We start from the raw sequence: 56389 nt of genomic DNA on the forward strand, positions 1-56389 counted from the left end.
ATGTCCACATATGTTCACAGGTTCTAACGATTTAACTCACGATTATTTCACGACTTTCTCCCCAATCTCGCCGCATTGGCCAAGCGCGAAAGCAGTTTTTATGGCTCTGCAGACAGTCGCTGATGCATCCTCGTTCCGAACTTCCGAGTTCAATACGCGCGACCCTGCTCGAACAGCAGCTCCCGGTTTTCGTCACTTCCTTGGGACTCCAAATCCATCGCAGCGCTTCCGCGCGTTCGGCATCGACCCGCTCACTTCACCTGAACATCTGCCGAAACTCCGGGCACTGATGCATCGCCTGTCGCGCCGGATGGATGCCGAAATACACTGGCCGCCGCACCGCAGTGGATCGGCGGAACACTGGGAAAACCCTCTGATCCCCTCGGGTTACACCTATCTGCTGCAATTTGTGGCGCACGATCTGGTTCATTCGGCGATCCCGCTTTCAGTTTCGGGGAGCCTGGGCGCCGGCACCGCCAATGCACGCCGTGCGCCGCTTCGGCTCGAAACCCTGTATGGAAGCGGTCCTGTCGGATCGCCGCATATCTACGCGCTCGACGCGCCGAGTGACGACCGGCGCACCAAGCTGCGGCTCGGGCGAATGCGCTGGAAAGAGAACGAACCCGCGACCGGCTGCCCGTTTCGCGACATCGCACGGACCCGGGCCGAGAATGTGACGGGGATCGACCGCAGCATTGCAGGCGTCCGGGTTGCCCTCACCGAGGCGCTGGTCGCCGATCCGCGCAATGACGATCACGCCGTGATGTCGCAGCTGACCGCGCTGTTCGCGCTGCTGCACAACGCCCTGATCGATCTCATACGCCGGCAGGAACGCAATAGCGGGCCGAACGGCCAGTTCGGCGCGGCCTATAAGCGCTTCCTGTGTGCCCGCGAGGCAGTCTCGCTGATCTATCACAACATTCTCCGCAACGATCTGATGCGGCGGGTCATTCACCCGACGATCTATGCGGCCTATAGCGGGGCGACTCCCCATTTCATCGATCGGCCTGATGAAGCCAGCCAAGGTCTTGCGATCGGCGACTGGGAGATTCCGTTCGAATTCTCGCACGGCGCGTTTCGCTTCGGTCACGCCATGGTGCGACACGAATACTGCATCAATGATCTGTCCATACAGGATCTCTACAGCACGCTTGAAAAGACTTCCGCAAACGATCCGGTCAACATGCCGCTCGATGAGACCTGGATGGTGCAGTGGTCGCGTTTCTTCGAGATCAATGAAACCAAGCCGAACTTCAGCCGGCGCATCGGACCGTATCTCAGCGACGGGTTGGGCAACGATCAGATCTTTCCGGCGTTCGACGAGACCGAGCGGGTTGGCCTGCTCTACCGTGACCTGATCGGCGCCGGGATCGCCGGCATGTGGTCGGTGGACGCGCTGATTGCCGAGATCGGGACCCGGAAACCGCAGTTCATCGCCATCTCACGCTTGCTTGCCGACCGCGCCTATCGCGTCAGCCGGCTCCGCGATTGGCTGGTCGCCGCACCGGCGTATGGCGCGCTGACGGCCGAAGACATCGAAACCCTTTCGAACGATCCGCCGCTGCCCTTCTTCATCCTGTTCGAAGCGATGCAGCAACCGCAGGCAGAGGGCCAGCGCCTTGGACCGCTCGGCTCGATCATCGTCTCGGAAGTTATTTTCGGCGCACTCGCAGGCGATCCACGCTCATCCAGCGGCGACGCGCTCGCAGGTCAGCTTGCCGATTTGTCTCGCGAATACTATCCGGCGAATTTTTTCCAGGAGATTCCCGACATCTCAAGCATGGCGCAGTTGGTGAAGTTCACCACCGAAATTGCCGAACTGCAGCAGGCCGTGCCTGCATTTTTGTGAAGCGGAATGTTCCGTCTCACCCAACCCGGAGGAGTAAGACCATGCAGCGCATCGAAAGGCTACAGGTGACCAACCATGAGCGTTGGGGCAAGCTGGTGAAGACCTGGGCGACCGGCACGAACTACCTCGACGACGACAACGTGTATCCGCTGCCGGAGACGATGGACGAGTTCAAGGAGCAACTCGCCAAGGCACAGGTATTCGCCACCGTGCCGGATCGCTTCAAGCACATCACGTTCGTGAAGCAGGAACAGGACACGATCACGGTAAAGTTGCCGCCGAAGGTGATGATCGAGGATTCCGAGGCGCTGCTCAACCAGCCCGGAGCTACCTATCCGCTTCCGCCGTTCTACAAGCGCCTGTTCAACGGTATGGATCCCGTGATCCCGGAGAGCGAGAAGTTCAGGGTGCATGCCGAACGTATCGGCGACTACACCATAAGCGCCTGCGCCTGAAATCCACGAGCGGCCTTGTCACCAGTACAATGGCGCGATGCCTTCGACCGGAAAACCTGCGCCGCGCAAGCTGCGGCGCAGGGTTTCCCACCGCGCCTTGATGTTGATGGGGTGCGCTTGCAGGAGCCAGCGTGTGATGGCCACGTCGGTCGGTGCGTCTGACCCAACCCAAAACGAGCGAATGCCGTTCAGAAATCGCTGCGCTTCCTCGCGCGCCAACTCGGGCTGTCCCAGTTCGAACAGCGCGGCCGCACGCCATGCGGGCAGCGTCTGAATGACACTGGAGGCGCGGTCGCAGGCTTCTATGGCGCCCGCATAATCGCCGCACAGGTAGTGAATGATGCAGTGATAGCCCCATTCGAGGCGTGAGGGCGCCAGCGAAAGGGCAAGCGATTGGCTGGCGCGTAGCTGAGCTTGTTCGATCGAGCCGCAGAAAGCGCAATAGTGAGCGCTGGACAGCAGCGTCCACGGATCGTTGTCGTTCAGCTCGCAAGCGAGGTCCATGTGCGGCGCCGCCTCGGCCTCGCGCAACGCAAACGCATAGGACCAGCCACAACAGAGATGCGCCCTGGAATCGACCGGATCGAGTTCAACGGCGATTTTCGCCAGCTCAAGGGTCGCCTTTGCCTTGTCGAGATTGCGAAGGACCCCGGGATGCACGAGATGCTCGATGTTGTTCATCTGCACAAGGCTGCTGTAGAACGGCGAGAAAGCAGGACTTTCCCGGATCGAGTCGCGAAAGATCACGACCGCCCGCTGCCAGCTTTCCTTGTCGAACTTCGCGATGAGATTCTGGCCGCGCAGCCAGCGGTCGTGAAGATCGAGCGAAACGTCGGGCTCGCCTGCCAGCCGCATCAGCCGCTCGGTCGACAACTGCACGTTCAAGGAAGTCGCGATGCGGCGGATGATGCGCTGCTGGGTTTCAAACCAGTTGCCGAGGCCGAGCCGGAAGCTTTCGCTCCAGACATAGATCCCCATGGTATCGTCCCGCAACACCATCACGATGTTAATTTCGGCGCCCGCCTGGTAGGCAGTGGTTTCGATGCAGTATTGCGGCGCCGTGCCCGAGGCGGGAAGCACGACGGCCGCGGGCGGACGATCAACCACGCTCCATTCGCGGAAGCGCACGAGACAGGCGGCGAGATGCTGGGAGAACCCCTGCACCAGATGGCTGTGGTCCTCGTCGACGCCATGCATCGCAAAGGGCAGCAGCACCAGGCGCGTCCTGGCAGGCGCATTGGCCGGTGGCGACATCGTCACCGCCGGCTGGAGAGCTGAGCCCCTGATCATCCTGACGGCGAATTCGTCATTCGCTGCCGACGCGGCCCGATCGGTCGGCGCGCGTTCCAGAATGCCGAGCTTGATGTTCGCGACGAGTTCTTCGGTGGCCGACGACGGCTCCATCGCGTAGTCGCGGTCCAAGAGATCCCACAGCGCCTTGTAAATGCGAAGCGCACCGGCGACATCGCCCTCTTCCGCATGCGCCCGCATCAGATAGCGACAGGCATATTCATGGGTCGGGTCGAGATTGACGATCGCGGCCGCAATCCTTTTTTTGGAGTCGGCGAGAACGCTTGGGGAGGTCAGACCTTCGTCGAGATTTCGCATCAGCCGTTCATGGATGGTCTGCCGCTTGGCCAGTACCCAGACCCGGAACGACGGATCGAGATCGTCCATCCCTTCGAGAAGCCGGCCGTCGAGCTGCGGAGTATCGAGCAGCAGCGGGTGAACGCGCCCACCTTCGGCGAGCTGAATCACGCTTTCAATGTCGACTTCAATTCGTCCGACGTCGATGCCGATCATCAGCCGCTCCGCGACGAAGCCGTCATATCCGGCCTCCTCCAGCATCGACCGCAGCTCGCGAACGACCTGGCGCAGCGAGGCGCGCGCCTTTTCTTCGTCCGAACGACTCCAGAGCAGGCCGACCAGCCGCTCGCGGCTCTCCTGCTTCAACTCCGACAGCGCGAGGTAACTAAGGACCGCGCCGGCCTTGCGGGTTCGCAGTTCGATCGGCCGGCCGTTGAACCGCACGCCGAGCCGTCCGACCAGCGAGACCGAAAGACGCGGAGCGCTTTCGGGCGCCGCCGTGGCCTTGTCTGCTGTCATGGCGTTTGTGCTGGCCGGCATGCAGGGTTTCCGGAACCGGTTGGTTAATTCCAGCCAGTCTATATCAAAGAGACACCCCCGGTATAGGTTGCGCCGCCTCCGGTTCGCGCAATCGTATCCTGCAGCCTGGCCGTGACGATTTCGGATGGCTCGAGTTGCAGGCCCGGGGCAATCACGCGGACCACCGGAACAGCGAAGCGGTGGCGCGTGAGATCAAGGCAGAATGTCTCGATTCCCAGTTTCTCCAAACGCTGTACGATCAATCCAAATATGACGCGCGCTTCAGTTGCGCGAAGCGGAAGATGGTCCGCGTACTCCACGACTGGCTGCAACAGTCTGCACTGAAGGGCATTAATCGCCGCGCGCTGCAGATGGGTGCGATCCTGGGCGTTGAGCGCGTCATCGCCCCGCTCGCTGCGTTTGGCTATAACGACGGCGTCGGCCAGTTCGAACTGACACATTTCCAGAATTGCCGAGCGGGCCGCGGCCTCGAGCGCCGGCCGCGCGGCGAGGCCGCAGACAAAGCCGGAACCATCGGCCCGGCAGGAGACGGCCGCGACGCAGGGCACGCCGATATCCGTCGTGATATCGAGCAGCCATGTCCGGCGCTGCATCGATGCGCCATGCCGGAGCTGCCGCAACAAACCTTCCGCCACGATGCCGGCTTCATGCTGCGGCGCAATCGATCGGGCCAGTTGACCGCCCCGCCACCACAGGCTGGCCGCATCGCGCTCGATCAATTCCAGCAGGCCATGCAGTGCTGCGGCGTCCCGTGACGGACCGGCGGCCGATCCGATGCTCAAGGGGAATGGCGGCGCGAAGTCGCGCTGCGCCGGCGGACGCCGCAGGCAGATGTCCGCCGGAAGCCATACCTCGCCTCCGTCGGTCAGCCTCGTTGTGCGACACCAGGAAAGCACTCGCTCCGGTTGCATGCGGCGCTCGGACAGAATGCCGACCAGCTCCAGCGCCTTCGGACCAAGTTTTCCGGCCCAGTCGTCGACGCCGCGTTTGAGCAACACGTCGCTGCCGGTCTGCAATTGAGAGAGATACTCGATTCCCTCGCCGATGCAGCCCTGAAATGCATCCTGCAACGTCAGACCGACGCCGGAAACGCCGACCATCGGGCTTCCGTCATGCAAGGGATCGGCAAGCGCCGGATCGAATTGCGCGCCAAAGCTGAACAGGCCGGGCGCATCGGGCGCGGCCAGTTCGAACACGCGCGCAAATCGGGAAGCAGCGATAAGCAAGTGAGCGCGATTCGCGGTCTCCGAATCAATCCGGTTGCTGGATTCTGAGCCATATTCCAGCGCATGCAAAATAAGTTTGGCATCGTGATCGCCGGCAGCGTCCACTTCGTTGCCAAGAAGCAACGATGCCGCGCGTGCAAACAATTCCTGCATCGAATTTTGGGTACCGCTCACGGTGACCTCACGACTTGACGGGCAGACTGGGGACGAGAGGCCAGCCCGCCCTCGCCCTGGAGGAACTTATGCTCGCGAAAGCCTTAGTCATAGCCATGGCAGCAGATATTGCCCGTTCAGACTATGCCAAGCCGACCTTGATTCGTAGCCGTAGCCGCGAGTGGCTGATCGCCTGTCGTTGGGGACCAGAGGGCGAATATCTTTCGATCGCGACGGCCGGCCCGATCACGGAGCCGCTCGCAGTGGTTGCACCGCAGGTAATCGCGCCGATTCACAGCCTGGTCGGCGTGCTGGTTTCCGAGCAGGAATCGCAATCCACCAGCACGTTCCTGTTGGTGCGCCAGTTGCCTGCTGCGATCGAGCTTGCCGGTACATTTTTTCCTGCCGATGGCTATGTGCTGCTGCAGGACCACGGCGATATCCATCTCGTCTGCAAGGCGCGCTACTCGCACAGCTGCGGCTGGCTCAACGGCAAGGAGATCCGCAAGGACATTCCCGATCCGGCACCTTATTCGGCCGAGGCCATGTCCTGGCATATCGAAGCGACGCGCCGTGACTGGATCGGCGAATTCATTCCTGGCGTGAGGCCGCCGGAGCGGCTTGCGATTCGCGCGACCGGCTGACGCCTTTAACCGGGTTGCGGGGCGGCACAACATTGCCGCTCGTCTTCCTGCGGAAGACTAACTTCGCGAGGGCAACTTCCGCCGCTCACCACGATCGACAGTATTGAACAGCGCGACTGTGGCCTTCGCTCCGGGAGTTCGACTGGCGATGCTTTCAACCAGCTTCGCGATGCAAAGCCGCACACGCGGACTGGTCGTTCGCGCATAGGCCTTGAGAACGCGCAACGCCCCCGGCTCGGCAAGCAAGCGAACCGGCGAATTGAAGCCGGCAGATCCGGCCCCAGGAGATTCGAACAGCTCGCCGACCGAAACACCCAGCACGGAAGCGATTTGCGACAGCCGGCTGGCGCCAACCCGGTTGGCGCCCCGCTCGTATTTCTGCACCTGTTGAAAGGTAACGCCGATCCGTTCCGCCAGCATGGTCTGGCTCATGCCGCGGTTGACCCGCAACACGCGAATCCTGGCACCCACCATCGCATCGAGCGGGCCAGATTTCCTCGTCGCCATGGGCAGGCTCCCAACTGTTCAAGCTGGAACCCTAGCACAACCTCAGGATCTGCGGGCGCTAATTTGCGATCACAGGAAGCAATTTTACGCGCTGCTCGACATCCGCATGCTCGATCGTCAACCGGCCCTTCGCGTCGATTGCCGTCTTCATGGCCGGCGGATGGCCGGTTTCGAGAAAATGCTGCAGGGCGGCGCGGCTCTCGTCCGAGAGCGCAAACAGCCCGCGCATCAATTCAAAGAATCCCGGCTCTTCTGCCACATAGAGCAGTTCGCGCAGTTCCGCGCCGGTATATTGCCCCAATGCCGTCAAAAGCCATTCGGTTTGGTCATTCGGATCGCTCTCAGGCACGCGATTCAGGTAGTAGACGACCGATTCCGCACTCATTTCATCCCCCGGTACCTCGTTATAGCTTTCAGGCCCCCCCCGCACCCGGACGGCTTTCTGGCAGCTAGCTCCCGAGTTTAACACTGCGTCGGCCTTCGTGATTTCAGCGTGATCGCAAGCGCGAGGCGCCCGAAACTCAGTTCGGCAGTTCCCGTCTGGCCGGGAGTGTGCAGAACTGGTGCAACTGGGCGCAGCCTGACGCAACAGTCTTCCATTATGCGAAAAGCGGTCGGGATTTCCCGTTGCCCCAACCGCCTCACCGCGAAATCAGAAGGCCTTCGCGATGGCGCGCTGAGCGTCCTGCTGAATCGTCTTCAGATGGTTCTGGTCCCGGAAACTCTCGGCGTAGATCTTGTAGACGTCTTCGGTGCCCGATGGCCGCGCGGCAAACCATCCCGCCTCGGATTCGACCTTGATGCCGCCGAAGAATTGATCGTTGCCCGGCGCCCGGGTCCGGATCGCGCTGACCGGTTCACCGGCAAGCTGGCGCATATCGAGCTGCTCCGGCCCGAGCGCCTTCAGCGCGCTTTTCTGTTTTGGCGTCGCCGGCACGTCGATCCGCTCGTAGTAGGGCACGCCGAGTTCGGCCGTGAGGGTGGCAAACAACTGGCTTGGGTCGCGGCCAGTGCGGCCGAGGATTTCGGCGGCGAGCAGCCCCATCACCATGCCGTCCTTGTCGGTCGTCCAGACCGAGCCGTCGCGCTTGAGGAACGATGCGCCGGCGCTTTCCTCGCCGGCGAATCCGAACGCACCGGTGCCGAGGCCTTCGACGAACCATTTGAAGCCGACCGGAGTTTCGACCAGCTTGCGGTTCAACTTACCTGCGACGCGGTCGATGATCGAGCTGGAGACGATGGTCTTGCCGATCGCGGCCCCGCTGCTCCATTGCGGCCGATGCTCGAACAGATAGGCGATCGCGGCGGCCAGAAAATGGTTCGGATTCATCAGGCCGCCCGTGCGCGTCACGATGCCGTGGCGGTCGGCGTCGGTGTCGTTGGCAAAGGCGACGTCGAACCTGTCGCGCATCGCAATCAGGCTCGCCATCGCGAACGGCGAGGAACAATCCATGCGGATTTTTCCATCCCAGTCCGCCGTCATGAACCGGAACGTCGGATCGACGGCGGTGTTCACGACCGTCGCATTGATTCCGTAATGCTCGATCAGCGGCTGCCAGTAATGAACGGCGGCACCGCCCAGCGGATCGATCCCGATTTTCACGCCCGATGATTTGATCAGCGCCATGTCCACGGCATTGCCGAGATCGGCGACATAGGGGCGGATATAGTCGTGCAGATGCGTTGAGGGCGCTTTGCGGGCGCGCTCATACGGCACCCGCGCAACGCCCTTCATATCCGCTTCCATGTAGGCGTTGGCGGCCTTTTCGACCTTGGCCGTCACATCCGTGTCGGCCGGACCACCATGCGGCGGGTTGTATTTGTATCCGCCATCTTCAGGCGGATTATGTGACGGCGAGATGACGACGCCATCGGCAAGCCCGTTCGTTCGGCCCTTGTTGTAGCTCAGGATCGCATGCGAGATGACGGGTGTCGGCGTGTAGCCGCTGCGCTCGTCGATCATGATGTCGACGCCGTTGGCGGCAAACACTTCCACCGCGCTCGCCAGCGCCGGCTCGGCGAGCGCATGGGTATCGATGCCGACGAACATCGGGCCGGTGAGCCCGGTTTCGCGGCGGTGGTCGCAGATCGCCTGCGTCGTCGCCAGGATATGATTTTCGTTGAAGGAGTTTTTCAGCGACGTCCCGCGATGGCCCGAGGTTCCGAAGGCAACGCGCTGGGTGGGATCAGAGGGATCCGGTTTCGATGCGAAATAGGCCGTTACCAACTGCGGCACGTTGACAAGGGAGGCGGAATCGACCGGTTTGCCGGCAGCGGGATTGGGGGCAGTCACATGACCTCACGGAATGGTGGTTTCGCCGGACTATACGTAGAAGCGACGGCATGGGCAAAATTGAACATGACGCCGCCGAACCAGGCCGATGCAGCCGCCTCTAGTAAACGCCGCGGTGCCGAGGCAGTTTCCTGTCGCCCTGCGCGAAATACGGATTGTTCAGGCACTGCGCCGCGCGGCCCGATGCAGTCGCCGCGCACTGCGCCAGCGAAGTATAGCTGCAGTCGATACTGCCTCCGCCAATGGCGTAGGTTTGGATGCAAACCGGGTAGTTCGGGTCATAGGTCTGGGCGCGCGCGGGCGCGGCGACCAACACCGTTGCGATCGTCAAAATCGTGCAAGCCAATACGCGCATGGCGGTTCCTTCAGGACAGGTGGACAAGACAATGTGGAGATTGATTACGTCCTGTCCACAAGCAGATAGGAAATGATACGGAAATCAGCCACCTCGAATGAGGCGGTCGCTTGACGCTCCCCGACAGACACGGTCGCGCAGACCGGAAGCCCCGCCTGCATCGTGTTCAGCGAACCCTCGTGAGCGGTGCACGCGGCCCGGTGGCGGTCACGCTGGCAGGCTGCTGGGTCCGTATCTCAGGTCTGTTGACGCAGGGCTGGCCGACGCATCGCAGTTCGCCTGATAATTTTTCAACGCGAGGCGCATGTCGTCGGGCAGCGCAATCGATTTGTGATCCAGCAGCGACGTCGTCACGGTCACGAAGGTGGCGCGGACGCATTCGGCGCCATCCTTGAACGCGTGAACCGTGAGCTTTAGCGAGGTGCGTCCGATATCGCGCACGATGACCGCGACGTCGAGCACGTCGCCCATGCTGCTGGGTTTGGCGAAATCCGCCGAAACGTGGGCGTAGCCGAGGCCGGTCCGCCGTGTCCCGACCAGTTCATGATAGGGCAGCCCCAGCGCATCGCCGTACCAATCCTCGATCACACCGTTGAACAGGTTGAGATATTCCGGCGTGTAGACGATCCCGGCCGGATCGCAGGAGCCGAAGCGCACCGGCAGGCGCGTGCGCCAGATGCCACTCGGCAGCTCGGAGAGCGTCAGGGATTCAAAACGGGCCATGCATGGGCTCATTTTAGTTTAAGCATAAAGTATTATTTTATAGCCGGGCCGGCGCGCAAAGTCGAGTATAGAAGTCCTCGTGCGCCGCATCCTGCCCTAACGGCGTATCCAGCCGTTGAAGCGCAAAGCTGCATTTTCGATGAAATTTAAGTGACTTCCCGCATGGGCGGGGCTCGGCACGCTTGCCCTGCCGCGATATCGTCCGCTACGGTCGCAGGCGCCAATGCAACCGGGTCCTGGAGCGGGATCATGCCAAGCCCTCCCCTGCCAGGCATTTGATTTGGTCCTAAAGAATATACACGTTCGCTTCAGAACCCTCTCGTGCCGAACCGCTCGGCCACACAGGGAACGTCGGGAGGATATCGATTGATGGCCGGCAAGGAGATCGCGCTAATCGACGAAGAGAACATGACCGATGAGGACGCGGACAACCGCACCCAGGTCAGGGTATGGCTTCGCCTCCTTGCCTGCACGTCGTTGATCGGCTCCGAGCTTCGCCGCCAGTTCCGCGAAGAGTTCGACTTCACGATGCCGCGATTTGACGTGCTGGCACAGCTCGATCGCGAGCCGGTTGGGCTGGTGCTGGGTGAGTTGCCGAAGCGGTTGATGGTCACGGCCGGGAATCTCACTCCGATCGTGGATCGACTGGTCGAAGACGGTTTTATCACGCGCTCGCCGTCGCCGCTCGACCGTCGCGTGCAGATCGTCTGCATGACGGCCGAGGGCAGGAAGGCGTTCAGGCGGATGGCGAAAAAACACGGCCTCTGGCTGGCTTCGCTGCTTGCCGAATTTCCGAAAGGGCGGCTCGACGGATTGGTCAGGGAGCTCGACGACCTGAAGAACGCCGTGAAGCGCGCGACGGAGTAAGCCCGCGCCTGATTCTAGCGGCGCAGTCTGTATCCCGCGGCATCGCGATCCCACGTATCGACAGTCCTCCCGGCTTCGCGCAGCGCGACCTTTCGGATCTTGCCGTTCTCGGTGAGCGGCATTTCGGTGACGATCCGGACAAAGCGCGGAACGGCGAAATAGGCCATCTTGCCCTCGCAATGCCTGACGACATCGATTCCCTTCAGTGCATGGCCAGGTTCGAGCTGGACGGCCGCCGCAACCTCGTCCTCGCCGAGCTCGGACGGCAGCGGATAGACGGCGCAGGCAGCGATCGCCGGATGTTTTAGCAGCACCTGTTCCACCTCCCAGGATGAAACATTCTCCCCGCGCCGGCGGATTGAATCCTTCATCCGGTCGACGAAGCGGTAGTGGCCATCCGCATCGCGCACGACGCGGTCGCCGCTGTGAAACCAGAGATTTCGCCAAGCTTCGGCCGTCTTGTCCGGCATTTCGAAATAGCCCGTCGAAAATGCGAGCGGCTCGCGCGAGCGTAGCAGCAGCTCGCCGGCCTCACCGTCAGGGAGAGGCGCGTCGTCGGGACCGACGATGCAGGCCTCCACGCCCTCGACGAGATGGCCCATGGTGCCGGGACGATCGGACGGGATCGTACTCGCGAACACGAAATTCGTTTCGGTCGAGCCGTAGCCGTCGAGCAGCGGCACGCCGAAGCGTTCGAAAAACGGCCCGTGAAATTGACCCGGCACGCCGCCACCGAGCGCGACCCGCAGGAAATGCGCGGTATCGTCGGCAGATTTCGGCTGCGCCAGCAACATCACGGCCATCGCGCCGAGGAGATAGCCAACGGTTGCCTGATGCCTTCGCGCCGCTACCCAGAAACCGGAGGCGGAAAATTTCGGCTCGAGAGCGTAGGTGCAGCCGTTCAGGAGTGCCTGATAGAACGCGTTCAGCGCATTGGTGTGGAACAGCGGCAGCGTCGTGAACAGCACATCGCCCTCGCGGACGTCGAGCGCACGCGCCGAGTAGACGCCCCACCAGAACATCTGCGCCTGCGGGCAGCAGACGCCCTTGGAAGGGCCCGTCGTGCCCGACGTATAGAGGATCGCGACCGTGTCTTCGGGCCGCACGGGCGCGGGCGAAATCCCGTCGCCGAGTGCAGGCAGCGGCGAGATCGATCCGGATACAGTCGGAGGCACGGCGCCTTCCCCGATCGTCCAGATAAGATCCGGCGGCGCGACATCGCGCTCCAGCGTTTCGATCGCCGGCAAAAAGCCAGACTCGATCACCAGCAGTTTCGGCGTGGAGTTGCGCAGGATGTGGCTGAGCTGGATGCCGCGCAGCGCAGTGTTGATCGGCACGGTTACGGCGCCCATCCAGGCGCAGCCGAGATAGACTTCCAAAAATTCCGGCCGGTTCGAGCACATCAGGGCGACGCGGTCGCCGGCCTGAATTCCGGCGCGCATCAGGCGGGCCGCGGATGCGGCGGCGATCGCAGCCGTCTCGGCATAGCTCCATCGTGTTTCGCCGAAAACGAACAGCGTGCGGTCGCGGTATTGCGCGGCCTGCCGCGTCAGAATGGTCGAGAGAACCCGGTCGGCCGGCGGAAAACGCTCAGCCGCCCGCGACCAGATCGGCTGCCTGGCCGCGCTGCTATCACCTGCCTGCACACGTGCCTCCTGGGGTTTCGCCGGGCTGGTCTGCGATAGATCGCACTTGGCCGACGAGATAGTTTAGGCTTAAAGTATTCACGAAAGCTGCCGCCGCAGCAAGGGCTGCGCGCGGGTTCCGGCGGCCATCCCTTGCGGCGGCTGGAGGCACGAACAGGAGCGATGTCCGCAATGAGCCTCGACACGCCATATCGATCGCCATCCGATGCCTTCGCAGCCACGGCCCAAAGGCGGCCGGACGCGCCATTCCTGCTGGCGCCTGCAAGCGCGGGACTGCCCTACGCACCGCAAGGATTCAGAATCGAATACGGCGCGTTCAAGACCGAGGTTGATCGGCTGCGCGCGGAATATGCGGCCGCCGGCTATGGACGCGGCGCGCGGGTTGCCTTGCTGCTCGAAAATCGCCCGGTCTTCTTTTTACATTGGCTCGCGCTCAACGCCCTCGGGGTTTCGATCGTTCCGATCAACCCCGACGTCCGCCCCGACGAATTGTCCTTCCAGCTCGAGCTGTCGCAAGCCGACCTGCTGGTCGCCGCATCAGATCGTATGCAGGTGACGAAGGGGGCGGCGCTCGGGCGCGCCCGCCTGATCGACACCGATAGCCGCATTCCGCCGTGCCAGACAGACGTCGTCGCCCAGGATGCCGAGTTCAATGGCGAATGCGCGCTGCTGTTCACCTCAGGCAGCACCGGCAAGCCAAAGGGCTGCATGCTTTCGAACCGCTATTTCCTGCAGGTCGCCGACTGGTACCTCACGCAGGGCGGCGTGGCCGCGCTGCAGCCGGACCGCGAGATCAACCTGACGCCGCTGCCGATGTTTCACATGAACGCGCTCGGCTGCAGCGCAGTCGGCATGATGGTGCTCGGCGGCGCCGTGGTGCCGCTTGATCGCTTTCACGCCAACCGCTGGTGGCAGTGCGTGGCCGATAGCGGCGCAACCGTCGTGCATTGTCTCGGCGTCATCCCGGCCATTCTGCTCCAATTGCCGGTGACCGAGGTGGAACGGCAACATCGCGTGCGCTTCGCCTTTGCGCCCGGCGTCGACGTCCGCCACCGCGCCACCTTCGAGGAGCGTTACCGCATCCCGATCGTCGAAGCCTGGGCGATGACCGAGACCGGAGGTGCGGCGGCCACCACCACTTCGCACGAACCGGCAGGCTTTGGCGCGCGCTGCGTCGGCCGGCCATCGGCCGGCATGGAGTATCGCCTCGTTGACGATCAGGGCGCGGATGTCGCGCCTGGGAAACCCGGCGAATTGCTGGTCCGCGCCAAAGGCGACGACGCCCGCGCCGGATTCTTCAGCGGCTATCTGAAAGACGAGGAAGCCACCGAGGCCGCGTGGCAGGACGGCTGGTTCCACACCGGAGACCTCGTCCTCGCCGATGAAGACGGGCTGATGTATTTCTTCGATCGCAAGAAGACCATCGTGCGGCGCAGCGGCGAGAATATCGGCGTGCTCGAGGTTGAGAGCGCGCTTTACATGGATACGCGCATCGGCGGCTGCGCGGTGACGCCCGTTCCCGACGACATTCGCGGCGAGGAGGTTTTCGCCTTCATCGTGCCGAATGAGAAGATCGACGACGCGGACGCGCTCGCGGCTTCGATCGTCAAAACCTGCGCCGAACGCCTCGCCTATCACAAGGTGCCCGGCTACATCGCCATCGTCGACGAATTGCCACTGTCGTCAACACGCAAGCTTGCTCGGGGCGAGATCAAGACGCTCGCGGCCGCTTCCGTCAGCGACAAACGCGCGATCGACATGCGCGCGCTCAAGGCGAAGTTGCGCCACGCCTGAGCCGCGGACACCGGCTGATGCTACGGCAGCAGCTTGTATTTCCCGTTTTCGATCTGGACCAGAATCCGTGCGCGGCTGTCGACGCCGTGGCGGTCGGCCGGCGTGTAGGTGTAGATGCCGTGCGCGCCCACGACATCCTTGGTCGTGAACAGCGCCTCGCGCAGCGCGGTACGGAACGCCGGCGTGCCGGGCACAGCGCCCGTCGCCTTTGCGCGCTTGGCGGCATCCATGAACACCAGCCAGCCATCAAAGGCATAGGGCGAGAACGCATCGGCCGGCGCCTCGCCATTGGCTTTCTCATAGGCCGCGCGGAATGCGAGAACGACCTTGCGGATCGGATTGCTCTCGGGAAGCTGTTCGCCCGCCGTCACCGGCCCGGTCGGGCAGATGATGCCCTCGGCCGATTTGCCGGCGAGCCGCAGAAAATCCGCGCTGATCATGCCATGATTGCCGTAGAGCGGGCCCTTGTAGCCGCGCTCGGCCAGCGCGATCACGGGCAACGCGCCCGGCGTTCCCGTGCCGCCGAGCATGATCGCATCGGGCCGCGCGGCAATCGCGCGCAGCACCTGCGCCGTGACCGAGTTATCGGAACGCGCATAGCGCTCGTTCGCGATCACCTTGATCTCGGCCTTCTCCGCGGCTTGCAGCAGTGAGTTGTACATCAAATCGCCGAAGGCATCCGAGAAGCCGACGAAGGCCACCGTCTTCAAATTGCGGCTCTTCATGTGATCGACGATGCCCTGAACGAGAAGCGGCGTCGGCTGCGGCGTCTGCACCACCCACGGCCCGCCCTCCCCGGCCGGCACCGGCGCGATCGGCGAGACCGCCACCATCGGGACCTTCATCTCGATCGCCGCGGTGGCCATCGCCAGCGTCTGCGGCGCGCCTGATGTGCCGATCAGGAAATCGACCTTCTCCTGTTCGACCAGTTTGCGCGCATTGCGCGTCGACGCGGCCGGGTCCGAGCCGTCGTCGAGCTGGATGACGCGGACTTTTTCACCGTCGATCTCGCCGACATAGGCCTGGCCCGCGGCCAATCCCTTGGCGTTCGGCACGCCGATCGAGGATACCGGTCCGCTCAGGCCGGTGACGAAACCGACGAGAATTTCAGCATGCGCCGGCGCGATGGCGCCCAGAAAGAGGGCAACGCCGATCAACAAGTTCTTTTTGTTTTTCATGATCTCACTCGATGTGGACGAAAGAAAACTCAACCCTGCCCGGGTACCAGCGCAAGCACGCGCAGTGGACTGCCGGAGCCGTTCTGGATCTTGAGCGGCGCGGCCACGATCACCGCACCGGTCGGCGGAAGCTGATCGAGATTGCACAGGCATTGCAGGCCGTAACGCCCGCCGCCGTGCAGGAAATGGTGCGCCGGATAGGGCGGATCGAGATGACCGGCCTGGCCGGCATCCGTCCCGATCGTCTCGGTGCCGAAGCCGATGACGCCGCGCTCCTCGACGAGCCAGCGCATCACCGCGGCATCCGGCCCGGGCGTATGCGCGCCGTCATCCTTCAGATTGGCATAATCGCGCCAGCCTTTCTTCGACCAGTCGGTGCGGAGCAGCACCCAGTGCCGTTCCGGAATCCGCCCATTGCTTTTTTCCCAGGCCTCAATGACGGGAATCGTCAAAAGGAAATCCGCATCCTTTGCGGCTTGCGCCGAGCAATCGATCACGCAGGCCGGTGCGATCATGTCGCGCACCGGCAGCGTGTCGACCGCGTTGTTCGGCAGGTCCTTGCCAGTGAACCAGTGGATCGGCGCGTCGAAATGCGTGCCGGTGTGCTCGCCAAAAGTCAGGTTGTTCCAGTACCAGGCGGGACCACTCGCATCGTAGCGCGAAATCTGCTGGATGCGGACCGGCGCGGCCTGGCCGAATTCCGGCGGCAGCACGATGACGGGGAAGTCCGGGCTGAGCGTAAACGTCAGATCGACGACGCGCACCGCGCCGGATGCAACCGCGCCGGCAAATTGCATGAGACCATTGCTGTCCATTGCGCTTCTCCCGTTTCTAGCAAATCCGCCTACGCCCCGAGTTCACGCTCGACCGCCTTGGGGTTGGCCGCGAGGCGCTGGCGAATATCCTCGGCGACATCGCCCACGAACACATCTTCCAGTCCGCGCTTGAGCGCCGATACGATCGCACTCGCGACCGCACGCGGCGCGACCTTTGGCGGCGGCACCGTCTGGAACCATTCGATATCGAGCGGCCCCGTAAACACGTTCACCACCTTGACGCCGCCGGGGCGAAGCTCCGCCCGCAGGCAGTGTGACAGCGAAAGACAGGCCGCCTGCGACGCCGAATACGCGCCGAACATCGGCCAGTTCGCCAGCGCATAGACCGACAGGATATTGACCCAGGCAGCGGCGCTGTTGACGCCATCGGAGCCCCGCATCCGCATCGCCGGCCCAAACGCCTGTGCCAGATGCACGAAGCCGAGATAGCTCTGGTCGATCTCGTCGCGCACGACGCTGGTGCCCTGACGGTCGAGCAGCCCGCCGGCGCGGACATGCTCGGTGGTGTTGACGAGGATATCGACCTTGCCGCCGATATCGGCCGCGAGGTCCGCAACCGACTTCTCGTCGCCGATATCGAGCGGCACGATCTGAACGCCCTCGATCGCGCGCAGCGCATCCTCGCCGCGGAACGGCTTCCACGGTTCGGCGACGCCGACGAACACGATCGACGCGCCCGCCGCCTTCAGCGCGGCCACCGCTTCCTGACCGACGATGCTCCGCCCGTTCGTCACCAGGACGCGCCGGAATTTCGGATCGGCCGTCATCTCACGCCACTGCCTGTCGTCCGCCATGTTCGGGGTCTCCCGTTCGGGATGCGCGAAGGCTACCGCCTGCCCGCTCTTGTCCAGTTGAAACGACATCACGACCGGCCGACCCTCTTCGCAATCGGCATGCAGGTGCGTTACGAGGGTCGGCCCGCATTCCATCGCGACCAGCCCGACGCGCCACGGCGCACGCTCGCGGAAATGCACGTCGGCCGGGATGTGCAGCGTGGTTTCGGACAGCAGCATGCCGCGCCGCGGCGCGTCCGCGAAGGAGAGATCGGCGGAAAGGCATGTAGGGCACGCGTCCCGCGCCGGATAGCAGAACGTCCCGCAGGCGTCGCAGCGCTGCAGCATGAAGCGGCCTTCGGCGGCGGCCCGCGTAAAACCGTGCGAGGCGCGGCTGCGCGCGCGCGGTGGCGAGGTCGGCAGCCGCGTCCGCAGCAGCGGATTCTTCCGGCGTGGCTTTATGATCGGTTCGATCATGAGCTGGGTCCCGCGAGGATCGCCGCGCCCGAAGCGAGGCCGCGATCATAATTGATCATTCCGAAGCCCGACGCCAATCCGATACGCGCATCCTTGACTTGGGTCGGACCGGCCTGCCCGAGAACCTGGCGCATCGCCTCGACCACCCCGAGATAGGCGCCGCCCGCGCCGGCCTGCCCGACCGATAGCTGCCCACCGGAGGTATTATGCGGGAAGCTGCCGTCGATCGTGAGATCATGCTGCCGCACGAAGTCCGGCCCCTCGCCCTTTCGGCAGAAACCGAGATCCTCGAATTGCATCATCGAAATCACGGGGTAGTCGTCGTAGGTCTGGACGAAGTCGAGGTCATCAGGCTTGACGCCGGCCATCGCATAGAGTTCGTCGACGTCCATCGCCCATCCGCCCCGCACCTGAACGGGATCGTCACCGAACGCATTGTGGCGCTCGATCGTCGAGAGAATTTTGACGGCGGGCAGCTTAAGCGAAGCGGCGACCTCCTCGCTCATCACCAGGAAGGCCTCCGCGCCAGCGCACGGCATCACGCAGTCGAACAGATGGATCGGGTCGGCGATCGGCCGCGCCGCCATGTATTGCTCGATCGTCAGCGGCGCTTTCATCAGGGCATGGGGATTGCGAAGCGCGTTGCTGCGCTGGGCGACGGCAATCTTGCCAAAGTCCTCGCGCCGCGCGCCGAACGTCCGCATGTAGTTGCGCGCGATCAGCGCAAAGCTCGCATTGGCCCCGCCGGCGCCGTAGGGATAGACGGCATCCTGGTTGAAGCGCGAGAAATTTTCGAGCGTGTAGCGGAAGGAGTCGACGTGGTTGGTATCACCGGCCACGCAGGCCACGATACGGGCGTCGCCCGCCTGCACCGCCCGCGCGGCTTTGCGGAGGGCGGCAATCGCGCTCGCGCCGCCGAGCGGAATGGTATCGAGCCATCGCACGCATAGGCCGAAATGCTGGGTAAGCCCCACCCCGCTATCGAGCCCCGCCGTAAAACTCGAAACACAGAACCCATCGATGTCGCGCGGCGTAATCCCGGCGCCATCGACCAGCGCCTTCAGCGCACGGCCGATCCACCACTGCGCGCTCTCGATCGAGTAGCGCACATAGGGAATCGTCACGGGAACCGCCATCACGACCCGATCGTAAGGTGTTCGGATGGAGTTTTGCATCGGACTGCGGGGTTCCCAGGGGCCGTTCAGAGCACGGTCAGTTTGACGTCGATATTGCCGCGCGTTGCGTTGGAATAAGGGCAGCGTTCATGCGCGCCGGCAACGACTTCCTCGGCGACGGATTTCTCCAGCCCGGGGAGCAGCACCTTGAGTTCGACGGTGAGCGCGTAGCCGACCGCGACCGGCCCCATACCGACCTTGGCGGTGACGGTTGGCTCCTCCGACGGCGTGATCTTCCGTGTGCGCGCGACCAGCTTCACCGCACCGAGGAAGCACGCCGCATAGCCGGCGGCAAAAAGCTGCTCCGGATTGGTTCCCGGTCCGCCCGGTCCGCCCAGCGATTTCGGCAGCGACAGCGACACCGACAACAGCCCGTCGTCGCTCGCGGCCTTGCCGTCGCGCCCGCCGGTCGCCGTCACTTCGGCTTCATACAGAATCTTGTCTGGCTGCAGCATATCTTGTCCTCAAGGGCCCTTTGGTTTGTCGGCTTGCGTGCGCGCCACGGCGGCGCGGAAATCCTGGCGGGCGCGGTCGTTGGCCAGCGCGAAGCTCGGCCCCCGGCTCGGCTCGGTGCCGTTGAGGCGCTGCAACTGCACCCACATCTCGGCGCTCTTCAACGCCACTGCCGCACAGTTGACCACAGGTGCATAACCGATCTTGAAGCCATGCTCACTCGCTATGAGGAGACCGGGCAGCACGCCGGCCGGAATGATGACGTCAGCGCCGCGATCGACCAGCGGCTGCGCGCAGGCCGCGAAGTCGGTCAGCATGCGCGCTTTCGCCGCCGCATCGCCCGCGAACGCCGCGCTGAAATCCTCCGGACGGCAGCCCATCCCGGTGACGTGCGCCACGCGGCCGGAAAGCCCATAGCGATCGGCCTGCTCGTAATGCCAGACCTCGAAAGCTGAATCGAGCGTGACAAGGCCGAGCCGCCGCCCAAGCTGCGAGGCTGCAAGCAGCGTCGCCTCGCCCGTCCCGACCACCGGAATCGTGAGCGCCGAGCGCAGTTCGTACAATCCCGGGTCCTGGAAGTGGCCCATGACATAGGCGTCGAAGCCGCTCTCCTGCGCCGCGAGTCCGTTGTCGACCGCCTGGATCGCGCAACGAAATTCGCTCAGGCGGCCGAAGTCGCGGTCGGCGGGCGTGATGCCCTCGACATGGACGCTGGTCCCGGGCGCCGCGATTTCGTTCAGGTAGGCCGCCAGCCGCGCCATGTAGGGCGCGCTCGTAGCCTGATCGACGAAGCTCTGCCAGAAGATGCGCACAGCGGATATCCTGTTTACAGGCGAACCGTACCGAGCCTCGAACCTCCGCGGTCACGGAGGGTGACGACACGCACAAGCCCGTCGTTGCGGAGGCGCGCTGCAGAGTGACGCCATCCCATCGATCGAAATATTTCAACCACAAAATAATTTTGGCGTCAATTGAACGGCGCGGCGGCGCACGCTGCGCGCGACAAGATCGGTTTGCCGAAAGGACAGGCAGATAGCGCCTCACCCTTTTGCACAAGCGAATTCGGCTTTCCCGGCCGCGCCCGCCGCCGCAATTTTTTTCCGCGGAGCGCGAATCTGGCGTATTGACCTGCGGCCAAGAAATACTTTAGGCTTTAAACAATTGACAGGGAGTGGGCGCCGTGCAGAGACGCACGTCGCGTTGGGTTGCGTTGATAAAGGCTCTTCGATCGTGGCTGAGATCATCGACCTCGGAACAGCGAGTGCTACGGGCGGGTTCGCATTCGCAGCGGTTGGTCCCGCCGTTTCAGGACCCGCTTCAGATCTTGGCCGCCTGAGCGACGATGAAATCGCGGACAAGGCCGGCGAAGGCTTCCGGCATCTGATCGGGAAGCGGCACCATGCCTCCTGAGAGCTCGCGCAAGATGCTGCCCTCGATGGCTCCAGCGACCTTCGGAGCCACCGGATGAACGTGCGGATCGCCCGTCGGAGCAATGACCAGCGTGGGGCAGTGGATCTGCCCCAGACGGTCTTCCATCCGATAGCGATTCACCACCCGGTGGCCTTCCGCCGCCATCTCGCCAGACCGCAGGGCGTCGATCATGAAGCGTTGCAGCAGATCGATATCATCAGCGGGATAGAATGGCTGCCGGCGCGCCCAGAGCTCGGCGAGATGAGCGCCGTCGGTACGCGCTTCCACATCGTCTATGACGCGCGAGCCGTGATGTTTGGCGCGGCGCGCCGCGTCGACGAAAGGACAGGCCGACAGAACCAGCGCGCTCACGCGCGCAGGCGCCGATGCGGCCATTTCGACCGCGATCACCGCACCGGTATGATGGCCGACGATCGCGGCGCGCGGTTCTTCCAGCCCATCGAGCAGCGCGAACGCGCCCTCGGCCCACAGTTCAATCGAGGGATCGCCGGCTGGGGAATCGGAATCTCCGAAGCCGAGCGTGTCCATCGCGATCGCGCGGAAATCGCGACCGAGCAGCGGCAGCACATCGCGGTACTCGTCCCACGAGCGCGGCGTCTGATGCAGCAGAAGGATGGGGAAACCGGTTCCCGCCATGGCGACGTGGATGCGGCCAAGACGCGTCGTGACGAAGCGACGCTCGACGCTGGAACCGGTTCTGCTGGCGCTCATTTCATAACTCCCATGCCGACGCGGGGACCATGCCTGCGCCGGGTTTCGACGACAACTGCGGCATCGATCGTGCTGGTCCGACCTCGATCCATGCTGACATCTCGCTCAGGTCGCGGCTGTTTTCAACCAAGGGGAATGCAATGCGCAAGATGTTGAGTTTGACTGCACTCATCGGCGGCCTCGTCGCGGCCTCGACCGCACAGGCAGATATTACGATCGGATTCGTGACCTCGCTCAGTGGACCCGGCTCCTCGATCGGCATCCCGTACGGCCGCGGCATCCAGGCCGCCATGGAATACAAGAACGAGGTCAACGGCGAGAAGATCAAGCTGATCCAGCTCGACGACGGCTCCGATCCCTCCGCCGCGACCCGCAACGCGCGCAAGCTCATTGAAGAAGAGAAGGTCGACCTCCTGATCGGCACCGCAACGGCGCCTTCGACCATCGCGATGCTGGCGGTTGCGACCGAACTGAAGGTGCCGATGATTGCGGTCTCGCCAGTGATCGGTCAGCCGAATCCGGCCGACCAGTGGGGCATTTCCGTTCCGCAGCCCGCCTCGCTGCTGGTCAAGGTCGTCGCCGACCGCATGAAGCGCGATGCCATGAAGAACATCGGCTATATCGGCTTCTCTGATGCCTGGGGCGATCTCGTCTACAACGGCGCCAAGGCGGTGGAGACGGAGGACGGCATCAAGGTGCTGACCAACGAGCGCTACGCGCGCGTCGATACGTCGGTCACCGGCCAGATCCTTAAAGTTCTTGCGGTGCGTCCGGATGCCGTGCTGATCGGCGGATCGGGCACGCAGGGCGCGCTGCCGCTGCTGGCGCTCGGCGAACGCGGCTTCAAGGGCAAGACCTACGGCACCGTCGCGCTGGTCAATCCCGATTTCGTGCGCGTCGGCGGCAAGGCCGCGGAAGGCATTCAGGTCTCCGCCGGTCCGGTCATCGTGGCCGAGCAGCTTCCCGACAACCATTTCGCCAAGAAGCTCGCGCTCGAGTTCCGCGCCGCCTTCCTGAAGGCCAACAACGTCCCAACCACGGACGGCTTCTCGGCCTACTCCTTCGACGGCTGGAAGATCTTCACCTCTGCCGCCGAGCGTGCGCTGAAGACCGCGAAACCCGGCACCGTCGAATTCCGAAAAGCCCTGCGCGACGAGATCCTCAGCACCAAGGAGCTGTCGGGTGTGCACGCGGTCTACAACTTCAAGCCCGGCGCCTATCACGGCGTGGACGAGCGCGCGCTGGTAATCGTCCGCCTGAACAACGGCGCCTGGACCTACGAGCCCTGAGCGATACCGACTGATAACACGGAAGGACGGCCGACGGCATGACGGCAGACATCGCAGCGATCCTCGCGATCGACGGAATAGCTACCGGGGCGGTCTACGCCCTGGTGGCGATCGGAACCGTGCTGATCTTCACCGTGACGCGGGTGATTTTCATTCCGTTCGGCGACATCGCGGCCTTCACGGCGCTGACGCTGGCGGCGCTCGACGCCAAGCAGCTTCCCGGAACGGTCGGGCTGGTCGTCGTGCTGGCCTGCATGGCCTGCGCGATGGAAGTCGTCTCGCTGGCGCGCACCGGCGAGCTTCGCGCGGTGCCGAAGGCCGTCTTCGGCTACCTCGTGTTGCCCTTGATCGTCGTCGGGATCGTCTGGCTGACGATGCGCTTCAATCCGCCGATGCCGGTCCGGCTCGTGCTGGCGCTGCTCTTGATCATGCCGATCTCGCCGCTGCTGGACCGGATCGTGTTCCGCCCGATCGCGGACGCCTCGGTCTTGTTGTTGCTGACGGTCTCGGTCGCGCTGCACTTCGCGCTGGTCGGACTTGGCCTGCTGTTCTTCGGTCCCGAAGGCGTCAGGACCGAACCGCTGACGTCGATGGCGATCGAGATCGCCGGCGTGCACGTTTCCGGACAGACTGTTCTGATCCTGACGGCGGCACTGGTGTTCAGCGGCCTGCTGTTTCTGTTCTTCGACTTCACGCTGATCGGCAAGGCGCTGCGCGCGACCGCCCTGAACCGAACCGGCGCCCGGCTGATGGGTATCCGCCCGGCGCGCGCCGGGACCATCGCCTACCTGTTGGGATCGCTGATGGCGGGCGTCTCCGGCATCCTGATCGCGCCTGTGAACACCATCTTCTACGACTCTGGATTCCTGCTCGGCCTGAAAGCCTTTGTCGGCGCCATCGTCGGCGGCATGGCCAGCTATCCCGGTGCGGCGCTCGGCGCATTCGGCGTCGGCATTATTGAAAGCTTCGCTTCGTTCCAGAGCAGTACGTTAAAGGACGTCATCGTCTTCTCGCTGCTGATCCCTATCCTGCTCTGGCGCTCGTTCGCCTCGCAGCATTCCGAAGAGGAAGTCGAGGAATGACCCTGCAGCAGATCCGTCTCGTCATTGCCGCGGCGATCGCCTGCCTCGTGGCGGCGCCCTTCGTGCTCAATCCGTTCAGCATCACCTTGCTGAACTACATCGGCATCTACGCGCTTGCGGCCATCGGGCTGGCGCTGCTGACCGGGGTCGGCGGCATCGTGTCGTTCGGTCAGGCGGCTTTCGTCGGCGTCGCAGCTTACTCAACTGCCTGGGTCACGGCGGTGAACGGCTATTCCCCATGGCTCGGACTGGTGCTGGCCGTGGTCCTGACCTGCAGCATTGCGGCGATCCTGGGCTTCGTGACGCTGCGCCTGGGCGGCCACTTTCTGTCGCTAAGCACGGTCGCCTGGGGATTGGCGATCGCGTTCCTGTTCGGCAACATCGATGGCCTCGGTCAACATAACGGCATCTCGGGCATTCCGCCGATTTCGATCGGTCCGCTCGCCCTGGTCGAGAGCCGGCAGATCTATTTCCTGATCTGGGCGATCGTCGTGGCGGTTCTTTTCGTCTGCTACAACCTGCTCGACTCCCGCATCGGCCGCGCGATGCGCGCGCTCCGCGGCGGCAATACGCTGGTCGAAAGCCTTGGGATCAGCGCGTTCCAGACCAAGCTGGCGACATTCGTCATCGCTGCTTTCCTTGGCTCGCTGTCCGGATGGCTCTATGCCCATCTCGGCCGTTTCGTCAGCCCCGGACCGTTCGAAGCCGCTATGGGCATCGAATATCTGATGATGGCGATGGTCGGCGGCGCCGGCAGCATTTTGGGCGGTGTGGTTGGTGCGGCGATCGTCACGCTCCTGAAGAATTCTGTGCAGGACTACTTGCCGCTGATCGCAAAGGGCGCCTCCGGCCAGCTCGAGATCGTGGCGTTCTCGGCGCTGTTCATCCTGTTCCTGCAACGCGCCCGGCAGGGCATCGTGCCGTTCCTCGCAGGTTTTCTCCCGGACCTGAAGCAGTCCCGTCCGCAAGCGGCGACGGCGTTGCCGCGCCGCGAGCAGCCGCCGCCCGGCACGCTCCTTCTTAAAGTGAGCGATGCGCAGCGGCGATTTGGCGGCCTCGTCGCCGTCAACAATGTCAGCTTCGACGTGAGGTCCGGCGAAATCCTCGGGCTGATCGGGCCGAACGGCGCCGGCAAGACCACGATGTTCAACCTGCTCACGGGGGCGCTGCGCGCCAACAGCGGCGAGATCGCATTCGCGGGCCGCTCGATCACCCGCGACCAACAGTTTCACATCGCCCGTGCCGGAATCTCCCGCACCTTCCAGCACGTCAAGCTGCGCCCGCGCATGACGCTGCTCGACAACGTCCTGCTCGGCACCTATTCGCGCACCAAAACCGGCCTGCTCGCCGGCGCCCTGCGCCTGAACCAGGCGGAAGAGGCCAGCGCCCGCTACGAGGCGCTGCGGCAGCTCGAACGGGTCGGGCTCGGCGACAAGCCGTTCGAGCTCGCCGGCAATCTGCCGCTCGGCAATCAGCGCGTACTCGAGATCGCCCGCGCGCTCGCGGCCGATCCGACGCTGCTCGTCCTCGACGAGCCGGCGGCCGGCCTGCGCCGCCAGGAGAAGCTCAAGCTCGCCGAATTGCTGCGGTCGCTGCGCGCCGATCACCTGACCATTCTCCTCGTCGAGCACGACATGGAGTTCGTGATGTCGCTGGTCGACCGCATCGTCGTGCTCGATTTCGGCTCAAAACTCTGCGAAGGCGAACCGGCGGCGATCCGCAGCGACGCCCGCGTCCAGGAAGCCTATCTCGGAGGTGTCGCGTGACCCAGATGTTCTCGATCGAGAATGTGTCGGTCGCCTACGGCAAGGTGGAGGCGGTGCGGAACGTTTCGCTCTCCGTCGAGGAGGGGCAGATCGTGACCGTGATCGGTCCGAACGGCGCCGGCAAGACCACCCTGCTGATGGCCGCCATCGGTCTGCTGAAGTCCACGGGGCGAATGTTCTTTCAGGGTGCCGATCTTGCGCGCATCGACGTCGAGGGCCGCGTCGAGCGCGGCCTTTGCCTCGTGCCCGAGAAGCGCGAACTGTTCGCCGATATGTCGGTCGCCGACAATCTGTTGCTCGGCACCTACAGCCTGCGCGACCGCTCGACGACGCGCAAAAGCCTCGACGACGTGTTCGACCGCTTTCCGCGGTTGAAGGAGCGCAGCAAGCAGGCCGCCGGCACGCTGTCGGGCGGTGAGCGGCAGATGCTGGCGCTCGGCCGTGCGCTGATGGCGAAGCCGAAGCTTCTGGTGCTCGATGAACCCAGTCTCGGCCTCGCGCCGCTCATCGTCCGCGAAATCTTCCGCACCATCGCCTCGCTGCGGAGCCTCGGCGTTTCGGTCCTTCTCGTCGAGCAGAACGCCCGCGCAGCGCTGGAGACCGCGGATTACGGCTATGTGCTGGAAACCGGCGAGATCATCCAGTCCGGCTCGGCGGACACGCTGATCCACGACCCGAAACTGATCGCAGCCTATCTCGGCGGCCATTGAAGCGACGGCGCGTCAAGCCACGGGTTCGCGCGCGAGCCCCATGGCTCGTAGCGCCGCCGCAAAGGCCGCAAGCCGCTGCTCGCGATAGGCCGCCTGGTCGACGCCTTCATAGTTCATGAAGCCCTGCCCGGTTTTCATGCCGATGCGTCCCTCGCGCATATTCGTCGCGATGATGTCAGGTGCGGCGTAACGGCTATCGCCGAGCGCCTCGACCAGATAGCGGCTGGCGTGATGCAGGATATCGCCGCCGCCCCAGTCGATGAACTCGAGCAGTCCCAGCACCGCAAAGCGGAATCCGAAGCCATAGATCACGGCCTTGTCGATATCTTCGGCCGAAGCAACGCCCTCTTCCACCATGCGGGCAGCCTCGTTCATCGCCAGCGCCTGGATCCGGGGAACGATGAAGCCCGGCCGCGCTGCGCAGACCACCGGCACCTTACCGATGCCTTCGAGCAACGTCTTCATCCGCGCTGTAACTTCCGGCGCGGTGAGCCGCCCCGGCGACAATTCGATCAGCGGCACGAGATAGGCTGGATTGAGCCAATGCGCATTGAGGAAGCGGCCGGGATGCTCGATCGATCCTGCGAGATCGTCGACCAGTATCGTCGACGTGGTCGAAGCAATGACCGGGCCCTCTCCCGCGAGCCGCGAAGCCTCGGCCAGCGCCGCCTGCTTCAAGCTGAGGATTTCCGGCATTCCTTCGAAGATGACATCGCAGCGCGGCAGCGCCGCGCCCGCCTCCTGCCGAGGCACGATCGTGATCCGCTCGGCGATTGTGGGCACAAGCGCCGACGGGAGCAGATCGATGCGCGAGAGAATATCAAGAGTCGAGCGAATTTCAGCCCTCGCCTCGGCTGCCAGCGCCTCAAATGCCGACGACTCCCGTTCCTTGAAGTCGACGACGACAACCTGGTGACCGGCGAATGTGAACACGACCGCGATCCCGCGGCCCATTCGGCCGGCGCCGAGGCATCCGATGACCGGTTTCATCGGAAACCCTCGGCGAGAAGATTTTGCAATGCGGCCCGGTCGAAATCGCCGAGGCCGAGCGAAGACAAGGTCCGGCCCGTCACGGTGAAATCCTGCCCCGTGATGGCTGAGCCGATTGCCAGGAATGCCTTGACGAGCGGCGTTTGCACGCCTGCGAGGCCGGCCACCGAGGCGAGGAAAGACAGACCGAGACGCAAATCCTCCAGCATGTAGCGGTGCTCCACAAGAATGAGGCGTTCGGACCAATCGCCGGAATCCGTGAGCTGGTCGTGCGCGTCGCGCGCATACATCCAGGGTTCGCCGTCCTTCGAATAGTGGTCGGCAAGCGGAAAATGCGGCCCTCCGTAGCCAAGCGCCTCGCGGATGGCGATGCGTTCGGCGTCGAGCGCGTCCGTGACGCGGCGGATCGCCGGCTGGGTTCCTTCCTTGTGGATGTCCCACTTGTCGAAATGTTCGATCGGGCCGGCGTTCATGGTGATCAGCGGCGGATGAATGATCGGGCCGGCATTCATCAGCGCTCCTGAAAGCGCATCTCCGCATGGCTCGATGGCATTCGGAAACGCGCGTTCGATCACGCCGAGGGCGTGCGGGGCGAGGCGCAACGGAAACACACCGGTCGGCAACCGCGCGCCTCTGCCGGAGATACGAACAGCATAAGGCCCCTGCTTGCGCGCCAGCCACGGCAGGGTCCCGGTCTCCGCGGCTGCGATCTCGGCGCGGTTGCCCGCGTCCCGGGCGGCGCGGGCAAAGATGTAGGAACCGAACGTACCCGGAGGCAGGAACACCACCTGGCCGTCGCGCAGATGCGGCGCGGCCAGTTCGGCAATCGCGACCTGCGCGAAGGCCGGCGCCGGACACAGGATGAGATCGGCCGCTTCGATGGCTTCCGCGATCGACGACGTGATTGTCGCGAGCCTGATGTCACAACGGCCCGATCGATCGATGACCGTTATCGTGCCGCCCTGCGCGCGATGCGCTTCGACATCTCGGGGATTTCGCCGCCACAGCCGGACATCGTGACCGGCCAAGGCGAAGTCGCCGGCGGCCGCGAACGAACCGTTGCCCCCACCCAACACTGCAATCTTCAAGATGTCCTCCGATCCCCTACGCAGGTTTCGCCTTGACGTTCTTTTCCTGCCACGCCGCCCAGGTTGGTCGATCGATCTGGAACAGATCGGTGGAGCGCGCATACCAGCCGCTTCCGTGCATGCGGGCGATCAGCCGCAGCGCCTGCGTATCGATGTGGCACCGCTCCTTGTCCAGGATCACGGCGTCATCGACATGGGCGCGGACCACGCGGCCGATGACCGCGGTCTGCCGTGGCCCCGTCACCAACGAAGTCAGGACCCGGCATTCGAACGACACCGGCGATTCCGCGATGCGCGGCGAGCGCACCGCCTGCGAGGCAGCCGGCGTCAGTCCGGCCAGCGTCAGTTCGTCGATCTCAGGCGGCGCATCGATGCAGGTGATGTTCATGGCCTCGGCGTTGGCTTCGCCAACGAGGTTCACGACGAATTCGCCGGTGTCGAGGATATTCGCCGCCGTGTCCTTGAATCGCTCCGAGCCTGCCAGAAGCCCGATCGCGACCGTGGGCGGCTCATGCCCCATCACATTGAAGAAGCTGAAAGGCGCCGCATTGATCACGCCGCTTGCAGAGAGCGTGGTGATCCAGGCGATCGGCCGCGGCGTCACCGTGGCCGTCAGGATCTTGTAGCGGTTCTGCGCCTCCAGCGTCTCCATGTCGAAGATCATGCCGGCCTCTCAGATCGCCACCACCGGGTGGCGCAGCCGGCCGATGCCCGTGACTTCCGCTTCCACCACGTCGCCCGGCCACAGCCATTCCTGCGGAGACCGGCCGGCGCCGACGCCCTCGGGCGTCCCCGTCGCGATGATGTCTCCCGGCTCGAGCGTCATGGCGGCCGAAATATCCGCGATCAGGAGCGGCACCTTGAACAGCATGTGGCGCGTGTTCGAGCGCTGCTTCTCGACGCCGTTTACTGTCAGCCAGAGATCGAGCGCGTGCGGATCGGTGATTTCATCTGCGGTAACGATGCACGGCCCGAACGGTGCATAGGTGTCCTGCCCCTTGGAGTAGATCCATTGGCCGGCGCGGCGATTGTCGCGGGCGCTGATGTCGATCATCACGCTGTAGCCGAACACGAAGCCGAGCGCTTCGGCTTCCGACACCCGCCGCGCGGTTCGTCCCATCACGACGGCGAGCTCGACTTCCCAGTCGAGCTGCTGCGTGATCGCCTTGTTGTGATGGATGGCTTCGTCCGGCCCGATGACGCTGGTCGGCGGCTTCGAGAAGATGATGGGCTGCTTGGGCAGATCCTTTGCGGTGTCGAGGGCGCGGGAAGATTCCGCGACGTGCTCGACATAATTGAGACCGATGCCAAAAATGTTCTTGCGCGGGCGCGGAATCGGCGCCAGCAACCTGACATTCGCCAGCGGCAATGCGGCGCCGACCGGCCAGTTATCCCTGCCTTCGTTCAATATCTTTTTGAGCGCCGCCAGCGCGGGCGGCCCGAGATCGATAAAGTCAAGCATCGATGACGGAAGGGAAATCCCGGCATGGTGGCCGGCCTCCTCGACGTCCACGACGAGATCGCCGACGATAGCGCCAAGGCGAGCGGCGGCCTCAACCGTGCTGCGATAGGTAACGAGACGCACTGTGCTTTCTCCTATGCGAGGGGCTGCCGGCCGCCATTGTCGCCAAAAGCTTCCTCGCGGTAGAGCCCGAGCGCGTGCATGACCGGCAGATCGTTGAATGTGAAGAGGCAGGCGTCCTCGCTGGCGGATGCGTTGACATGCTCATGCCAGGCCCAGGACGGAACGCAGAAGATGTCGCGCTCCTTCCAGTCGAAGCGCTTGCCGTCGATGATAGAGTGACCGCTTCCCTTGGCGACCTGATAGATGAAGCTGCCGGTGTGACGATGAGCATGGGTGCTCTCGCCCGGCCGCAGCATCTGCATCGATGCGCCGATCGTCTGCATCACCGGACCGCCGGTCACCGGATTGACGTAGTTCATGAGAACGCCGTCATACGGCGAGCCATCAGTGGCCTTGCCGTAGCGTTGCAGTGCCTCGTAGGTCGGACCCCACTCATATTTCAGCAGCGGCGAATATCCCTTGGACCATTCGGCACCGGCCGGACGCAGGCCGGGATTGCCCCAGGTGTGCGTCATGTCGTCGACGGGATAGCCGACGCTCTGCTGCAGATCGGGATGGACCACGTAGAAATTGGCTTCGAGCGTGTTGACCAGGGGAATGTCGAGGCCGTCCTGCCAGATGCAGGGCGTGCCGTCGCTGGAGACGCCGTGTTCGTGCCAGGTGCCGTTCGGCGTCAGCACGAAATCGTTGGCGCCGAGCGTCATCTTGTGGCCGTCAACGATCGTGTAAGCGCCCTCGCCTTCCATGATGAAGCGAAGCGCCGAGGCCGAATGGGCGTGGGCGGACGCGACCTCGCCCGGATGCATGACCTGCAGGCCGGAATAAAGCCAGCCGACCGCGGCGGCGTGATCACGCCGGCCGGGATTGTTCAGATAGATGACGCGGCGGCCGGCCTTCTCAGGCGACACCAGCTCGACCGAGCGCAACACATGCGCGCGAAGGTCCTCGTAGCGCCACAGCACCGGAACGGAGGACGATTTGGGCGCCCAGGGCTCGATCTTGTTCGCAACTGTCCAGAGCGCGCCGGCCTCAAGCCGTTCGAGTTCGTCGTAATAGGCGAGCAGTTCAGGCGTATCCTCGACATTGGCCCGTCCGGCCACGTCTTCCCGGTGGTTTTCACGAGCTTTCGTTGCCATGCCGCCCTCCTGTACTGGCGCCGTATTCGGCGTCGCGTTGTCAGTTCATCTGGTCAGGTATCATCGCAATCGCCTGGATTTCGACCTTGGCGCGATCCTCGATCAGCCCCGATACCTGCAGCGCCGTCATGGCCGGAAAGTTCCGGCCCATGACGCCGCGATAGGCTACGCCGATCTCCTTCAGGCGCGCCGAATATTCCTTGCGATCGAGCAGGAACCACGTCATCGCCACGATATGCTCGGGCCCGGCGCCGCCGGCACGCACCACCGCATCGACGTTCTTCAAGGTCTGGCCGATCTGATCCACCAGATCGTCGGATTCGAACTTGCATTGATCGTTCCAGCCGATCTGGCCCGCGACGAAGATCATCTTGCCGCGGGCGGCGACGCCGTTCGCGTAACCGCTCGGCTTGGCCCAACCGGGCGGCTGCAAGAACTCGAACATTTCATACTCCTGTAGCAGGACGCGACTGGACGCCCGCGGCTAGGCCTTCAGGACGTCGCGTCCGATAATGAGTTTCTGGACTTCAGTCGCGCCTTCATAGATGCGCAACGCTCGTATCTCGCGGTAAAGCTGCTCGACCATCTCGCCCGAGCGAACGCCGCGGCCGCCGAACATCTGCACGGCACGGTCGATCACTTCCTGCGCGGTTTCGGTCGCAACCATCTTCGCCATCGCCGCTTCACGCGTCGTGGAAGCTTTCTGCACGTCGCGCCGCCAGGCCGCTCGGTAGGTGAGAAGCGCGCTGGCATCGACGCCCGCCGCCATGTCGCCGAGGGCCGCCTGCGTCAATTGCTGGTCGCCCAACACGCCACCGAACATCCGCCGGGTCCGCGCATGCAGTGTTGCTTCATCGAGCGCACGGCGGGCAAAACCCAGTGCTGCGGCTGCGACCGACGCGCGGAAAATATCGAGGGTCCGCATCGCGATCTTGAAACCTTCGCCCGGCGAACCCAACAGCCGCCCCGCCGGAATCCGGCAGCCCTCGAAACGTAGCGTCGCCAGCGGATGCGGCGCCATCACGTCGATGCGGTCGGCAATCGAGAATCCAGGATCGTCCGGAAGCACCACAAAGGCCGAAATGCCCCGCGCCCCCGGCGCCTCGCCGGTTCGTGCAAACAGCGTATAGACGTCCGCAATGCCGCCGTTGGAGATCCAGGTCTTCTCGCCATCCAGGATGTAGTGATCGCCCTCGCGCCGGGCGCTGCAGGCCATGGCGGCGACGTCGGAACCGGCTTCCTTCTCCGACAGGGCAAAAGCAGCGACCCATTCGCCACGTCGGGCCTTCGGCAACACCATTGCGCGCAATTCGGGTGACCCGGCAATCGCCACCGCACCGGTGCCAAGTCCCTGCATCGCAAAAGCGAAATCGGCGAGCCCGCTGTGCCAGGCCAGCGTCTCGCGGGCCAGACAAATCAGCCGGGAATCGATCACCGCATCAGGCCGATCGCCTGCAACCGACGTCTCCAGCAATCCCGCGGCGCCAAGCTGGCGAACCAGCGAACGGCAGGTCTCGTCGACGTCACCGCTATGCGTATCGCCAAGACCGGCTGCAAATGCATCGAGCGCCGCCGCGTATTCGCTGTGACGGGAATCGAAGAACGGCCACGCGAGATGTTCGCGAGACGGCCCGCGTAGTTGCGAAACCGGGGTCATGTCAGTCTCCCGCAAAGGCCGCCTTGGCGCACGCCGCCAAGTGCGACGCGCTCCAATAATGTTTCATGGCTAAAATATCCTGTCAAGCGAGCCGATCCGGCGCCAGAGCCGGCCAGCTGTGCATGAAGCCCACGAAATAGGCTACAAAATTGCACATAGCTGCGCGCAGGATGTTTTGTCATGCGCAAACCTGCAAGTCCGATTGACATCATTTTTGTTTGATGTCTAAAATTATATTCGGTCATCCGGAGTTCCGGGCGAGGCCTCAGGAGGCGAGCATGGCAGAACGCTCTTTCGCGCGCGAGGTGGAAGACCTCAAGCTCGGCGCCGGCCAGGAATTTCGCGGCGAAGGCATCCTCGCCATTACAAAAGCATTGCTCGAATGCGGCGTCAGCTATGTCGCCGGCTACCAGGGCGCGCCGATCTCGCATCTGATGGACGTGCTGTCGGACGCGCAGGATATCCTTTCCGACCTCGGCGTGCATTTCGAATCGAGCGCCAGCGAGGCGACGGCGGCGGCGACGCTGGCCGCGTCCGTGATGTATCCGATCCGCGGCGCGGTCACGTTCAAGGCCCCGGTCGGCATCAACGTCGCGTCCGACGCGCTCGCCAACCTGTCTTCGGGCGGCGTCACCGGCGGGGCGCTCATCATTATCGGCGAGGATTACGGCGAAGGCTCCTCCATCATGCAGGAGCGTTCGCACGCATTTGCGATGAAGTCGCAGCTCTGGCTTGTCGATCCGCGGCCCAACGTGGCGTCCATCGTCAAGGCCGTGCACGATTCCTTCGAGCTATCCGAAGCGTCGAATACGCCCGTGATGCTGGAAGTGCGGATCCGCGCCTGCCATGTGCATGGCCGCTTCGCCACCCGCGACAATGTCCGCCCTACCTTTCCGCTGTCCCGCGCGCTCGATGCGCCGTCGCGCGACACCAACCGCATCGTGCTGCCGCCGGCCTCGTTCCTGCATGAAAAGGAAAAGATCGAGCACCGCTGGCCCGCGGCGGTCGAATTCATCCACGCGCGCGGCATGAACGAGACGTTCGACGGCGATATCGACGATATCGGCATCATCATGCAGGGCGGCATGTATAACGGCGTCATCACGGCGCTGCGCGAGGCTGGCCTTGCCGATATCTGGGGCGAGACGCGGGTGCCGCTCTACGTGATGAACGTGACCTACCCGATCGTCGACCGCGAGGTGATCGACTTCTGCCGCGGCAAGAAGGCGGTGCTGATGGTCGAGGAAGGCCAGCCCGAATTCATCGAGCAGGCGCTGCACAAGGTCCTGCGCAACGCGGACATTCCGGCAAAACTGCACGGCAAGGACCTGCTCCCGATGGCCGGCGAATACACCGCCCAGGTGATGGGCGCGGCGATCGGCGCCTTCATCCGCCGCTGGCGGGCGGATGTGCTGCCAGCCTCCGCACGTGCACCGAACATTGATCGTGTCGAGGTCGACGACAAGATCCGGGCATTGGCCGACGTGGTGCCGCCGCGGCCGCCGGGCTTTTGCACCGGCTGTCCGGAGCGGCCGATCTTTTCCGCGATGAAGCTGGTGGAGAAGGAACTCGGTCCGCATCATATCGCCGCCGATATCGGCTGCCATTTGTTCTCGATCCTGCCGCCGTTCAATATCGGCGCCACCACCATGGGTTACGGGCTCGGCCCGGCGTCGGCTTCGGCCTTCAACGTTCCGGCGAGCAAGCGCTCGATCTCGATCATGGGCGATGGCGGCTTCTGGCATAACGGGCTGACCAGTGGCGTCGGCAACGCCGTCTTCAACCAGCACGACAGCGTGATCGTGGTGGTCGACAATTACTATTCCGCCGCGACCGGCGGCCAGGACATCCCCTCCTCCCGCGCCGACAACCGTTCGCGCTCGACCAAGCATCCGATCGTCGAAGCAGTAAAGGGCGTCGGCGCCAAATGGGTACGCCAGATCGACCGCACCTACGACGTCAAGCGCATGCGCGACACGCTGCGCGAGGCGCTGACGACGGAGGAGAAGGGACCGAAGATCATCGTCGCCTCGTCGGAGTGCATGCTGAACAAGCAGCGGCGCGTGAAGCCGCTTGTCGCGGCCGCCACCAAGCGCGGCGAACGCGTCGTGCGCGAGCGCTTCGGCGTCGACGAGGACGTTTGTTCCGGCGACCACGCCTGCATCCGCCTGTCGGGCTGCCCGTCGCTGTCGGTCAAGCCGACGACCGATCCGTTGAAGGACAATCCGGTCGCGGCCGTCGACAATACCTGCGTAGGCTGCGGGCATTGCGGCGAGGTCGCGGATGCCGCCGTGCTGTGTCCTTCCTTCTACCGCGCCGACATCGTTTCCAATCCGAGCGCCTTCGAAGCCCGGCTCGACCGCATCTGGCGGAGTGTGATCGGCGCGTTGCAGCGCCGGCGGGCGGGACGGCGGATCATGTTCCAACAGGAGGCGGTATGAACGTCTCCATAGCCCCCTCCTCCGTCGCGCTCAGTCAGGCACGCCCCATCACCGTCGCGGTGCTCGCGATGGGCGGCCAGGGTGGTGGCGTGCTGGTCGACTGGATCGTGGCGCTCGCCGAGCGGCGCGGCTGGTTCGCGCAATCGACCTCGGTGCCCGGCGTCGCCCAGCGCACCGGCGCCACGATCTACTACATCGAGATGATCGCGCCCAACACCAGCAAGCCGGACCGCTACCCCGTGCTGTCGCTGATGCCGGCACCGGGCAAGGTCGACATCGTGATCGGCGCCGAATTGATGGAAGCAGGCCGCGCCATCCTGCGCGGCCTGGTCTCGCCCGACCGCACGTTGTTGATCGGCTCCTCGCACCGTTCGCTGGCCGTAATCGAGAAGACCGCGCCTGGCGACGGCACCGCCGACGCGTCACAGGTCTATGAGGCCGCGAACGTTGCGGCCAACCGCTTCATCGCGTTCGACATGGCCGAGATCGCGGATGCCACCGGCAGCGTGGTTTCCTCAGTGCTGTTCGGTGCGCTCGCGGGCTCCGGCGCCCTGCCCTTCACGACCGAGGATTTTGAAGCCACGATCCGCTCAGCCGGCGTCGGCGTCGATGCCAGCCTGCGCGCTTTCACCGCCGGCCGCGAGCGGGCCGTCTCCGAGCTCGCGCAAGATCCCAAGATCAAGCCAGCAGCGAAGCCGCCGCTCGCAAAGCGCTTTCCGCGGCTCGAGCCGATCGGCCATGCCGATTACGACGCGCTTGTCGCGCGGGCGCGGCAATTGCCAGCAGAGCTACACGGAATCGTCGCGGCCGGCCTGCAGCGTGTCGTCGATTATCAGGACATCGCTTATGGCCGCGAATATCTCGACCGGCTGGACGCGATGCCGCGCGACGCGACCACCCTGGTGCAGGGCTTTGCCAAATATCTCGCCATCGCGATGGCCTATGACGACGTGATCCGCGTGGCCGATCTCAAGACCCGCGCGGGACGGTTCGACCGGGTACGCCGCGAGGCGCGGGCCGGCGATGACCAGATCCTCGGGATCACCGAATTTTTCCATCCACGGATCGAGGAAATGGCGGGACTCTTGCCGCCCCGGCTCGGAGAGAAGATCGAGCGCAGCGAGCGGATCGCCCGGCTGATCGATCGCGGAAGAAAATTGCGTACGACCGCACCCGCGGCGTTCCTGATGCTGTACTGCGTTGCAGGCCTGCGGCGATTCCGCCGCCGCACGCTGCGGCATTCGCGAGAGATGCGCCACCTCGATCAATGGGCGCAACGTATCAGGAAATTCGCCGCAAGCGATGTCGCGCTGGCAACCGCCGTATGCGAGGCGCGCCGCCTCGTCGGCGGCTACTCGGATACACATTCCCGCGGTGAATCGAAATTCGACAAGGTCATGCTTGCGTCCGAGCGCCTGGCCGGCCGGCCCGATGCCGCCGAATGGGTGCAGCGGCTGACCAAGGTCGCACTGAAGGACGCCGATGGCGCCGAACTCGACGGCGCGTTGCGCACCGTCGAGACATTGTTCGAGGACGCCTGAGGATGGATCAATTCGAAGTCGTGGTGTCGAAGGCCGAGGCGCTCACGCCGCGCATCCGTGAATTCGTGCTAGCGCGCGCTCACGGCGCCCCGATGCCGGGCTGGTCCGCCGGCGCCCATATCGATGTCCATCTGCCCGATGTCGGCCGGCGCTCCTATTCGCTGATCGAGACAAATTCTCCGCGTGCGGCCGCCGAGCATCCGACCGCCTATCGCATCGCCGTGCTGCAGGAAAGCAAGAGCCGCGGCGGCTCTACTTTCATGCACGGTCTCAAGACCGGCGATCGCCTGACGATCTCGCCGCCGGCGAACAATTTTCCCCTCGGCGCGGGCGCAGGTGAAGTCGCGCTGGTCGCGGGCGGCATCGGCGTGACACCACTGCTCGCGATGGCCTGCGAATTGAGCGCGGCGAAACGGCCGTTCTCGTTCTATTACGCCGGCCGCAGCCGCAGCGAACTCGCCTTTCTCGGCGACATCGAGCGGCTGGCCAGCACCAGCACGACCATCCACGCCGACGACGAAGCCGGCCGGTTTTTCGATCTCGAGGGCCTAATGAACCGGCTCGCGCCCGACGCGCCACTTTACCTCTGCGGACCGCTGCCGATGATCGAGGCCGCGATCGCGCTGGCCAAGCAGATGAACTGGCCGCAAGGGCGGCTGCATTTCGAAATCTTCACCGCGCCCGAAGAGAAATCCGGCGACTCCGCTTTCGAGGTCGAACTCAAGAACAGCGGGCGTGTCTACGAAATTCCTGCCGGCATGACCATCCTCGACGTGCTGCTCGAGGCCGGCGAAGACCCGATACATGACTGCAAGCGCGGCGATTGCGGGATCTGTCAGACGACTGTCATCGAGGGCATTCCCGATCATCGCGACTACATCTTGAGCGAAAGCGAGAAGGCATCGAACAAGGTGATGCAGATCTGTATTTCGCGCGCGAAAACCAAAAGACTTGTGCTCGACCTGTGAAGGAGGAACGCATGACCCGATATGCCGGCAACGCCGCCGCGCTTCGCGCGCTGGTCCGCGAGCAGGAAGTTCACCGCGACGTCTATGTCAGCGAAGAGGTGTTCCAGCTCGAGATGGCGCATATGTTCCCGAATAGCTGGGTCTATGTCGGCCACGACAGCCAGGTCCCCAATCCCGGCGACTATTACGGCACCACCATCGGTACGCAACCGGTCCTGCTGGTCCGCCATACCGACGGAAAGGTGCACGTGTTGCACAACCGCTGCCCCCACAAGGGCACGCGCATCACCTCCGAGACCTGCGGCAACACCGGCAAGTTCTTTCGCTGCCCCTACCACGCCTGGAGCTTCAAGACCGATGGCTCGCTGCTCGCGATCCCCTTGAAGAAGGGCTATGAGAACACCGGCTTCGAGCAGAGCCATGCCGCGCCCGGAATGGCGCCGGTGCGGCATGTCCGCAACTACCGTGGCTTCGTATTCGCCAAGATCAATGACGGCGGCCTCGATTTCGAAGAGTTCTTCGGCGAAAGCCTGTCGAGCTTCGACAACATGGTCGACCGTTCGCCGGTCGGCCAGCTCAAGGTCGCCGGCGGCGTGCTGCGCTACATGCACAATTGCAATTGGAAGATGCTGGTCGAAAACCAGACCGACACCTGCCATCCGATGGTGGCGCATGAGTCCTCCGCCGGGACCGTGGTCGAGGTCTGGAAGAAGGCACCTCCCGGCACCAAGAAGCCGATGGCGGTCGAGATCATCGCCCCCTTCATGAGCCCGTACGAGTTCTTCGAGAACATGGGCATCCGGATCTGGGACAACGGCCACGGCCACACCGGCGTGCACCACTCGATCCATTCCGATTATTCGGCGGTGCCCGGCTATTTCGACAAGATGACGGCGGCGTATGGCGAGGCCCGCGCCAAGGCGATCCTGGACGAAAACAGACACAACACCGTCTATTTCCCCAACATCATGATCAAGGGTCCGATCCAGCTGTTGCGGCAGTTCAAGCCGATTGCGGCCAACAAGACGCTGGTGGAGTCCTGGACGTTCCAGCTCGTCGATGCGCCCGACATGCTGCTGGAGCGCACGCTGATGTACAACCGGCTGATCAATGCGCCGACCTCCATCGTCGGCCATGACGACCTCGAAATGTACGAACGCGCGCAGGAAGGCCTGCACTCGAACGGCAACGAGTGGGTGAACCTCCAGCGGCTCTACAGCCCCGACGAGGCCGAACAGACCAATGTGGCGGTCAACGGAACCAGCGAGTGGCCGATGCGCCACCAGTTCCGGGCCTGGACCAAGTTCATGACGATGGGGATGTGACATGAGCATGGTCGCTGAAGCTCCCCTGAAGAATGCGGTCCCCACCGATCAGGAATTGATCGACTTCGTCGTCCGCGAGGCGCGGCTGATCGACCAGCAGCGTTTCGACGAATGGCTCGACATGTACGCCGACGACGCCTTCTACTGGATGCCGCTGGAATGGAATCAAACCGATCCGCGGCTGACCTGCTCGCTGATGTACGAGGACAAGCTGCTGCTCTCGATCCGGGTCGAGCGTCTCAAGGGCGCGCGAACTTTCAGCCAGAAGCCGAAGAGCCGCTGTCATCACGTGCTGCAGACGCCGCAGGTGGATTCACGCGACGCCGCCGCCAACAGCTATGTCACCTGGACCCCGATACATTATGTCGAGACCCGCCTTGACGAGCAGGCGCTCTATGCGGCCTGGGTCACGCATCATCTGAGCGTCGAGAACGGCAAGCTCAAGATCAAGCTGAAGCGCGTCGACCTGATCAATTGCGATGCTGCCTTCGGCAACATCCAGCTCTTTATGTAACGGAGAATGAGCGTGGTCCATCACACGGCGATCGTCAGCGGCGGCAATACCGGCATCGGCGCTGCGATCGCGCGCGGACTTCTCGCCGAGGGCTATGACGTGATCTCGCTGTCACGGCGAAAGCCCGACTGGAGCCACCCAAAGCTCTCCTCGCGCGAAGTCGACCTGCTCGATGCGACGGCGACGCGTCAGGCCGCGGCTGAAATCGCCGCGAAGGTTGCGATCACCCACGTCGTGCACAATGCCGGCGCGATCCGTGCCAAGCTGCTGGAAGAGGTCGCCGACGAGGATGTCGGCGCACTGGCCCAGCTGCATTTCGGCGCCGCGATTGCGCTGGCGCAGGCGGCGCTGCCGGGCATGAAGCAGGCCCGCTTCGGCCGCATCGTGCTGCTGTCCTCCCGCGCCGCGCTGGGAGCTGCCACGCGCACGGTCTATTCGGCGACCAAGGCTGGCATCATCGGCATGGCGCGGACCTGGGCGCTGGAGCTTGCCCCCTTCGGCATCACCGTCAATGTCGTCGCCCCCGGCCCGATCGGAGATACCGAGATGTTCGAGAGCGTGATGTCACCGGAATCCGAGCGCGCAAAGAAGCTGGCGCAGTCGATTCCGCTCGGCCGCCTCGGAAAATCCGCCGACGTGGCGCGCGCGGTCAGCTTCTTCAGTTCACCGGATGCCGACTTCATCACCGGGCAGACGCTGTATGTCTGCGGCGGAGCCAGCATCGGATCAATTTCCATCTAGCCCGTGAGATGCCAGACATGGATGCCACAGTAAAACGCAAGGCTAGATCCGCGAAGGGCGCGCGCGAGCAACCGTTGCGGCCGGCCGAGCCGGCGCACGAATCCGACGGCGCACATCTGGAATTGCGCATCTGGCTGCGGCTGCTCTCCTGCGCCACCCGGATCGAGAAGGCGCTGAACGCAAGGCTGCGCAAGGAGTTCAACACCACGCTGGCCCGCTTCGACCTGCTGGCGCAGCTCACGCGCAAGCCTGAAGGCGCGACCATGTCCGAGGTTTCCGAGCTTCTGATGGTTTCAAACGGCGCGATCACCGCACTGGTGCAGAAACTGGAAGCCGATGGCTTCATCCATCGCGAAGTCGATTCCGAGGACCGCCGCACCTTCCGTTTGCGCCTGTCGCAGGAAGGCGCCAAGGAATTCGGCCGGATGGCGCGCCGGCATGAGGAATGGGTGATTGCCCTGATCGGTGAACTGTCGCCCGTCGCGCAGTCTGACCTGCTGCAACATCTGACCCTGCTCAAGCGCCGCCTCGACAAGCATACCTGACTTTGAAATTCGATCGCTTCACGCAGGCGCGAGCCTGTGCCTGAAGAACGCCAAAATCTCGTCGCGTGCCGCGATCGTCGGCTGGCCGGCCTCGTCGATCAGGTGTGCGGTGACGACGCTGTGCGGAGTCGTAACGTGGCGCTCGAAGAATGGCGCAAGATCGGTATTCGCCGCGCTGTCCGGAAGCACCCGCCCGATGAAGCGGTCGCCGAGCGCTTCCGAATAGGCCGCGAAGCGTTGAGCCATGCAGAACTTGTCGCCCTCGAAGCGATAGGCCATGACAGTCAAATCCTCCCGCTCGAGCCGTTCGCGGACGGCCTTGACTTCGTCGGGTGCGATTTCAATGCCTGCCGGATTGTTCAGCGGCAGCGACGGCTGCGAGAGCACCGGCGCCAGCATCGCCGGCTCGAGCATCATGGCCAGCGCAAAATTTCCCGTAAAACACATGCCGATGGCGCCAACGCCGGGACCGCCGCACTCGCCATGCGCAAAACGCGCCAGCGAACGCAGCCACTTCGTCACAGGACTGGATTCGTTTGAAGCCAGGGCACGAAACTCGGCGCTTACGCACGCGCGCTGAAAGATCGCGGCGCCCTCCTCCGCGCCCGGAACCGCGCCATCGCGGCCGAACAGTGATGGCATGTAGACGGTGAAGCCGGCGTCGCGGACCCAGCGGGAAAACCGCGCGACATACGGGCTGATGCCCGGCATCTCCGTCATCACAATGACGGCAGGACCTGTCCCGGCCACGTAGACGACCTTGCTGACGCCATCGAGCGTGATATCGCGGCGCGTGAAATCCTCGAGCGGATCGTCCTGCCTCATGGATCGTTTCGGCATCGGCGCAATTCCTTGTTGGTCGGTTGGTACTCAGACGGCGTCGACGCAGGCGTTGAAGGCGCCTGCGGACAAGCCACGGGGCTACGTTTTCACGCATATCGTTGCGATTTCGCGTTCCGCGGGCTAGTGTCAAAATTGACATTTATCGGGTATTTTTTGACATGACCAAAGTCGCGGTTGTCGAGATCGAGGGATGCATGGCCTCGAGCGCGGCCATCACCTACGACGTCATGGCAACCGCCAACCGGATCAGCGCTGCGAAGCGCGGTCTGCCATTCAAGGTTACGACGGTGCGTTGCGGATCCCGCCGCAGCAGCGTCGATCTGCGCGGAATCGAACTCGTCATCGTCCCCGGTCTTGGAACGGCGTCAGCAGACGAACTGGACACGAAGTTGAAGAGCCCGATGTGCCGGCGCGCGGTCGACATGCTGACGCGGGCGCACGCGACCGGTGCCATGCTCGCCGCGTCCTGCGCGAGCACCTTCCTGCTGGCGGAGGCGGGCTTGCTCGACGGCCGGCGGGCGACCACGACATGGTGGCTCGCGCCGCTGTTCCGGCAGCGCTATCCCACCGTCGAACTGCTGACGGAGCAGATGGTCGTCGCCGATTGGCCAATCGCGACCGGCGGCGCGGCCATGGCACAGATGGACCTGATGCTTGCTGTCGTCGGCCGCTTCGCCGGACCAAGCCTGGCGAGGGCCTGCGCCAACTATCTCCTGCTGGATGAGCGGCGTTCCCAGGCGCCATTCATGGCGATTACCTATCTGGCGAGCCAGGACCCCAGGATTGCCAAGGCCGAAAAATGGGTGCGCGACAACATCGCGCGCGACTTTGCGATCGAGGAGCTCGCTGAGGCCGTCGCGCTGGCGCCGCGGACTTTTGCCCGGCGTGTCTCGGCGACCTGCGGTGTTTCACCGATTCAGTTCGTGCAACGGATCAGGCTGGAGACCGCGCGATTTCTGCTTGAGACCACGCGCCTGTCGGTCGAGGAGATCGCACGGCAGGTCGGCTATGCGGAGCCTTCGACCCTTCGCCGGCTGATCCGGCGCGATACGAAACATCCGCCCGGACATTTCCGCCCCGCCGCCTGAGCGTCTCCCAGTCTCAGTAGCCCAGTATAGCCTTCACCTCGAGATACTCTTCAAATCCAAAAACCCCGAACTCACGCCCATTGCCGGACTGCTTGTAGCCACCAAAGGGCAGGCTGCGGTCGAACGGCGCGCCGTTGAGATAGACGCGCCCTGCGCGGATGCGGTTGGCGACGGCGCGAGCGCGGTTAACGTCGCTGGATTGCACGAAGCCCGCCAATCCAAACGGCGTGTCATTGGCGATCTCGATCGCCTCATCCTCGGTGTCGTAGCTCATGATCGACAGCACCGGGCCAAAAATCTCCTCGCGTGCGATCCTCATTTGCGGCGTCACGTCCCCGAACACGGTCGGACGAACATAGTATCCACGGTTGACTTCCGCCGGCCGCCCCGTTCCGCCAGCCACCAGCGTCGCCCCTTCGTCAACGCCGGACTGGATGAGATCCTGCACTTTCTCAAACTGCGCCTGGCTCACCAGCGGCCCCATGGTGGATGCCGGATCCAGCGGGTCGCCGAGGCGAATGGTATCGACAGCTTCGCGCGCGGCCGCAAATGCCGCGTCCCGCTGCGCGCGAGGGATGAGCATGCGCGTGGGAGACTGGCAGTTCTGGCCGGCGTTTGTGTAACAGGCGTGAACGCCTTGGACCACGGCGGTTTTCAGGTCGGCATCGGCAAGGATGATGTTTGCGGATTTGCCGCCCAATTCCTGCGCGACACGCTTGACCGTATCCGCCGCCAGCTTGGCCACCCTTACGCCGGCCGTTGTTGATCCGGTGAACGACACCATGTCGATCTCGGGGTGGGCGGCGATCGCCTCGCCCACCGTGGGTCCACAGCCGTTGACGAGATTGAAAACGCCCGGCGGGAGACCCGCGTCGTCGACGATCTCCGCAAACAACATCGCGCTGAGCGGCACGATCTCGCTGGGTTTCAGGACGACGGTGCAGCCGGTGGCGAGCGCCGGCGCGACCTTGGAGGCAACCTGGTTCAGCGGCCAGTTCCACGGCGTGATCAGTCCGCAGACACCGATCGGTTCGCGGCGGATGATACCGTTCCCCATCCGCTCCTCGAACTTGTAGTTCGCCAGCACGCGCGCGGCTTCCTCGAAATGAAACAGCGCAACTGTTGCCTGACGCTGGGTCGCAAACGTGATCGGCGCGCCCATCTCCAAGGTCATCATCCGCGCCAGTTCCGGCAGGCGCGCCCTGAAACCCTCGATGATCTTCTGAAGCCAGGACAGACGCGCTTCGACATCAGTCACGGAATATGTCGCGAAAGCGCGGCGAGCCGCCTTGACGGCCCTATCCACATCGGACCTCGAGCCCAGGCTGATCTGCGCGAATGTCTCTTCCGTCGCAGGGTTGACTATTCCAAGGGTTGACGGCGTGGCTGGATCGACCCAGGCGCCGTCGATGTAGAACTTCAATTTTTCCATTGTTTCCCGTCCACGGCGTTACGCCGCGCTAGCGTTTGCGGTGTGTTTCTAGAGGTGCCTGCCTTCATCTACCGGCACCACAATTCCCGTCGAGCTGGTCAGGTTGACGATGCAAGCCACCGCCGCCCTTGCGACATCGTCGGCGGTGGTGACGTGGGCCAGCGGAAGTCGTTCGGCAATCTTCTCCAGCGCTTCACGCGTTCGACCGGCGACAAATTCCGTATCCACGCCGGCCGGCGAAACGGAGAACACGCGGATTTTCGGCGCAAGCACTTTCGCGAGCGCGATCGTGAGCGCGTCGACGCCCGCTTTTGCAGCCAGATACGCTAGGCTGCTGCCGATCCCCGTACGCGCTGCGATCGATGAAATGTTCACGATCGCTGCCCCGCTGCCGCGCTCCAGCAAGGGACGGAAGGCGCGAACCATGGCGAATGGCCCGCGCAGATTGAGCGAAACGGTCCGGTCGAAGATATCGTCCGTCAATCCCTCAAGATCAGCGGCTGGCACAGGAGTGGTGGCGCCCCCGCAATTGACGAGAACATCGAGCCGTCCGTGCTGCTTATCCACCGCTGCTGCGGCCTCGGCGATCGAAACCGGATCATCGATCGCGATGCGCATGGCGAGATGGCCGCGGCCTTGCAAGCCCCCAACCACCTCTTCGGCCTGCGCGCGGCGACTGTTGTAGCCGACCACGACAGCAGAACCCATGGCGGCAAGGCGCGCCGCGGTCGCCTTGCCGATGCCGCTGTTGCCGCCCGTGACAAGCGCAACCTTCGGGGTCGACAGCGCAGGAATTTCAATGGCAGTCATTTACCGCGGCCTCACATCGTGATCTTTGCGGCCTCGATCACGGGACGCCATTTGGCGCGTTCGCCGTCGATGAACGCCTTCAGGTCTTCAGGAGAGCCGCCGACGCCTTGCAGCGAGTTTTGCTCGAGGATGGTCTTGCCCTTGTCGCTCCTGAGGAAGGCGTTCACCGCGTTGTTCACCTTGCTCACGATGTCAGGCGGCGTACCGGTAGGAGCTACGATCGCGTACCACGCGGTCGCCTCGAATTCCCTGAATCCCGCTTCCTGCACCGTCGGCACATCGGGCAGTTGCGCGACGCGCTGGCTCGTCGTCACCGCCAGCGCCCGGATCTTGCGGTCGGCCACCAGCGGCAGATAGGTCGGCATGAAATCCATGGCGACGTTGACTTGTCCCCCCAGAAGGTCCGTGATCAGTGGCGCCGAGCCGCGATAAGGCACATGCGTCATCTCCACGCCGGCAAACTGCTGGATCAGCGCCGAGGTGATGTGCCCGAGCGTTCCGTTACCGGGATGGCCGACATTGACCTTGCCGGGGTTCTGTTTGGCATAGGCAATCAGCTCGGGGAGTGTCTTCGCGGGAAAGTCTAACGTCGCCGTAATCATCATCGGAGACTTGGCGACGAGTATGACCGGCGTGAAATCCCGCTCGGAATCGTAAGCCAAGCCCTTGTACATGAACTTGTTGAGCGCGATCGGCGCCGGCGTCCCGAACAGCCACGTATGGCCGTCGGCAGCCGCCTTGGCGACCGCCGTCCCACCGAGATTGCCGCCCGCGCCCGCACGGTTTTCGACGATGAACTGCTTACCAAAATCTTCGCTCAGCGCGTGCGCAACGGCGCGCGCCAGTGTGTCGACGGCAGCGCCGGCCGGGAACGGCACCACCATGGTGACGGGGCGATTCGGCCAGTCCTGCGCGACGGCGTGGTGACACGGCGCAACGGCAAGTGCGAGGCCCAGGAGGCCGAAAGAGAGCAAGCGCATGTTTCCTCCGAATGTGTGCGGGACTCGCGTTGGAGCGAGCGCTTACTCTGCAGCAAACTTGTCCAGGCCCTTGCGGCCTAACCATTTGGATAATTCGTCCGCAACGGCTTCGTTATTGAGATCGGCAAAGGCAATGTGCGTGTTGCCGCGCAGCCCCGCATCTGACAGCAGCAAGACCTCGCAGTCGCCGCCGTGACGATTGACGATACCGCAGAAGGTCTTCGCCACTTCGACTGAGGTTTTCCAGATCGGGCGCGAGTCGGTGTAGTCGCCGAACACCATCTGTATCGGAAACTTCGTCAGCTTCTTGAACTCGGCCAGCGGCACGGAATTGGGACCATACGGCGCATCCGGCTTGGGCTCAGGCCCTTCGCCCTCCGGGAAGACGAAGCCCGGGGTTTCGTAGGCAACGATGCCCTTCATGTTGTCGCTCTTTGCCTTCAGCGCCGACAACAGCGCGCGCCAGCCGCCCGCGGAATTGGTGACGGCAATGACGGGGCCGATCTTGTCGATGGCCTGGCCGCCGGCCTCCGCCTGCAGCAATGCATTCTCGAGCGTATCGAACTCGTCGTAACGGGCGCGGGTCGCCTGGTTCCAGGCTTCCTTGTCGGCCGTCGGAAACTGAAGGCCCGGGTGCCAGTTGAGATAGGTCAGTCCGAAACGCCAGGCGGCAAAGTTGCGTTGATCGAAATAATCAGGCGTGTAGGCGATCGGCTCGCAGCTCCAGTTCGCGCGACCAACGCGCGGACCGTCCCACAGGTAAACAGGATATCCCTTGCGCAGGAAAATGCTCTTGTAGCCTTCGCCGCCGTCCCAGCGGTTTTCCCAAACCTTCGTGCTGGAACTGTGCCACATGATCAGGCCGACGCTGCGCCTTTTCGCCGGGATGAAGTATTCGACGTAACCATGGTCGCAGGAGAGCGTCTGGCTGGGGTCGCCGGGCTTGGTGACGACCTTGCCACCCACTTCATACGCGCCCGTTGATTCCAGGATGATCGGAGGCTTGGGTGGTTTGCGATCCCCTTCGGCGAACGCCGTGTTGCTTAGCCCGGCAAACAACAATGCCGCGGCAAACGGCTGCAACTGTTTCCAGCCTTTCAAATGGCTTCTACCGCAATTCATGATCAGCCTCCTCCCCAAATAATGCACGCCGCTTTTCGCGGTCTTTGCGCGCGTCTTGCTAGGCGGCGTCCTGGGTGGCCGACTGGCTCACCGGAAGATTCAGAAATTGTGCGGCGTTGTCGCTGATGAGCTTCCTGATCGCAGGGCGCGGCATCTGCAGATCTAGCAGGATCTGCGTGATGCTGCGGAAGCCATCGACCGGACGCTGCGAGCCCTGCAGCCCGAGGTCGGACGACAGGATCGTGTTGTCGACGCCGGCCACCTCGATCAGGTGCGCGAGATCATCCGGGCTGTACTTCAGGGATTTGCCTTCGATGAACATGCAGATCGAATGTTCCATCTTGACGCCGCGCGCGACGAGCTGACGGATATCCGTGTCGCTGCAGCCGACGATGTAGGTCGGATGGTTGACCATCATCTTCTTGACGCCGCGCCGCGCCGCCTCCTCGAACAGGATATGCAGTTCACTGGCCGGCAGGTGACCGCCGGCCAGGATGATATCAGCCTCGGCAATGAGATCGATGACCTTCCTGGTGTCGTCCGTGAGCTTGCCGTTGGCGTCGAGCGCCGAAAGCGGGATCGGATCGAGCATCTTTTGCGAGGTCTTTGGAAAGGTCGAATTTCCCTTCGCCATCGCTTCGATATGGTTCGCCGCCGACAGCGTCGGCATCCAGACGATCCTGGCGCCGAGCTTGATGGCGTGGTCGACGGCGTGCGGGTTGATGCCACCCGACGCATTGTTCAGAACAATGCCCGAGAACAGCTTCACATTGGTTTCGGGGAACAGCTTCTCCAAGAGGATCGCATGCGCCATGCCGGCATAGAAGTGATCCTTGTAGAGCACGGCACGGAATTTCGCTTCCGCCGCATCGAGCAGCTCCTCGTGATGATCGAGGATGCGCGGCATGGCCGCCGGACCGCTATGGCAGTGCAGATCGATCGCGCCGACCAGCAGCTCGGCGACCTCAGCCGCCCGCGACAGCGGCGGCAGCGGTACGGTGGTCGGGTAGGATGCTTGCTTGTCGGCCATGGTCGGGGCCCTTTCGGTTGAACGCGTATCAGGCAGCGGACTTGCCGGCGGGGTTTTGCGCGGGCATCGGATAATCGTCTTCGTTGAGCACCCAGCCCGGCTTGGCCGAAAAATCCATGCGTGGTGGGCAGAAGATGTCGACGAGAACGTTGAGCTTGGGATCGATGGCCTGCGAGGTGTGAATGGAGGGCGGCGGAATCACGGCGATGGAAGGCGATCCGCAGCTCTCGTGATCGTCGTTGCGCCACTGGGCCATGTCGGTCGTCCATGGCCAGCGCAGGTGATGAATGAAGGTGCCGGCCAGCGCCAGCGAGCATTGCTCGAAATCGTCATGGTGGTGCGGCGACATCTTGCCCGGATCGCGCGGGCCGTTTTTCGGCTCGAGGAAATTCACCATGAAGGTCGAGCAACGGAAGATCCGACCGAACCGGCCCGGCGTTGCCGCGACGTCGAGACTGTAGGTGCGGATCTTCGAGCCACCCACTGCCTCCGGCCACGGTTCGAACGGCGGCAAATTGGGATGCGGCGTCGCGTAAGACGCGGCGTTGGAGCACAGAATTGCGAGATCTTCCGATCGCGTCGTCACCATGCGCACCACCTTGGCAGCGCCCAGCAGCGTGACAGAGCTTGCGCCCGCCGGCACGAAACTGATGGAGTGACCGTTGACGACCTTGCGCTCGTTGCCCCACACGATCTCGGCGCCCGCGCCTGGATCGGGAAGCAGCACGACATATTCGTCGGGCTGGTCGGCTCGACTCAGCACCGCGCCTTTGTCGGCGTCGCTATAGGCGATGATGAAGTTCTGGCCGCGGGCGTACCAGGTGCGTGCGCCATTTTGATTTTCGGCCGGCGGCGTTTCGTAGAATTTCGCATACTCGGCGCCTGCGAAATGGGTGGCCGCGGGCTTTGCGCCGACTGGAGTGGCGGCGAGCGCTGCTCGGGGATCAGTGCTGTGATACATGTGTGCCATCCGTGGTTTGCACGAGGGTTCTGAAATCGGTGAGCGTTTGCGCCGCGGCCCGGCGCATCTGGCCCTGGTCCGACGAGATGATGAAGGCACTGGCGCCGAGGCCGGCGAAATCCTTGGCTTCCGCCGCGCTCGCGACCATCACGCAGACCGGCTTGGCGGCTTTCTTCGCCGCGGCAATGATCCGGACAACGGCGTCCTTCACCGACGCGTCCGCCGACGATTTGGCGCCAAGGGAGACGGTGAGATCGCCACGGCCGATGAAGAACCCGTGGATTCCGTCGACGGCGGCGATGGCGTCGATGTGATCGAGCGCTTCGGGATCCTCGATCATTGCGATCGCGCAGACCGATGCATCCTGTTCATCAACGAGGGTCCACATCGGCGTGCCGCCATAGGCGCCGGCGCGGGCCGAACCGGAATAGCCGCGCCGTCCACCGCGATATCGCGCGGCCGCCGCAACCGCACGCGCCTTCTCGACGGTTGCGACATGGGGCACCAGCACGCCGGCTGCGCCGCAGTCCAGGCAGGACAGGATCTTGGCCGGATCGTCCGATGACACCCGCACGATGCCGGCGAGGTTGCTGGCGCGCGCGGCCAGCAGCATGACATCGGTCATCGCGCGATCGATCGGCGCGTGCTCCTCGTCGATCACGACGAAATCATAGCCGAGCGCGCCGAATATCTCCGTCGCGTGCGTGGTGGGTGTCTTGATGAAGGAGCCGACGACGGTCTGCCGCGCCGAGAAGCGGCGGCGAAATGACGAAAAATGCGGCCTGACGACGTCTCCGGACACGGCTGTTCCTCCCGGCCATCTGCACAGGCCGCCTTCAGAAGGCAGACTCCGGCGTGGCGCTTGGTGAAAACCATTGCAGGGAGGGCGCCGGTCGGCCATAGCTATTCCGCCGCGTTCCACCAGGTGGAATTCTTGATGCCACTCAAATCCGACACCGTCGAAGCCGCCTCGCGCACCCTCCTGCTGCTGGAGGAGCTCAATCGCCATCGCGTCACCTCGATCGATCGTCTGCACAAGGCGACGGGGCTGCCGAAATCGACCGTGGTACGGTTGATGAAGTCGCTATGCGCGATGGGCTATGCCGCCAACGACCGGCGGCAGGGCGGCTACGCGGTCGCCTCGCGGGTCAAATCGCTGAGCAACGGCTTTCACGGCGATCCGCTGGTGGTCGAGGCCGCACGCCCGTGGGCGCTTGCCTTCACGCGACAATATCACTGGCCTATCGCCATCGCCGTCCTCGACAGGAGTTCGGTCGTGGTCCGCTTCAGCACCATTCCCGACAGCCCGGTCTCGCCATTTCACGGCACCCTCAACACGCACCTCAGCCTGCTCGGGCGGGCGCTGGGGCGCGCCTATCTGGCCTTCTGTCCGACGAGCGAACGGTCAATGCTGCTCGACATGCTGACACGATCGCAGGAGGCGGAAGACAAACTCGCCACCGAGCGAAAGCGGGCGCTGTCTTTGCTGGCCGCGATCCGCAAGCAAGGCTTCGCCGAACGCGACCCGATGGTCGAGCCGCGCTCGTCCGGCACGATCGCAGTTCCCATCATCGTCAACCAGCGCGTGCTGGCCACCGTCGGCATGACCTACTTCACGTCGGCGCTCGACCGCGCAGACATCGTCCAGCGCTACGTGCCTCCTGTGAAAGCCCTGGCCGACAACATCGCCGCAAGCGTCTCGTCACTGCAGCAATAGAGGTTACGCTTGACCGTATCCGTCGCGAGCTTGGCCTTGACGGCCCAGAGCAATTCCGAAACCCTGTCTCCTTCTTCTGGGGACTGATTTCGGTGCCCGCTTTCGCCCACGGAAAGGATCGATAGACTCTTTCCGGAAGCGGACGGTTATCGGAGGTGGCACCGCTATTGCTTGCAAGCAATAGGCGTGCGAGGGGAAGGACACAGTATGATCCGCGTGTTTCTCGATCGAATCTACCTTTTCTCCGGCTATCTCGCCGGACTTTTCCTCATTGCGATTTTTGTCCTCATGATGCTGCTGTCGGCCGGCCGGCCGCTCGGCATCAATATTCCGGCGGGCGATGATTTCATCTCCTGGTGCATGGCGGCAACGGCGTTCCTCGGGCTCGCGCACACGTTCAAACACGGCGAGATGATCCGCGTCGGCCTTCTGATCGATCGCCTCAACGATAACGTCCGCCATTATGTCGAGATCGCAGCGCTTCTCGTGGGCGTCGGCTTCATCGGCTTTTTCGCCTGGCACGCTTCGGTCATGACGTGGCAGTCGTGGAAGTTTTCCGACATTTCGCAAGGCGTCATCGCGGTACCGCTGTGGATTCCGCAACTCGGCTACAGCGGCGGCCTCGTGATTCTTTTCATCGCTTTTGTGGATGAACTAATTCATGTCCTGCGCGGCTTCTCGCCGCGCTACGAATTGCCGAAGCCGACGAGCGCCGAGGAAATCGTAGAACGCGCCATGCAGAGCGGGGGTCTGACATGGAGCTTCTCTCCATCGCCGCTATCCTGCTCGGATTTCTTGCGCTGCTGCTCGGTGCCGGCGTCTGGATCGGCGTCGCCTTGATGGCGACGGGATGGGCCGGCATGCAGTTCGCCGGCGGCGCCATTCCGGCGGGTAGTGTGCTTGCGACAACGGTGTGGGGCAACAGCGCGTCGTGGTCGCTCGCGGCTTTGCCACTCTTCATCTGGATGGGCGAAATCCTCTTCCGCACGCGCCTATCGGAGGAAATGTTTCGCGGATTTGCGCCCTGGCTGAACTGGCTGCCGGGCCGGCTCATGCACGTCAACGTGCTTGCCTGCGGCGTATTCGGTTCGGTGTCGGGATCATCAGCCGCGACCTGCGCCACGGTTGCCAAGATCGCCCTGCCGGAATTGAAGAAGCGCGGTTATGACGAGAACTTGAGCCTCGGCTCGCTGGCCGGTGCGGGCACGCTCGGCATTCTCATCCCGCCGTCGATCACCATGGTGGTCTACGCCGTGCAGGCGAACGTCTCCATCATTCAGGTTTTCCTCGCCGGATTTCTGCCGGGCCTGTTGGTGATGACGCTCTATTCCGGCTACATCGCGATCTGGTCGCTCGCCAATCCGACGCGCACACCGCCGGCCGATCCGCCGATGAGCCTTCGCAGGCGCATTTCAGAGTCGCTCAATCTCATTCCTTGCCTGCTGCTGATCGTTTTCGTCTTCCTGTCGCTCTTGATGGGCTGGGCGACGGCGACGGAATGCGCAGCCTGGGGCGTGTTGGGATCGCTCGCGATCGCATGGTGGCAGGGGGCGCTGACCTGGGAGTCCTTCTGGGCGAGCGTCATGGGCGCGACGCGGGTCAATTGCATGATCCTGCTGATCCTGGCGGGCGCTTCCTACATGGGCACGTCGATGGCCTATACCGGCATCCCGCTGGCGCTCGCGAACTGGGTGAACGGCCTCCAGCTCAGCCCCTACGCGCTGATCGCGGCGCTTACCGTCATGTACATCGTGCTCGGCACGGCCCTCGACGGCATCTCCATGATCGTGCTGACCACCGCCATCGTGATTCCGATGGTGAAGCAGGCCGGCTTCGATCTCATCTGGTTCGGCATTTTCCTGGTGCTGGTGGTGGAAATGGCGGAAGTCTCTCCGCCCGTCGGCTTCAATCTGTTCGTCCTGCAGACCATGAGCGGCAAGGATTCCAACACGGTCGCCAAGGCGGCCCTGCCATTCTTCTTTTTGCTAGTTCTGGCGGTTGCCATCATCACGGTCTTTCCTGCTATCGTGATGCTGCTGCCGCGGATAGCGTTCCCTGGCTAGAGAAAGGTATTGTCATGTTCAGGCTTATTAAAACGTGCGCTATGGCCGCCTGCGTGGCGGCGCTCGCCGTTCCCGCGCTTGTCGTTCCTGCGATGGCGCAGACCAAATGGAATCTTCCGGCGGCCTATCCGGCGGACAATCCGCATTCGGTGAACCTGATCGCGTTTGCCAAGGATGTCGGCGACGCCACCGGCGGCAAGCTGCAAATCACCGTGCATGCCGCCGCATCGCTCTTCAAGGCACCGGAGATCAAGCGCGCGGTCGCAACCGGACAGGCGCAGGCGGGCGAGGTTCTGATCTCGCTGCATGAGAACGAGGATCCGATGTTCGGCATCGATGTTGTCCCGTTCTTGTCGACGAGCTATCCGGCAGCCAAGAAACTATGGCTTGCCTCGAAACCCGCGATCGAAAAGAAGCTCGCATCGCAAGGTCTGATGCTCCTCTTCGCGGTGCCGTGGGGTCCGCAGGGCATTTATGCCAAGAAAGACCTTGCCACCGTTGAGGACATGAAGGGCCTGAAGTGGCGCGCCTACAATGTCGGTACCTCGCGCATCGCCGAGCTTGTCGGCGCGCAGCCTGTCACCATCCAGGCGGCTGAACTGCCGCAGGCGCTGGCCACCGGCGTTGTGAACGCGTTCATGACCTCAGGCTCGACCGGCTACGACAGCAAGTCCTGGGAAACCATGACGCATTTCTATGATACGCAGGCCTGGATTCCGAAGAACGTCACCTTCGTGAACAAGGCGGCCTTTGACGCGCTCGACAAGCCGACCCAGGACGCGATCCTCAAAGCGGCGGCGGTCGCCGAAGAACGTGGCTGGAAGCTCGCGGAAGAAAAGGCGAAGTGGTACCTCGAACAGCTTCAGGCCAACAAGATGAAGGTGCTGCCGCCACCTCCGGCGCTGAAGTCCGGCCTTGAGAAGATCGGGGAGCAGTTGACGGCCGATTGGCTCAAGAAGGCCGGCCCCGATGGTGAAGCCGTGATCGCCGCCTATAAAAAGTAGACGATCGTTGTTGCGCTTCAGTGGCGTCCGGCGTTCGATCGCCGGACGCGACAGTTTCGCAAGGGAAAGGCGATCGGCCCCCTCACCTCACCCGGCTTCGATGCACTCTTCCATGATCCCATTGATCTCGGCGGTCGAGAGGACCCCGATCTCGGCAATGAATACCATCCGTGCCCGCGGCACCCGGGCCGCCAGTGCCCCGGCCGCCGGCGCCCCACCCGGTGCCAGCGTCGCGCGCCCGCCGGCGAGCTGAAACACCATCAACCGCCCCGGCTGCTCCACCGTCTCGAACAATCCCTTCGCCCGGGCGAGCTTCGGCGCCAGCCGACCGATCGCCTGCTGCAACCGGGGGAGCGATACCGGCCGTTCCGATGTCCAGCTGAGCGCCTCGAACCGATCAGCCGCCGGCCGTCGCGGCCCTACCTCGCGCGGCGCCGGCATGAGGTCCACGTCCGCGGGGAACAGCAGCGCTGCGGGGACTTCGCCATGCAGAGCATCGACCACCACCGCCGCCGGACGCAGCGCCCGGACGGCCTCGCGCAGCTGTGCGCCCGCCGCCGCGTCCACCAGGTCCACCATGCTCAGCGCCACCACATCGGCCGTCCGCAGCTGTGAGCGCCGCAACGCATCGTTCAACGCCTCCAGCGTTGTCGTCGCGTCCACCACGCACAGCACCGTTTCCAGCGGCGCCTCCCGCCAGATCAGGGGATCCATCAGGTTGCGCACGATATCCGAGGGATCGGCGACCCCGCTGGTTTCGATCACGATGAACTCCGGCCGCGGATCACGCCGCAGCAGGGCGGCGAGCGTGCGCAGCAGATCGCCTTCCAGCGAGCAACAGATGCAGCCATTGCTCAGGCTGACCACCCCATCGCTGGCGCCCGCGATAAGCTCCGCATCGATGTTGATGGCGCCGAAATCGTTGACCACGGCGGCGATCCGCCGCCCCTCCGCATGCGCCAGCAGGTGGTTCACGACCGTGGTCTTGCCCGCCCCGAGGAAGCCGGTCACCAGCAGGATCGGGACCGGCACGATCAGCCCTCAATAACAGGCCGGCGCACCGGCTGGCCGGGCCGCGCCGCCACATCCAGCACGCCATCTGATATCAGCGGCTGGCCGCTGACCACCAGATGCCGCACGCCCTCTGCCGGGCGGTTCATCGCCGAGAAAGTCGCCCGGTCGGTCAGATCATCGAAATCGAACACGACAATGTCGGCGTCCGCGCCCGGCTCCAGCCTTCCCTTGGTACGCATGGCGGGCGTGCTGCGGGAAAGGATCTCCGCCGGGATCAGGGCGCATTTGCGGACGCCTTCCAGCAGCGACACCGCCTGGCGCTCCCGCACCCACTCGCGGATGAAACGGGTGAAGCAACCCGCCGAACGCGGATGCGAGGTGGCGTCATCCGGCAGCGGCCAGGCGTCGCCGGTGTAAGCGCTGCCGTCCGACAGCGTCCAGGGCATCGCGTCGGAGGCGATCGCGCCGCCGGGATACAGCACCGAGATGTCCAGGAGGTCACGATGGTGCGGATTGTTCTCCGTATCCAGGATATGCCACAGCACCAGCGTGGAGGGCTCCTCCGCCTGCGCCGCCAGCAATTCCTTGCGGTCGCGGAAGCGCCGCCCGTCGGTCACGCGCTGCACCGAATCGTAGCCCAGCCCATTGCGCGCCTCGAACTCCGGATCGCTGAAGAAGGCCGCCGCCAGCACGGTCGAACCGGTGCCGTACGGATAGGCCTCCACCGTGATCGGCAGGCCCTGCGCCTGCGCCTTGGCCACCAGCACGGCGCAACGCTCCACATCCGTCTTGCTGGAAGAGTTGAAGTGGCAGATGTGCATGTGGGCGCCGGTGGCGCCGGCATAGCCGATCAGGCGGATATAGGCCTCGGCGGCGCTTTCCGGGTCGATGCGGGACATGTAGGCGACGTGGGTGAAGGTCGCGACATCATGCGCCGCCGCCAGTTGGCACACCGCGGTCAGCTCCTGGACGCCAGCGCCCGGGGCATAGGCGTTGAGAATGCCGATGCCAATGCCGCCCTCATTCAGTCCGCCTGCAAGGCGGTCAAGGATGCCGGCCACCTCCGTGTCGCTGGCCACGTTGTCGATCCAGCGGCGATCGCGCATGGCATTGCCGAACGCCTCCAGCGAGCTTTCCGCGTTGGAGCCGGTCATCGCGCCGATCCGCGCAAAGGCCCAGTTGGCGGCGGCGCCGTAATTCAGCACGCGTCCCTTGGCGGCCTGGCGCCGATACCAGGATGCGACCGGCAATACGCCCGCCTCGAGGTCGAGCGT

Annotated in this window: 54 protein-coding genes (1 of these 54 running past the window's edge); 21 read left to right on the plus strand and 33 right to left on the minus strand. The window is 63.8% G+C overall.

Annotated features, from left to right (window positions below; genetic code table 11):
• Nucleotides 1-100: 100 nt before the first annotated feature.
• Nucleotides 101-1849, plus strand: a complete 1749-nt coding sequence (locus KIP88_RS30230) for a hypothetical protein (RefSeq protein WP_214491785.1) — start codon at nucleotides 101-103, stop codon at nucleotides 1847-1849.
• A gap of 41 nt (nucleotides 1850-1890) precedes the next feature.
• Nucleotides 1891-2304, plus strand: coding sequence for a hypothetical protein (locus KIP88_RS30235; RefSeq protein WP_214491786.1), 414 nt, complete (start codon nucleotides 1891-1893; stop codon nucleotides 2302-2304).
• Between the two features lie 18 nt (nucleotides 2305-2322).
• Here KIP88_RS30235 and KIP88_RS30240 read toward each other — a convergent pair whose 3' ends face one another.
• Together KIP88_RS30240 and KIP88_RS30245 are read right to left on the minus strand one after the other, a co-directional pair.
• Nucleotides 2323-4431, minus strand: a complete 2109-nt coding sequence (locus KIP88_RS30240) for a BTAD domain-containing putative transcriptional regulator (RefSeq protein ID WP_214491787.1) — start codon at nucleotides 4429-4431, stop codon at nucleotides 2323-2325.
• A gap of 38 nt (nucleotides 4432-4469) precedes the next feature.
• A complete protein-coding gene (locus tag KIP88_RS30245) occupies nucleotides 4470-5831 on the minus strand; it encodes a YcaO-like family protein (protein WP_214491788.1) in 1362 nt (453 codons plus the stop codon).
• A gap of 68 nt (nucleotides 5832-5899) precedes the next feature.
• On the opposite strand from KIP88_RS30245, the gene KIP88_RS30250 reads away from it, so the two are divergent.
• A complete protein-coding gene (locus KIP88_RS30250; protein WP_214491789.1) occupies nucleotides 5900-6454 on the plus strand; it encodes a hypothetical protein in 555 nt (184 codons plus the stop codon).
• A gap of 57 nt (nucleotides 6455-6511) precedes the next feature.
• On the opposite strand, the gene KIP88_RS30255 is transcribed toward KIP88_RS30250, so the two are convergent.
• From KIP88_RS30255 to KIP88_RS30275, 5 genes are all read right to left on the minus strand, one after another.
• Complete coding sequence (locus KIP88_RS30255; RefSeq protein ID WP_214491790.1) at nucleotides 6512-6961, minus strand: helix-turn-helix domain-containing protein; 450 nt, start codon at nucleotides 6959-6961, stop codon at nucleotides 6512-6514.
• Nucleotides 6962-7019: 58 nt separating this feature from the next.
• Nucleotides 7020-7346: a hypothetical protein gene (locus KIP88_RS30260; RefSeq protein WP_214491791.1), complete on the minus strand. Its 327-nt coding sequence runs from the start codon at nucleotides 7344-7346 to the stop codon at nucleotides 7020-7022.
• 267 nt (nucleotides 7347-7613) lie between these two features.
• Nucleotides 7614-9254 carry a phosphoglucomutase (alpha-D-glucose-1,6-bisphosphate-dependent) gene (gene pgm / locus KIP88_RS30265; RefSeq protein ID WP_214491792.1) on the minus strand — a complete coding sequence of 547 codons (1641 nt, stop codon included), beginning with the start codon at nucleotides 9252-9254 and terminating at the stop codon, nucleotides 7614-7616.
• A 100-nt stretch (nucleotides 9255-9354) separates the two neighbouring features.
• On the minus strand, nucleotides 9355-9609 hold the full coding sequence (locus tag KIP88_RS30270) for a DUF3551 domain-containing protein (RefSeq protein WP_214491793.1): 255 nt from the start codon (nucleotides 9607-9609) through the stop codon (nucleotides 9355-9357).
• Nucleotides 9610-9816: 207 nt separating this feature from the next.
• On the minus strand, nucleotides 9817-10332 hold the full coding sequence (locus tag KIP88_RS30275; RefSeq protein ID WP_214491794.1) for a thioesterase family protein: 516 nt from the start codon (nucleotides 10330-10332) through the stop codon (nucleotides 9817-9819).
• Between the two features lie 369 nt (nucleotides 10333-10701).
• Between KIP88_RS30275 and KIP88_RS30280 the strand changes: the two genes are divergently transcribed.
• Nucleotides 10702-11199, plus strand: coding sequence for a MarR family winged helix-turn-helix transcriptional regulator (locus tag KIP88_RS30280; RefSeq protein WP_214491795.1), 498 nt, complete (start codon nucleotides 10702-10704; stop codon nucleotides 11197-11199).
• A gap of 14 nt (nucleotides 11200-11213) precedes the next feature.
• Here KIP88_RS30280 and KIP88_RS30285 read toward each other — a convergent pair whose 3' ends face one another.
• Complete coding sequence (locus KIP88_RS30285) at nucleotides 11214-12845, minus strand: ATP-dependent acyl-CoA ligase (protein ID WP_214491796.1); 1632 nt, start codon at nucleotides 12843-12845, stop codon at nucleotides 11214-11216.
• A gap of 162 nt (nucleotides 12846-13007) precedes the next feature.
• Here KIP88_RS30285 and KIP88_RS30290 point away from each other — a divergent pair, with 162 nt between their 5' ends.
• On the plus strand, nucleotides 13008-14639 hold the full coding sequence (locus KIP88_RS30290; RefSeq protein ID WP_214491797.1) for an AMP-binding protein: 1632 nt from the start codon (nucleotides 13008-13010) through the stop codon (nucleotides 14637-14639).
• A 20-nt stretch (nucleotides 14640-14659) separates the two neighbouring features.
• Here KIP88_RS30290 and KIP88_RS30295 read toward each other — a convergent pair whose 3' ends face one another.
• The 7 genes from KIP88_RS30295 to KIP88_RS30325 all read right to left on the minus strand — a co-directional run bounded on the left by KIP88_RS30295 (nucleotide 14660) and on the right by KIP88_RS30325 (nucleotide 21673).
• Nucleotides 14660-15817 (minus strand): ABC transporter substrate-binding protein, encoded by a 1158-nt coding sequence (locus tag KIP88_RS30295; protein WP_214491798.1) that lies wholly within the window; start codon nucleotides 15815-15817, stop codon nucleotides 14660-14662.
• 29 nt (nucleotides 15818-15846) lie between these two features.
• Nucleotides 15847-16632 carry a cyclase family protein gene (locus KIP88_RS30300; RefSeq protein ID WP_214491799.1) on the minus strand — a complete coding sequence of 262 codons (786 nt, stop codon included), beginning with the start codon at nucleotides 16630-16632 and terminating at the stop codon, nucleotides 15847-15849.
• A gap of 29 nt (nucleotides 16633-16661) precedes the next feature.
• Nucleotides 16662-17903, minus strand: a complete 1242-nt coding sequence (locus KIP88_RS30305; protein ID WP_214491800.1) for an SDR family NAD(P)-dependent oxidoreductase — start codon at nucleotides 17901-17903, stop codon at nucleotides 16662-16664.
• Nucleotides 17900-19078 carry a thiolase family protein gene (locus KIP88_RS30310; RefSeq protein WP_214491801.1) on the minus strand — a complete coding sequence of 393 codons (1179 nt, stop codon included), beginning with the start codon at nucleotides 19076-19078 and terminating at the stop codon, nucleotides 17900-17902. Before KIP88_RS30310 ends, KIP88_RS30305 begins: the two co-directional genes overlap by 4 nt.
• Nucleotides 19079-19104: 26 nt before the next feature.
• Nucleotides 19105-19533 carry an organic hydroperoxide resistance protein gene (locus KIP88_RS30315; protein WP_374226528.1) on the minus strand — a complete coding sequence of 143 codons (429 nt, stop codon included), beginning with the start codon at nucleotides 19531-19533 and terminating at the stop codon, nucleotides 19105-19107.
• Nucleotides 19534-19542: 9 nt separating this feature from the next.
• Nucleotides 19543-20343: an aspartate/glutamate racemase family protein gene (locus tag KIP88_RS30320; RefSeq protein WP_214491802.1), complete on the minus strand. Its 801-nt coding sequence runs from the start codon at nucleotides 20341-20343 to the stop codon at nucleotides 19543-19545.
• 505 nt (nucleotides 20344-20848) lie between these two features.
• Entirely contained in the window at nucleotides 20849-21673 is an 825-nt protein-coding gene (locus tag KIP88_RS30325; protein WP_214491803.1) for an alpha/beta fold hydrolase, read from the minus strand.
• A gap of 140 nt (nucleotides 21674-21813) precedes the next feature.
• On the opposite strand from KIP88_RS30325, the gene KIP88_RS30330 reads away from it, so the two are divergent.
• Genes KIP88_RS30330 through KIP88_RS30345 form a run of 4 tightly spaced genes read left to right on the plus strand, consistent with a single transcriptional unit; the run spans nucleotide 21814 to nucleotide 26520 of the window.
• Nucleotides 21814-22962 carry an ABC transporter substrate-binding protein gene (locus tag KIP88_RS30330; protein WP_214491850.1) on the plus strand — a complete coding sequence of 383 codons (1149 nt, stop codon included), beginning with the start codon at nucleotides 21814-21816 and terminating at the stop codon, nucleotides 22960-22962.
• A gap of 38 nt (nucleotides 22963-23000) precedes the next feature.
• On the plus strand, nucleotides 23001-24044 hold the full coding sequence (locus tag KIP88_RS30335) for a branched-chain amino acid ABC transporter permease (protein WP_214491804.1): 1044 nt from the start codon (nucleotides 23001-23003) through the stop codon (nucleotides 24042-24044).
• On the plus strand, nucleotides 24041-25810 hold the full coding sequence (locus KIP88_RS30340; RefSeq protein ID WP_214491805.1) for an ATP-binding cassette domain-containing protein: 1770 nt from the start codon (nucleotides 24041-24043) through the stop codon (nucleotides 25808-25810). The genes KIP88_RS30335 and KIP88_RS30340 overlap by 4 nt, the downstream gene beginning before the upstream one ends.
• Before the next feature lie 5 nt (nucleotides 25811-25815).
• Nucleotides 25816-26520, plus strand: a complete 705-nt coding sequence (locus KIP88_RS30345; RefSeq protein WP_249791126.1) for an ABC transporter ATP-binding protein — start codon at nucleotides 25816-25818, stop codon at nucleotides 26518-26520.
• A 12-nt stretch (nucleotides 26521-26532) separates the two neighbouring features.
• Here the strand turns inward: KIP88_RS30345 and KIP88_RS30350 are convergent, their stop codons facing one another.
• The 8 genes from KIP88_RS30350 to KIP88_RS30385 are packed head-to-tail and all read right to left on the minus strand — an operon-like array spanning nucleotide 26533 to nucleotide 33221.
• Nucleotides 26533-27510, minus strand: coding sequence for a 3-hydroxybutyryl-CoA dehydrogenase (locus KIP88_RS30350; protein WP_214491807.1), 978 nt, complete (start codon nucleotides 27508-27510; stop codon nucleotides 26533-26535).
• Nucleotides 27507-28598 carry an NAD/NADP-dependent octopine/nopaline dehydrogenase family protein gene (locus KIP88_RS30355; RefSeq protein ID WP_214491808.1) on the minus strand — a complete coding sequence of 364 codons (1092 nt, stop codon included), beginning with the start codon at nucleotides 28596-28598 and terminating at the stop codon, nucleotides 27507-27509. Before KIP88_RS30355 ends, KIP88_RS30350 begins: the two co-directional genes overlap by 4 nt.
• Nucleotides 28599-28614: 16 nt before the next feature.
• A complete protein-coding gene (locus KIP88_RS30360; RefSeq protein WP_214491809.1) occupies nucleotides 28615-29262 on the minus strand; it encodes a flavin reductase family protein in 648 nt (215 codons plus the stop codon).
• Between the two features lie 9 nt (nucleotides 29263-29271).
• Nucleotides 29272-30183: a fumarylacetoacetate hydrolase family protein gene (locus tag KIP88_RS30365; protein ID WP_214491810.1), complete on the minus strand. Its 912-nt coding sequence runs from the start codon at nucleotides 30181-30183 to the stop codon at nucleotides 29272-29274.
• Between the two features lie 11 nt (nucleotides 30184-30194).
• Nucleotides 30195-31319: a cupin domain-containing protein gene (locus tag KIP88_RS30370; protein WP_214491811.1), complete on the minus strand. Its 1125-nt coding sequence runs from the start codon at nucleotides 31317-31319 to the stop codon at nucleotides 30195-30197.
• 40 nt (nucleotides 31320-31359) lie between these two features.
• Nucleotides 31360-31764, minus strand: a complete 405-nt coding sequence (locus KIP88_RS30375) for a RidA family protein (RefSeq protein ID WP_214491812.1) — start codon at nucleotides 31762-31764, stop codon at nucleotides 31360-31362.
• Nucleotides 31765-31803: 39 nt separating this feature from the next.
• Nucleotides 31804-32976 carry an acyl-CoA dehydrogenase family protein gene (locus KIP88_RS30380; protein WP_214491813.1) on the minus strand — a complete coding sequence of 391 codons (1173 nt, stop codon included), beginning with the start codon at nucleotides 32974-32976 and terminating at the stop codon, nucleotides 31804-31806.
• Complete coding sequence (locus KIP88_RS30385; protein ID WP_214491814.1) at nucleotides 32973-33221, minus strand: hypothetical protein; 249 nt, start codon at nucleotides 33219-33221, stop codon at nucleotides 32973-32975. The genes KIP88_RS30380 and KIP88_RS30385 overlap by 4 nt, the downstream gene beginning before the upstream one ends.
• A gap of 33 nt (nucleotides 33222-33254) precedes the next feature.
• On the opposite strand from KIP88_RS30385, the gene KIP88_RS30390 reads away from it, so the two are divergent.
• The 7 genes from KIP88_RS30390 to KIP88_RS30420 are packed head-to-tail and all read left to right on the plus strand — an operon-like array spanning nucleotide 33255 to nucleotide 41051.
• Nucleotides 33255-35417, plus strand: coding sequence for an indolepyruvate ferredoxin oxidoreductase subunit alpha (locus KIP88_RS30390; protein WP_214491815.1), 2163 nt, complete (start codon nucleotides 33255-33257; stop codon nucleotides 35415-35417).
• Nucleotides 35414-36958 (plus strand): indolepyruvate oxidoreductase subunit beta family protein, encoded by a 1545-nt coding sequence (locus KIP88_RS30395; RefSeq protein WP_214491816.1) that lies wholly within the window; start codon nucleotides 35414-35416, stop codon nucleotides 36956-36958. Before KIP88_RS30390 ends, KIP88_RS30395 begins: the two co-directional genes overlap by 4 nt.
• Before the next feature lie 2 nt (nucleotides 36959-36960).
• Nucleotides 36961-37926 (plus strand): PDR/VanB family oxidoreductase, encoded by a 966-nt coding sequence (locus KIP88_RS30400; protein ID WP_214491817.1) that lies wholly within the window; start codon nucleotides 36961-36963, stop codon nucleotides 37924-37926.
• A gap of 11 nt (nucleotides 37927-37937) precedes the next feature.
• Nucleotides 37938-39251 (plus strand): aromatic ring-hydroxylating dioxygenase subunit alpha, encoded by a 1314-nt coding sequence (locus KIP88_RS30405; RefSeq protein WP_214491818.1) that lies wholly within the window; start codon nucleotides 37938-37940, stop codon nucleotides 39249-39251.
• A gap of 1 nt (nucleotide 39252) precedes the next feature.
• Complete coding sequence (locus KIP88_RS30410; RefSeq protein ID WP_249791119.1) at nucleotides 39253-39765, plus strand: aromatic-ring-hydroxylating dioxygenase subunit beta; 513 nt, start codon at nucleotides 39253-39255, stop codon at nucleotides 39763-39765.
• 6 nt (nucleotides 39766-39771) lie between these two features.
• Nucleotides 39772-40506 carry an SDR family NAD(P)-dependent oxidoreductase gene (locus tag KIP88_RS30415; RefSeq protein WP_214491819.1) on the plus strand — a complete coding sequence of 245 codons (735 nt, stop codon included), beginning with the start codon at nucleotides 39772-39774 and terminating at the stop codon, nucleotides 40504-40506.
• Nucleotides 40507-40523: 17 nt separating this feature from the next.
• Entirely contained in the window at nucleotides 40524-41051 is a 528-nt protein-coding gene (locus tag KIP88_RS30420) for a MarR family winged helix-turn-helix transcriptional regulator (RefSeq protein WP_214491820.1), read from the plus strand.
• A gap of 18 nt (nucleotides 41052-41069) precedes the next feature.
• Here KIP88_RS30420 and KIP88_RS30425 read toward each other — a convergent pair whose 3' ends face one another.
• The gene (locus tag KIP88_RS30425; protein ID WP_214491821.1) at nucleotides 41070-41891 is read right to left on the minus strand and encodes a dienelactone hydrolase family protein; all 822 of its coding nucleotides are present in this window, start codon (nucleotides 41889-41891) and stop codon (nucleotides 41070-41072) included.
• Nucleotides 41892-42052: 161 nt separating this feature from the next.
• Here KIP88_RS30425 and KIP88_RS30430 point away from each other — a divergent pair, with 161 nt between their 5' ends.
• Nucleotides 42053-42982, plus strand: coding sequence for a GlxA family transcriptional regulator (locus KIP88_RS30430; RefSeq protein WP_214491822.1), 930 nt, complete (start codon nucleotides 42053-42055; stop codon nucleotides 42980-42982).
• A gap of 13 nt (nucleotides 42983-42995) precedes the next feature.
• Here the strand turns inward: KIP88_RS30430 and KIP88_RS30435 are convergent, their stop codons facing one another.
• The 7 genes from KIP88_RS30435 to KIP88_RS30465 are packed head-to-tail and all read right to left on the minus strand — an operon-like array spanning nucleotide 42996 to nucleotide 50119.
• On the minus strand, nucleotides 42996-44414 hold the full coding sequence (locus tag KIP88_RS30435) for an aldehyde dehydrogenase family protein (protein ID WP_214491823.1): 1419 nt from the start codon (nucleotides 44412-44414) through the stop codon (nucleotides 42996-42998).
• Between the two features lie 48 nt (nucleotides 44415-44462).
• A complete protein-coding gene (locus tag KIP88_RS30440) occupies nucleotides 44463-45224 on the minus strand; it encodes an SDR family NAD(P)-dependent oxidoreductase (RefSeq protein ID WP_214491824.1) in 762 nt (253 codons plus the stop codon).
• 11 nt (nucleotides 45225-45235) lie between these two features.
• Nucleotides 45236-46204: a tripartite tricarboxylate transporter substrate binding protein gene (locus KIP88_RS30445; RefSeq protein ID WP_214491825.1), complete on the minus strand. Its 969-nt coding sequence runs from the start codon at nucleotides 46202-46204 to the stop codon at nucleotides 45236-45238.
• A gap of 42 nt (nucleotides 46205-46246) precedes the next feature.
• Complete coding sequence (locus tag KIP88_RS30450) at nucleotides 46247-47326, minus strand: alpha/beta fold hydrolase (protein WP_214491826.1); 1080 nt, start codon at nucleotides 47324-47326, stop codon at nucleotides 46247-46249.
• A gap of 58 nt (nucleotides 47327-47384) precedes the next feature.
• Nucleotides 47385-48356 (minus strand): DUF6282 family protein, encoded by a 972-nt coding sequence (locus KIP88_RS30455; RefSeq protein WP_214491827.1) that lies wholly within the window; start codon nucleotides 48354-48356, stop codon nucleotides 47385-47387.
• A gap of 28 nt (nucleotides 48357-48384) precedes the next feature.
• Nucleotides 48385-49317 carry a hypothetical protein gene (locus tag KIP88_RS30460; protein WP_214491828.1) on the minus strand — a complete coding sequence of 311 codons (933 nt, stop codon included), beginning with the start codon at nucleotides 49315-49317 and terminating at the stop codon, nucleotides 48385-48387.
• Complete coding sequence (locus tag KIP88_RS30465; protein ID WP_308163670.1) at nucleotides 49301-50119, minus strand: aldolase/citrate lyase family protein; 819 nt, start codon at nucleotides 50117-50119, stop codon at nucleotides 49301-49303. Before KIP88_RS30465 ends, KIP88_RS30460 begins: the two co-directional genes overlap by 17 nt.
• 135 nt (nucleotides 50120-50254) lie before the next feature.
• Between KIP88_RS30465 and KIP88_RS30470 the strand changes: the two genes are divergently transcribed.
• The 4 genes from KIP88_RS30470 to KIP88_RS30485 all read left to right on the plus strand — a co-directional run bounded on the left by KIP88_RS30470 (nucleotide 50255) and on the right by KIP88_RS30485 (nucleotide 54101).
• Nucleotides 50255-51034, plus strand: a complete 780-nt coding sequence (locus tag KIP88_RS30470) for a DNA-binding transcriptional regulator (protein ID WP_214491830.1) — start codon at nucleotides 50255-50257, stop codon at nucleotides 51032-51034.
• A 207-nt stretch (nucleotides 51035-51241) separates the two neighbouring features.
• Nucleotides 51242-51874 (plus strand): TRAP transporter small permease, encoded by a 633-nt coding sequence (locus KIP88_RS30475; RefSeq protein WP_214491831.1) that lies wholly within the window; start codon nucleotides 51242-51244, stop codon nucleotides 51872-51874.
• Complete coding sequence (locus KIP88_RS30480; protein ID WP_214491832.1) at nucleotides 51790-53097, plus strand: TRAP transporter large permease; 1308 nt, start codon at nucleotides 51790-51792, stop codon at nucleotides 53095-53097. Before KIP88_RS30475 ends, KIP88_RS30480 begins: the two co-directional genes overlap by 85 nt.
• A gap of 41 nt (nucleotides 53098-53138) precedes the next feature.
• Nucleotides 53139-54101: a TRAP transporter substrate-binding protein gene (locus KIP88_RS30485; RefSeq protein ID WP_249791129.1), complete on the plus strand. Its 963-nt coding sequence runs from the start codon at nucleotides 53139-53141 to the stop codon at nucleotides 54099-54101.
• An 87-nt stretch (nucleotides 54102-54188) separates the two neighbouring features.
• On the opposite strand, the gene KIP88_RS30490 is transcribed toward KIP88_RS30485, so the two are convergent.
• Nucleotides 54189-55133 carry a GTP-binding protein gene (locus KIP88_RS30490; protein ID WP_214491833.1) on the minus strand — a complete coding sequence of 315 codons (945 nt, stop codon included), beginning with the start codon at nucleotides 55131-55133 and terminating at the stop codon, nucleotides 54189-54191.
• A 2-nt stretch (nucleotides 55134-55135) separates the two neighbouring features.
• Nucleotides 55136-56389, minus strand: the 3' portion of a protein-coding gene (locus tag KIP88_RS30495; RefSeq protein WP_214491853.1) for an amidohydrolase family protein. The gene runs 237 nt beyond the window's last position; only the last 1254 of its 1491 coding nucleotides appear in the window; its start codon lies beyond the right edge, outside the window — the gene reads right to left on this strand; its stop codon occupies nucleotides 55136-55138.

Source organism: Bradyrhizobium sp. SRL28 (genome assembly GCF_018596315.1).
Lineage (GTDB): Bacteria > Pseudomonadota > Alphaproteobacteria > Rhizobiales > Xanthobacteraceae > Bradyrhizobium.

Coding starts and splice junctions, on each gene's coding strand:
- KIP88_RS30305 (WP_214491800.1), bottom strand. CDS start 17,903: ATGATCGAACCGATCATAAAGCCACGCCGGAAGAATCCGCTGCTGCGG.
- KIP88_RS30280 (WP_214491795.1), top strand. CDS start 10,702: ATGGCCGGCAAGGAGATCGCGCTAATCGACGAAGAGAACATGACCGAT.
- KIP88_RS30475 (WP_214491831.1), top strand. CDS start 51,242: ATGATCCGCGTGTTTCTCGATCGAATCTACCTTTTCTCCGGCTATCTC.
- KIP88_RS30425 (WP_214491821.1), bottom strand. CDS start 41,891: ATGCCGAAACGATCCATGAGGCAGGACGATCCGCTCGAGGATTTCACG.
- KIP88_RS30395 (WP_214491816.1), top strand. CDS start 35,414: ATGAACGTCTCCATAGCCCCCTCCTCCGTCGCGCTCAGTCAGGCACGC.
- KIP88_RS30445 (WP_214491825.1), bottom strand. CDS start 46,204: ATGCGCTTGCTCTCTTTCGGCCTCCTGGGCCTCGCACTTGCCGTTGCG.
- KIP88_RS30310 (WP_214491801.1), bottom strand. CDS start 19,078: ATGCAAAACTCCATCCGAACACCTTACGATCGGGTCGTGATGGCGGTT.
- KIP88_RS30485 (WP_249791129.1), top strand. CDS start 53,139: ATGGCCGCCTGCGTGGCGGCGCTCGCCGTTCCCGCGCTTGTCGTTCCT.
- KIP88_RS30235 (WP_214491786.1), top strand. CDS start 1,891: ATGCAGCGCATCGAAAGGCTACAGGTGACCAACCATGAGCGTTGGGGC.
- KIP88_RS30430 (WP_214491822.1), top strand. CDS start 42,053: ATGACCAAAGTCGCGGTTGTCGAGATCGAGGGATGCATGGCCTCGAGC.
- KIP88_RS30350 (WP_214491807.1), bottom strand. CDS start 27,510: ATGAAACCGGTCATCGGATGCCTCGGCGCCGGCCGAATGGGCCGCGGG.
- KIP88_RS30390 (WP_214491815.1), top strand. CDS start 33,255: ATGGCAGAACGCTCTTTCGCGCGCGAGGTGGAAGACCTCAAGCTCGGC.
- KIP88_RS30230 (WP_214491785.1), top strand. CDS start 101: ATGGCTCTGCAGACAGTCGCTGATGCATCCTCGTTCCGAACTTCCGAG.
- KIP88_RS30480 (WP_214491832.1), top strand. CDS start 51,790: ATGGAGCTTCTCTCCATCGCCGCTATCCTGCTCGGATTTCTTGCGCTG.
- KIP88_RS30460 (WP_214491828.1), bottom strand. CDS start 49,317: ATGTATCACAGCACTGATCCCCGAGCAGCGCTCGCCGCCACTCCAGTC.
- KIP88_RS30290 (WP_214491797.1), top strand. CDS start 13,008: ATGTCCGCAATGAGCCTCGACACGCCATATCGATCGCCATCCGATGCC.
- KIP88_RS30435 (WP_214491823.1), bottom strand. CDS start 44,414: ATGGAAAAATTGAAGTTCTACATCGACGGCGCCTGGGTCGATCCAGCC.
- KIP88_RS30250 (WP_214491789.1), top strand. CDS start 5,900: ATGCTCGCGAAAGCCTTAGTCATAGCCATGGCAGCAGATATTGCCCGT.
- KIP88_RS30360 (WP_214491809.1), bottom strand. CDS start 29,262: ATGATCTTCGACATGGAGACGCTGGAGGCGCAGAACCGCTACAAGATC.
- KIP88_RS30300 (WP_214491799.1), bottom strand. CDS start 16,632: ATGGACAGCAATGGTCTCATGCAATTTGCCGGCGCGGTTGCATCCGGC.
- KIP88_RS30260 (WP_214491791.1), bottom strand. CDS start 7,346: ATGAGTGCGGAATCGGTCGTCTACTACCTGAATCGCGTGCCTGAGAGC.
- KIP88_RS30470 (WP_214491830.1), top strand. CDS start 50,255: ATGCCACTCAAATCCGACACCGTCGAAGCCGCCTCGCGCACCCTCCTG.
- KIP88_RS30270 (WP_214491793.1), bottom strand. CDS start 9,609: ATGCGCGTATTGGCTTGCACGATTTTGACGATCGCAACGGTGTTGGTC.
- KIP88_RS30345 (WP_249791126.1), top strand. CDS start 25,816: ATGTTCTCGATCGAGAATGTGTCGGTCGCCTACGGCAAGGTGGAGGCG.
- KIP88_RS30370 (WP_214491811.1), bottom strand. CDS start 31,319: ATGGCAACGAAAGCTCGTGAAAACCACCGGGAAGACGTGGCCGGACGG.
- KIP88_RS30295 (WP_214491798.1), bottom strand. CDS start 15,817: ATGAAAAACAAAAAGAACTTGTTGATCGGCGTTGCCCTCTTTCTGGGC.
- KIP88_RS30410 (WP_249791119.1), top strand. CDS start 39,253: ATGAGCATGGTCGCTGAAGCTCCCCTGAAGAATGCGGTCCCCACCGAT.
- KIP88_RS30415 (WP_214491819.1), top strand. CDS start 39,772: ATGAGCGTGGTCCATCACACGGCGATCGTCAGCGGCGGCAATACCGGC.
- KIP88_RS30315 (WP_374226528.1), bottom strand. CDS start 19,533: ATGCTGCAGCCAGACAAGATTCTGTATGAAGCCGAAGTGACGGCGACC.
- KIP88_RS30385 (WP_214491814.1), bottom strand. CDS start 33,221: ATGACCGAATATAATTTTAGACATCAAACAAAAATGATGTCAATCGGA.
- KIP88_RS30455 (WP_214491827.1), bottom strand. CDS start 48,356: ATGGCCGACAAGCAAGCATCCTACCCGACCACCGTACCGCTGCCGCCG.
- KIP88_RS30255 (WP_214491790.1), bottom strand. CDS start 6,961: ATGGCGACGAGGAAATCTGGCCCGCTCGATGCGATGGTGGGTGCCAGG.
- KIP88_RS30400 (WP_214491817.1), top strand. CDS start 36,961: ATGGATCAATTCGAAGTCGTGGTGTCGAAGGCCGAGGCGCTCACGCCG.
- KIP88_RS30335 (WP_214491804.1), top strand. CDS start 23,001: ATGACGGCAGACATCGCAGCGATCCTCGCGATCGACGGAATAGCTACC.
- KIP88_RS30440 (WP_214491824.1), bottom strand. CDS start 45,224: ATGACTGCCATTGAAATTCCTGCGCTGTCGACCCCGAAGGTTGCGCTT.
- KIP88_RS30420 (WP_214491820.1), top strand. CDS start 40,524: ATGGATGCCACAGTAAAACGCAAGGCTAGATCCGCGAAGGGCGCGCGC.
- KIP88_RS30375 (WP_214491812.1), bottom strand. CDS start 31,764: ATGTTCGAGTTCTTGCAGCCGCCCGGTTGGGCCAAGCCGAGCGGTTAC.
- KIP88_RS30450 (WP_214491826.1), bottom strand. CDS start 47,326: ATGAATTGCGGTAGAAGCCATTTGAAAGGCTGGAAACAGTTGCAGCCG.
- KIP88_RS30405 (WP_214491818.1), top strand. CDS start 37,938: ATGACCCGATATGCCGGCAACGCCGCCGCGCTTCGCGCGCTGGTCCGC.
- KIP88_RS30325 (WP_214491803.1), bottom strand. CDS start 21,673: ATGAGCGCCAGCAGAACCGGTTCCAGCGTCGAGCGTCGCTTCGTCACG.
- KIP88_RS30275 (WP_214491794.1), bottom strand. CDS start 10,332: ATGGCCCGTTTTGAATCCCTGACGCTCTCCGAGCTGCCGAGTGGCATC.
- KIP88_RS30330 (WP_214491850.1), top strand. CDS start 21,814: ATGCGCAAGATGTTGAGTTTGACTGCACTCATCGGCGGCCTCGTCGCG.
- KIP88_RS30380 (WP_214491813.1), bottom strand. CDS start 32,976: ATGACCCCGGTTTCGCAACTACGCGGGCCGTCTCGCGAACATCTCGCG.
- KIP88_RS30240 (WP_214491787.1), bottom strand. CDS start 4,431: ATGCCGGCCAGCACAAACGCCATGACAGCAGACAAGGCCACGGCGGCG.
- KIP88_RS30340 (WP_214491805.1), top strand. CDS start 24,041: ATGACCCTGCAGCAGATCCGTCTCGTCATTGCCGCGGCGATCGCCTGC.